Origin of the sequence: Kitasatospora sp. NPDC057015, from assembly GCF_042673745.1 — a bacterium.
Lineage (GTDB): Bacteria > Actinomycetota > Actinomycetes > Streptomycetales > Streptomycetaceae > Kitasatospora.
Genome location: NZ_JBHUSG010000004.1, coordinates 167,693 through 223,775, shown reverse-complemented (window position 1 = coordinate 223,775; position 56,083 = coordinate 167,693). Strand labels below are relative to the sequence as shown.

The 56,083-nt window shown below is 72.7% G+C and carries 50 protein-coding genes, 1 tRNA gene, 1 other RNA gene and 3 pseudogenes (1 of these 55 only partly in view); 34 read left to right on the top strand and 21 right to left on the bottom strand.

Annotated elements, in window-relative coordinates:
• Both ACFTWP_RS05840 and ACFTWP_RS05835 read left to right on the top strand, forming a co-directional pair.
• Positions 1 to 203: the end of a response regulator gene (locus tag ACFTWP_RS05840; RefSeq protein ID WP_380263008.1), read on the top strand. The gene continues 469 nt to the left of window position 1, outside the view; 203 of the gene's 672 nt are visible here — the last part of the coding sequence; its start codon lies beyond the left edge, outside the window; its stop codon occupies positions 201 to 203.
• A gap of 45 nt (positions 204 to 248) precedes the next feature.
• Positions 249 to 833: a hypothetical protein gene (locus ACFTWP_RS05835; protein ID WP_380263007.1), complete on the top strand. Its 585-nt coding sequence runs from the start codon at positions 249 to 251 to the stop codon at positions 831 to 833.
• Between the two features lie 22 nt (positions 834 to 855).
• Here ACFTWP_RS05835 and ACFTWP_RS05830 read toward each other — a convergent pair whose 3' ends face one another.
• Positions 856 to 1,881, bottom strand: a complete 1,026-nt coding sequence (locus tag ACFTWP_RS05830; RefSeq protein ID WP_380263006.1) for a hypothetical protein — start codon at positions 1,879 to 1,881, stop codon at positions 856 to 858.
• Between the two features lie 216 nt (positions 1,882 to 2,097).
• On the opposite strand from ACFTWP_RS05830, the gene ACFTWP_RS05825 reads away from it, so the two are divergent.
• Positions 2,098 to 2,787, top strand: coding sequence for a rhomboid-like protein (locus ACFTWP_RS05825; protein ID WP_380263005.1), 690 nt, complete (start codon positions 2,098 to 2,100; stop codon positions 2,785 to 2,787).
• Between the two features lie 51 nt (positions 2,788 to 2,838).
• Here the strand turns inward: ACFTWP_RS05825 and ACFTWP_RS05820 are convergent, their stop codons facing one another.
• Complete coding sequence (locus tag ACFTWP_RS05820) at positions 2,839 to 7,107, bottom strand: molybdopterin-dependent oxidoreductase (protein WP_380263004.1); 4,269 nt, start codon at positions 7,105 to 7,107, stop codon at positions 2,839 to 2,841.
• Between the two features lie 134 nt (positions 7,108 to 7,241).
• Positions 7,242 to 8,009 carry an ArsR/SmtB family transcription factor gene (locus tag ACFTWP_RS05815; protein WP_380263003.1) on the bottom strand — a complete coding sequence of 256 codons (768 nt, stop codon included), beginning with the start codon at positions 8,007 to 8,009 and terminating at the stop codon, positions 7,242 to 7,244.
• 272 nt (positions 8,010 to 8,281) lie between these two features.
• On the opposite strand from ACFTWP_RS05815, the gene ACFTWP_RS05810 reads away from it, so the two are divergent.
• The 3 genes from ACFTWP_RS05810 (at position 8,282) to ACFTWP_RS05800 (ending at position 11,012) form a co-directional block, all read left to right on the top strand.
• On the top strand, positions 8,282 to 8,791 hold the full coding sequence (locus tag ACFTWP_RS05810) for a DinB family protein (protein WP_380263002.1): 510 nt from the start codon (positions 8,282 to 8,284) through the stop codon (positions 8,789 to 8,791).
• A 162-nt stretch (positions 8,792 to 8,953) separates the two neighbouring features.
• A complete protein-coding gene (locus tag ACFTWP_RS05805; protein ID WP_380263001.1) occupies positions 8,954 to 9,442 on the top strand; it encodes a MarR family winged helix-turn-helix transcriptional regulator in 489 nt (162 codons plus the stop codon).
• A gap of 73 nt (positions 9,443 to 9,515) precedes the next feature.
• Entirely contained in the window at positions 9,516 to 11,012 is a 1,497-nt protein-coding gene (locus ACFTWP_RS05800) for an MFS transporter (RefSeq protein WP_380263000.1), read from the top strand.
• Positions 11,013 to 11,129: 117 nt separating this feature from the next.
• On the opposite strand, the gene ACFTWP_RS05795 is transcribed toward ACFTWP_RS05800, so the two are convergent.
• Together ACFTWP_RS05795 and ACFTWP_RS05790 are read right to left on the bottom strand one after the other, a co-directional pair.
• Positions 11,130 to 12,191, bottom strand: a complete 1,062-nt coding sequence (locus ACFTWP_RS05795) for a glycoside hydrolase family 3 N-terminal domain-containing protein (protein ID WP_380262999.1) — start codon at positions 12,189 to 12,191, stop codon at positions 11,130 to 11,132.
• Between the two features lie 565 nt (positions 12,192 to 12,756).
• Positions 12,757 to 13,323, bottom strand: coding sequence for an isochorismatase family protein (locus ACFTWP_RS05790; RefSeq protein ID WP_380262998.1), 567 nt, complete (start codon positions 13,321 to 13,323; stop codon positions 12,757 to 12,759).
• Between the two features lie 183 nt (positions 13,324 to 13,506).
• Here ACFTWP_RS05790 and ACFTWP_RS05785 point away from each other — a divergent pair, with 183 nt between their 5' ends.
• Positions 13,507 to 13,935, top strand: coding sequence for a MarR family winged helix-turn-helix transcriptional regulator (locus ACFTWP_RS05785; protein ID WP_380262997.1), 429 nt, complete (start codon positions 13,507 to 13,509; stop codon positions 13,933 to 13,935).
• 63 nt (positions 13,936 to 13,998) lie between these two features.
• On the opposite strand, the gene ACFTWP_RS05780 is transcribed toward ACFTWP_RS05785, so the two are convergent.
• Positions 13,999 to 14,616: a class I SAM-dependent methyltransferase gene (locus ACFTWP_RS05780; RefSeq protein ID WP_380262996.1), complete on the bottom strand. Its 618-nt coding sequence runs from the start codon at positions 14,614 to 14,616 to the stop codon at positions 13,999 to 14,001.
• A 180-nt stretch (positions 14,617 to 14,796) separates the two neighbouring features.
• The gene (locus ACFTWP_RS05775; protein WP_380262995.1) at positions 14,797 to 15,525 is read right to left on the bottom strand and encodes a DUF998 domain-containing protein; all 729 of its coding nucleotides are present in this window, start codon (positions 15,523 to 15,525) and stop codon (positions 14,797 to 14,799) included.
• 156 nt (positions 15,526 to 15,681) lie between these two features.
• Between ACFTWP_RS05775 and ACFTWP_RS05770 the strand changes: the two genes are divergently transcribed.
• From ACFTWP_RS05770 to ACFTWP_RS05755, 4 genes and pseudogenes are all read left to right on the top strand, one after another.
• Positions 15,682 to 16,005, top strand: a complete 324-nt coding sequence (locus ACFTWP_RS05770) for a YciI family protein (RefSeq protein WP_380262994.1) — start codon at positions 15,682 to 15,684, stop codon at positions 16,003 to 16,005.
• Positions 16,006 to 16,161: 156 nt separating this feature from the next.
• A pseudogene (locus ACFTWP_RS05765) lies at positions 16,162 to 17,331 on the top strand (RNA polymerase sigma factor); the annotation flags it as partial.
• Positions 17,332 to 18,075 (top strand): site-specific integrase, encoded by a 744-nt coding sequence (locus tag ACFTWP_RS05760; protein WP_380263093.1) that lies wholly within the window; start codon positions 17,332 to 17,334, stop codon positions 18,073 to 18,075.
• Positions 18,076 to 18,223: 148 nt separating this feature from the next.
• Positions 18,224 to 19,654: a PLP-dependent aminotransferase family protein gene (locus ACFTWP_RS05755; RefSeq protein ID WP_380262993.1), complete on the top strand. Its 1,431-nt coding sequence runs from the start codon at positions 18,224 to 18,226 to the stop codon at positions 19,652 to 19,654.
• Between the two features lie 36 nt (positions 19,655 to 19,690).
• Here the strand turns inward: ACFTWP_RS05755 and ACFTWP_RS05750 are convergent, their stop codons facing one another.
• Together ACFTWP_RS05750 and ACFTWP_RS05745 are read right to left on the bottom strand one after the other, a co-directional pair.
• Positions 19,691 to 22,213 (bottom strand): FtsX-like permease family protein, encoded by a 2,523-nt coding sequence (locus ACFTWP_RS05750; RefSeq protein ID WP_380262992.1) that lies wholly within the window; start codon positions 22,211 to 22,213, stop codon positions 19,691 to 19,693.
• Entirely contained in the window at positions 22,213 to 23,010 is a 798-nt protein-coding gene (locus ACFTWP_RS05745) for an ABC transporter ATP-binding protein (protein ID WP_380262991.1), read from the bottom strand. Before ACFTWP_RS05745 ends, ACFTWP_RS05750 begins: the two co-directional genes overlap by 1 nt.
• Before the next feature lie 94 nt (positions 23,011 to 23,104).
• On the opposite strand from ACFTWP_RS05745, the gene ACFTWP_RS05740 reads away from it, so the two are divergent.
• From ACFTWP_RS05740 to ACFTWP_RS05725, 4 genes are all read left to right on the top strand, one after another.
• Positions 23,105 to 24,094, top strand: a complete 990-nt coding sequence (locus ACFTWP_RS05740) for a helix-turn-helix transcriptional regulator (protein WP_380262990.1) — start codon at positions 23,105 to 23,107, stop codon at positions 24,092 to 24,094.
• Positions 24,095 to 24,406: 312 nt separating this feature from the next.
• Entirely contained in the window at positions 24,407 to 25,915 is a 1,509-nt protein-coding gene (locus tag ACFTWP_RS05735) for an alpha/beta fold hydrolase (RefSeq protein WP_380262989.1), read from the top strand.
• A 196-nt stretch (positions 25,916 to 26,111) separates the two neighbouring features.
• Positions 26,112 to 26,609 (top strand): cupin domain-containing protein, encoded by a 498-nt coding sequence (locus ACFTWP_RS05730; protein ID WP_380262988.1) that lies wholly within the window; start codon positions 26,112 to 26,114, stop codon positions 26,607 to 26,609.
• A 157-nt stretch (positions 26,610 to 26,766) separates the two neighbouring features.
• On the top strand, positions 26,767 to 27,636 hold the full coding sequence (locus tag ACFTWP_RS05725) for an LLM class flavin-dependent oxidoreductase (RefSeq protein ID WP_380262987.1): 870 nt from the start codon (positions 26,767 to 26,769) through the stop codon (positions 27,634 to 27,636).
• A 46-nt stretch (positions 27,637 to 27,682) separates the two neighbouring features.
• Here the strand turns inward: ACFTWP_RS05725 and ACFTWP_RS05720 are convergent, their stop codons facing one another.
• Positions 27,683 to 28,444, bottom strand: coding sequence for a dienelactone hydrolase family protein (locus ACFTWP_RS05720; RefSeq protein ID WP_380262986.1), 762 nt, complete (start codon positions 28,442 to 28,444; stop codon positions 27,683 to 27,685).
• Positions 28,445 to 28,637: 193 nt separating this feature from the next.
• On the opposite strand from ACFTWP_RS05720, the pseudogene ACFTWP_RS05715 reads away from it, so the two are divergent.
• A pseudogene (locus ACFTWP_RS05715) lies at positions 28,638 to 28,874 on the top strand (DNA-binding protein); the annotation flags it as partial.
• A 132-nt stretch (positions 28,875 to 29,006) separates the two neighbouring features.
• Here ACFTWP_RS05715 and ACFTWP_RS05710 read toward each other — a convergent pair.
• The 3 genes from ACFTWP_RS05710 to ACFTWP_RS05700 form a co-directional block, all read right to left on the bottom strand.
• Positions 29,007 to 29,627, bottom strand: coding sequence for a hypothetical protein (locus ACFTWP_RS05710; protein WP_380262985.1), 621 nt, complete (start codon positions 29,625 to 29,627; stop codon positions 29,007 to 29,009).
• 510 nt (positions 29,628 to 30,137) lie between these two features.
• Complete coding sequence (locus ACFTWP_RS05705; RefSeq protein WP_380262984.1) at positions 30,138 to 31,733, bottom strand: hypothetical protein; 1,596 nt, start codon at positions 31,731 to 31,733, stop codon at positions 30,138 to 30,140.
• A gap of 752 nt (positions 31,734 to 32,485) precedes the next feature.
• Entirely contained in the window at positions 32,486 to 32,776 is a 291-nt protein-coding gene (locus ACFTWP_RS05700) for a winged helix-turn-helix transcriptional regulator (protein ID WP_380263092.1), read from the bottom strand.
• A 141-nt stretch (positions 32,777 to 32,917) separates the two neighbouring features.
• Here ACFTWP_RS05700 and ACFTWP_RS05695 point away from each other — a divergent pair, with 141 nt between their 5' ends.
• Positions 32,918 to 33,499, top strand: a complete 582-nt coding sequence (locus ACFTWP_RS05695; RefSeq protein WP_380262983.1) for a carboxymuconolactone decarboxylase family protein — start codon at positions 32,918 to 32,920, stop codon at positions 33,497 to 33,499.
• Positions 33,499 to 34,428: a PhzF family phenazine biosynthesis protein gene (locus ACFTWP_RS05690; RefSeq protein WP_380262982.1), complete on the top strand. Its 930-nt coding sequence runs from the start codon at positions 33,499 to 33,501 to the stop codon at positions 34,426 to 34,428. The genes ACFTWP_RS05695 and ACFTWP_RS05690 overlap by 1 nt, the downstream gene beginning before the upstream one ends.
• A 390-nt stretch (positions 34,429 to 34,818) precedes the next feature.
• Here ACFTWP_RS05690 and ACFTWP_RS05685 read toward each other — a convergent pair whose 3' ends face one another.
• The gene (locus ACFTWP_RS05685; RefSeq protein ID WP_380262981.1) at positions 34,819 to 35,169 is read right to left on the bottom strand and encodes a DoxX family protein; all 351 of its coding nucleotides are present in this window, start codon (positions 35,167 to 35,169) and stop codon (positions 34,819 to 34,821) included.
• Between the two features lie 94 nt (positions 35,170 to 35,263).
• On the opposite strand from ACFTWP_RS05685, the gene ACFTWP_RS05680 reads away from it, so the two are divergent.
• From ACFTWP_RS05680 to ACFTWP_RS05670, 3 genes and pseudogenes are all read left to right on the top strand, one after another.
• Positions 35,264 to 35,695 carry a winged helix-turn-helix transcriptional regulator gene (locus ACFTWP_RS05680; protein WP_380262980.1) on the top strand — a complete coding sequence of 144 codons (432 nt, stop codon included), beginning with the start codon at positions 35,264 to 35,266 and terminating at the stop codon, positions 35,693 to 35,695.
• A 607-nt stretch (positions 35,696 to 36,302) separates the two neighbouring features.
• Entirely contained in the window at positions 36,303 to 37,928 is a 1,626-nt protein-coding gene (locus tag ACFTWP_RS05675; RefSeq protein WP_380262979.1) for an integrase, read from the top strand.
• A gap of 38 nt (positions 37,929 to 37,966) precedes the next feature.
• Positions 37,967 to 38,181, top strand: a pseudogene (locus tag ACFTWP_RS05670) (site-specific integrase); the annotation flags it as partial.
• Positions 38,182 to 38,189: 8 nt separating this feature from the next.
• Here ACFTWP_RS05670 and ACFTWP_RS05665 read toward each other — a convergent pair.
• The 3 genes from ACFTWP_RS05665 to ACFTWP_RS05655 form a co-directional block, all read right to left on the bottom strand.
• Positions 38,190 to 39,131 (bottom strand): DUF4365 domain-containing protein, encoded by a 942-nt coding sequence (locus ACFTWP_RS05665; protein ID WP_380262978.1) that lies wholly within the window; start codon positions 39,129 to 39,131, stop codon positions 38,190 to 38,192.
• A gap of 553 nt (positions 39,132 to 39,684) precedes the next feature.
• Entirely contained in the window at positions 39,685 to 40,236 is a 552-nt protein-coding gene (locus ACFTWP_RS05660; RefSeq protein WP_380262977.1) for an ImmA/IrrE family metallo-endopeptidase, read from the bottom strand.
• Complete coding sequence (locus ACFTWP_RS05655; protein WP_320437639.1) at positions 40,233 to 40,766, bottom strand: helix-turn-helix transcriptional regulator; 534 nt, start codon at positions 40,764 to 40,766, stop codon at positions 40,233 to 40,235. Before ACFTWP_RS05655 ends, ACFTWP_RS05660 begins: the two co-directional genes overlap by 4 nt.
• Before the next feature lie 151 nt (positions 40,767 to 40,917).
• Between ACFTWP_RS05655 and ACFTWP_RS05650 the strand changes: the two genes are divergently transcribed.
• The 4 genes from ACFTWP_RS05650 to ACFTWP_RS05635 are packed head-to-tail and all read left to right on the top strand — an operon-like array spanning position 40,918 to position 43,609.
• Positions 40,918 to 41,181, top strand: a complete 264-nt coding sequence (locus ACFTWP_RS05650) for a hypothetical protein (RefSeq protein ID WP_320437638.1) — start codon at positions 40,918 to 40,920, stop codon at positions 41,179 to 41,181.
• Positions 41,182 to 41,197: 16 nt separating this feature from the next.
• On the top strand, positions 41,198 to 41,641 hold the full coding sequence (locus ACFTWP_RS05645) for a hypothetical protein (protein ID WP_380262976.1): 444 nt from the start codon (positions 41,198 to 41,200) through the stop codon (positions 41,639 to 41,641).
• Positions 41,638 to 42,138, top strand: coding sequence for a hypothetical protein (locus tag ACFTWP_RS05640; protein ID WP_380262975.1), 501 nt, complete (start codon positions 41,638 to 41,640; stop codon positions 42,136 to 42,138). Before ACFTWP_RS05645 ends, ACFTWP_RS05640 begins: the two co-directional genes overlap by 4 nt.
• Complete coding sequence (locus tag ACFTWP_RS05635) at positions 42,128 to 43,609, top strand: ThiF family adenylyltransferase (protein WP_380262974.1); 1,482 nt, start codon at positions 42,128 to 42,130, stop codon at positions 43,607 to 43,609. Before ACFTWP_RS05640 ends, ACFTWP_RS05635 begins: the two co-directional genes overlap by 11 nt.
• A gap of 219 nt (positions 43,610 to 43,828) precedes the next feature.
• Here ACFTWP_RS05635 and ACFTWP_RS05630 read toward each other — a convergent pair whose 3' ends face one another.
• Together ACFTWP_RS05630 and ACFTWP_RS05625 are read right to left on the bottom strand one after the other, a co-directional pair.
• On the bottom strand, positions 43,829 to 44,815 hold the full coding sequence (locus ACFTWP_RS05630; RefSeq protein WP_380262973.1) for a hypothetical protein: 987 nt from the start codon (positions 44,813 to 44,815) through the stop codon (positions 43,829 to 43,831).
• On the bottom strand, positions 44,812 to 45,249 hold the full coding sequence (locus ACFTWP_RS05625; RefSeq protein ID WP_380262972.1) for a DUF559 domain-containing protein: 438 nt from the start codon (positions 45,247 to 45,249) through the stop codon (positions 44,812 to 44,814). Before ACFTWP_RS05625 ends, ACFTWP_RS05630 begins: the two co-directional genes overlap by 4 nt.
• Positions 45,250 to 45,464: 215 nt before the next feature.
• On the opposite strand from ACFTWP_RS05625, the gene ACFTWP_RS05620 reads away from it, so the two are divergent.
• Positions 45,465 to 46,676, top strand: a complete 1,212-nt coding sequence (locus ACFTWP_RS05620) for an IS701 family transposase (RefSeq protein ID WP_380263091.1) — start codon at positions 45,465 to 45,467, stop codon at positions 46,674 to 46,676.
• Between the two features lie 336 nt (positions 46,677 to 47,012).
• A complete protein-coding gene (locus tag ACFTWP_RS05615) occupies positions 47,013 to 47,138 on the top strand; it encodes a hypothetical protein (protein WP_380262971.1) in 126 nt (41 codons plus the stop codon).
• An 84-nt stretch (positions 47,139 to 47,222) separates the two neighbouring features.
• Here ACFTWP_RS05615 and ACFTWP_RS05610 read toward each other — a convergent pair whose 3' ends face one another.
• A complete protein-coding gene (locus ACFTWP_RS05610; RefSeq protein WP_380262970.1) occupies positions 47,223 to 48,326 on the bottom strand; it encodes a hypothetical protein in 1,104 nt (367 codons plus the stop codon).
• Positions 48,327 to 48,572: 246 nt separating this feature from the next.
• A tRNA-Ser gene (locus tag ACFTWP_RS05605) sits at positions 48,573 to 48,657 on the bottom strand.
• Between the two features lie 131 nt (positions 48,658 to 48,788).
• On the opposite strand from ACFTWP_RS05605, the gene ffs reads away from it, so the two are divergent.
• The 7 genes from ffs (at position 48,789) to ACFTWP_RS05570 (ending at position 55,948) form a co-directional block, all read left to right on the top strand.
• Positions 48,789 to 48,879, top strand: an RNA gene (ffs, locus tag ACFTWP_RS05600) — signal recognition particle sRNA small type.
• A gap of 93 nt (positions 48,880 to 48,972) precedes the next feature.
• On the top strand, positions 48,973 to 51,210 hold the full coding sequence (locus tag ACFTWP_RS05595) for a DNA polymerase III subunit gamma and tau (protein WP_380262969.1): 2,238 nt from the start codon (positions 48,973 to 48,975) through the stop codon (positions 51,208 to 51,210).
• Between the two features lie 289 nt (positions 51,211 to 51,499).
• On the top strand, positions 51,500 to 51,841 hold the full coding sequence (locus ACFTWP_RS05590; RefSeq protein ID WP_380262968.1) for a YbaB/EbfC family nucleoid-associated protein: 342 nt from the start codon (positions 51,500 to 51,502) through the stop codon (positions 51,839 to 51,841).
• A 379-nt stretch (positions 51,842 to 52,220) separates the two neighbouring features.
• On the top strand, positions 52,221 to 52,820 hold the full coding sequence (gene recR, locus ACFTWP_RS05585; RefSeq protein WP_380262967.1) for a recombination mediator RecR: 600 nt from the start codon (positions 52,221 to 52,223) through the stop codon (positions 52,818 to 52,820).
• Positions 52,813 to 53,466 carry a DUF5063 domain-containing protein gene (locus tag ACFTWP_RS05580; RefSeq protein WP_380262966.1) on the top strand — a complete coding sequence of 218 codons (654 nt, stop codon included), beginning with the start codon at positions 52,813 to 52,815 and terminating at the stop codon, positions 53,464 to 53,466. Before recR ends, ACFTWP_RS05580 begins: the two co-directional genes overlap by 8 nt.
• A gap of 386 nt (positions 53,467 to 53,852) precedes the next feature.
• Entirely contained in the window at positions 53,853 to 55,133 is a 1,281-nt protein-coding gene (locus ACFTWP_RS05575; RefSeq protein ID WP_380262965.1) for an aspartate kinase, read from the top strand.
• 233 nt (positions 55,134 to 55,366) lie between these two features.
• Positions 55,367 to 55,948 (top strand): SigE family RNA polymerase sigma factor, encoded by a 582-nt coding sequence (locus ACFTWP_RS05570; RefSeq protein ID WP_380262964.1) that lies wholly within the window; start codon positions 55,367 to 55,369, stop codon positions 55,946 to 55,948.
• The last annotated feature ends 135 nt before the right edge of the window (positions 55,949 to 56,083 follow it).

Sequence of the window (56,083 nt, the reverse complement as noted above, 5' to 3'; positions counted from 1 at the left end):
TGCTCACCGCCCGTGAGCAGGAGGTGGTCGCGCTGGTCGCGGCCGGGCTCTCCAACGACGACATCGCGGAGCGGCTGTTCGTCACCCCGCTCACCGCCAAGACCCACGTGAACCGGGCGATGGCCAAGCTCGGCGCCCGCGACCGGGCCCAGGTGGTGGTCATCGCCTACGAGACCGGGCTGGTGCGGCCGGGCGGCGGCTGACGCCGGGCCCTGGTCCGCGGGCCGCGCCGCTGGTAGGCATGACGGGTGCGATTCGACAGCGTCCCGATGCCCGCGGCGGTGGAGGCCAGGCCCCGCGACGGCCGCGGCTACCCGGTGCCCGCCATCACCCCGTGGGAGGGCGGCGAGCCGAGGTTCGCGCTGACCGACCACGCCCGCAGCGCCGAGTGCGCGCGCGGCCGGTGCTGCTCGGTGTGCGGCCGGGCGATGCCGCCCGGCGCGGTCTGGCGGGTGGTCGGTCCGGCGGAGTGCGCCGCGATCGCCGACGCGCTGGCCGCCGGCCTCCCGTACCGCAATCTGGCGCCGACCACGGAGGGCCCCGGGCACCGCGCCTGCATGCTGTACGCCTCGATGGTCTGCCCCTACCTGGCGCTGCCGGGCGCCCGGCGCGGGCAGTCGGCCGCCGCCCCGGACGCGCTGACCGCCCACGTCGTCCGGGGCGCCGCCCGGGGCGCGGTGGGCGCGGTGGCGGGCTTCGGCGAGTTCGAGTACGCGGTCACCGGGGAGCGGGTGCTGTTCCGCTTCCTGGACCTGGTCGAGTTCCTGCCGTACGAGCGCGCCGAGGCGCAGCTGGCCGAGCTGCGGGCGGAGCTCGACCGGGCCGGCGGTTAGGGCCTGTCCGGGAGGCGCCCGGTCAGTGCCGGTAGGCGGGCAGGCCGGGGTAGGTCGAGATCTTCACCGGGGCGGCGGACCCGTCGACCGGCAGGGTGTAGATGCCGTCGGGAGCCCGGACGGCGAGGGTCTTCCCGTCCGGGGACCAGGCGGGTTCGGTGTAGTCGGTGGTGGCGTTCGGCGTGAGGTCCCTGACCGGGCGGCCGGCCACGCCGCCCTCGAAGACGTGGTCGTGGCCGGCCACGGACCGGACGAAGACCAGGTCCTCGCCGTCGGGCGCCAGCGCCGGCTGGGAGCCGGGGACGAGCACGCTGCCCTGCTGACGCAGGAAGTCGTCCCGGATGTACACCTGGCCGGTGGTGCCGTTGGCGTACACCGCGGTGCCCTGCTTGCCGGCCGCGCTCGGCCAGGTGTTGCCGGTCTGCGGGAGCGGCTTGTTCTCCGGGCCCTCCTCGACGCCCAGCCGGAGCACCTCCGGGGTCCCGTCCACGGTGGTGGCGACGATCCCCTTGAGCCGGGAGACGCCGCCCTTGGCGGCGGCGAAGAAGATGTTGTTCTTCGGGGGCAGCGCCGTCATGTCGGGGAGGACGGAGCTGACCTGCCAGGTGGGGTGGGACCAGGTCTCGCCGCTCGGGGCCCTGGCCACCAGGACCCGGCCGCTGCCGTCCGGGTTGGCCACCATCAGGTTGCCGGCGCCGTCGACGAACGCGGCCCGGGTGCCGTCGGGGGACCACGCGAGGTCCCGCACCACCGTGCCGAAGTCGACCGAGGTGCCGTTCATCAGCACGTGGTCGGTGCCGTTGCTGATGGTCAGGTGGTTGCCCTCGGTGCCGTTCAGGGCGGGGGCGGTGGGCGTCCCGCCGGTGCCCGGGCCGCCGGCGGTCGGGGTGGGCGGGGCACCGGTCGCAGCGGCGGTGGCGGGCGGTGCGGCCGAGGGCCCGCCGGCGTTCTCCGGGCCGCAGCCGGTCAGCAGTGCGGCGGCGCTCGCGGTGAGCGCGGTGGTCAGGGCGACGGCGGCGACGGTGCGCAGGCGGGTGCGGACGGACATCGGTGCTTCCCCCCGGGAACGGTGACGATGATCGAAGAGTGGCAGCCCGGGATCCGCGATCGGTGTGGCGCGTGTCACAGTTCTGCTACAGCCTGCCGGCCGGCCGCCGGAGCGCCGCCTCACCCGGACGGAGCAGTGCGGTGCGTCCCCCGGCCGGCCGTCCAGCAGGCTTGGCCTGACGCCGGCCGACCGGGCCGGCCGGAGAGGGGCCAGCCCGTGCGGACGCACCTCGCCCACGCGGCCCGGAGCTACTGGGCGTACGTCCGCCGGGCCCCGGGCACCCACCTCTGGCTCGCGATCCTGTTCGCGACCACGGTGGTGATCCGGCACGTGTCGCCCGAGACGGCCGACCACATCCTGGAGCGACGCTCGACCAACCTGCACCAGCTGGCCGAGTCTCCGGTGCGGGTGCTGCTGACCAGCGCGATGTGGATCGCCGGCGGCGGCTGGTACTTCTACTTCGTCCTCTACAACGTCTTCCACGTGCCCGCCGAGCGCTGGCTGGGCACCGGGCGCTGGCTGGCGGTGCTGCTGATCGCCCACGTCGGCGCCACCTACCTCAGCGAGGGGGTGCTGTACTGGGCGATCGAGCACGGGCACGCGCCGCAGAGCGCGGTGTACACGCTGGACTACGGCGTCAGCTACGCGCTGGCGGGTGTCGAGGCGGTGCTGACGTACCTGATCACCGCGCCGTGGCGCTACCTCTACATCGGCTGCGTCCTGCTGTTCTACGGCCTGGCGCTGGTCCGCGGCCGGGACTTCACCAGCGTCGGCCACTTCTCCGCCGTCCTGCTGGGCCTGGCCTGCTACCCGATCGTCCGCGACCGCCCGGGCAGCTGGGACCCGGTGGAGGCCGCCCGGGCCGCCTGGCGCAGGCTGCGGCGGCGGCCGGCGCCGGCGCGCTGACCGCCCCGGCGCCGGCGCGCCCCGGCCGACCTCGCGTCGGCAGCCGTCACGTCAGTAGACGTCGCGGACGTAGCGCTTCTCGGCGGCGAGCTGCTTCACGTACGCGGCGGCCTCCTCCTCGGTCAGGCCGCCGTAGCCGGAGACGATCTCGCGCAGGGCCAGGTCCACGTCCTTGGCCATCCGGCCCGCGTCGCCGCAGACGTAGAAGTGGGCGCCGCGCTGCAGCCAGTCCCACAGCCGCGGGCCGTGCTCGCGCATCCGGTCCTGGACGTACACCTTGGCCCGCTGGTCGCGGGAGAACGCCAGGTCCAGGCGGTCCAGGTGGCCGGAGCGGTGGAAGCCGTCGAGCTCCTCGCGGTAGTAGAAGTCGGTGGCCTGCCGCTGCTCGCCGAAGAACAGCCAGTTCGGGCCGGTGTGCCCGCGGGCCCGGCGCTCCTCCAGGAAGCCGATGAACGGCGCCACGCCCGTCCCCGGCCCGACCATCACCATCGGCGCGGCCGGGTCGGCGGGAGGCCTGAAGTGGGGGGAGCGCTGGACGAACACCGGCACCGGGCCGTCGTCCGCGGCGTCCGCCAGATAGGTGGAGCAGACGCCCTTGCGGCCGCGGCCGGCCTCGTTGCCGTACCGGACGACGGAGACCGTCAGGCGTACCTCGCCGGGGTGGGCCAGCGGGCTGGAGGATATCGAGTACAGGCGCGGCTGCAGCCGCTTCAGCACGCCGGCCCACTCCTCGGCGGTGGCCCGCACCGGGTACGACCCGACGATGTCGACGGCCTGGCGCCCCCAGCTCCACTTCGCCAGCTCGCCCTTGTTGTCCGGGCGCAGCAGCCGCCTGAGGTCGCGGTCGCCGGTGCGCTCGGCGACGAAGCGCAGTAGGTCGGGGGTGATCCTGGCGATCTCCAGGCGGGTCCGCAGTGCCTCGCCCAGCGGGATCGGGGTGGGCGCGGCCCCGCCGCCCTCGGCGAGCGGGACGGCCTCGGCCGGGTCGAGGCCGGTGACAGCAAGCCACTCCGTGACCAGGTCGGGGCAGTTGGCGGGCCAGACGCCGAGCGCGTCGCCGGCCTCGTAGACGAGGTCGCCGCGCTCGCCGCCGCGGGTGTCGAAGGCGAACTGGCGGACCTCCTTGGCGGAGCCCGGCAGGCTGAGCACCCGGTTGCCGACCAGCAGGGTGGCGAACGGCGAGGCCTTGGAGTAGCCGGCGCCGCCCGGCGCGGTGGGCCGCGCCGCGGGTACGGGCGCCGGTGCGCCCGGGGCCGGTGCGGCGGCCGCGGCCGCGTCGGCGCGCTGGGCGGCGAGGGCGGCGAGGACCTCGTCCAGCCAGCGGGCGGCGGTCTGGTCGTCGTCGGGTTCGCAGTCGGCGCGGGGCGCGATCCGGGTCGCGCCGAGCTCGTCGAGGCGCTGGTCGATCCGGCGGCCGTGACCGCAGAAGTCGTCGTAGCTGGAGTCGCCGAGGGCGAGCACCGAGTACCGCAGGCCGCCGATGCCGGGGTGGCCGTCCGCGGTGAGGGCGGCCCAGAAGTCCGCGCCGTTGTCGGGGGCCTCGCCGTCGCCGAAGGTGCTGGTGATGAGGAGGACGGGCACGCCCGCCGGCAGCGCGCCGGGGGCGCTGTCGGCCATGCTGAGCAGCCGCGGGGCCCAGCCCGCCTCGGCCAGGCGGCCGGCGGCGGCGGTCGCGACGTCCTGGGCGTTGCCGGTCTGGGAGGCCCAGAGGATCACCACCTCGGGTGCCGGGTCCGCGCCGTCCGGGCCCCCCGCGCCGTCCGGGCCGGGTGCGGGGCGGCCGTCCGGGCCCGGCGCCGTCTGCGGGCCGGCGGGGGCCCAGGAGAAGAGGCCGGCCAGCAGTCCGTTGACCCAGAGGGCGCGCTCCGGGGCGATCGGCGCCTCGGCGGGCAGCACCGGTACGGCGGCTGCCGCGCCGCCGGGCTGCGCTGCGCCGCCCAGGCCGGCCAGGTAGCCGGCCAGGTACTGGCGCTCCTCGCCGCCGAAGGCGGGCGGGGCGAGGTCCTGGATCCCCAGGATCCGGGCCAGCAGGGCGGTGGTGCCGCCCTCCACGGTGCCGCCGGCCACCGCGCCGCCGGCTCCCGCGGCGGAGGTGGCGTTCGCGGGGGCCGGCTCGTCCGCGGCCGCGGTGGTGACCCGGGCCAGCGAGACCGCGCAGGCCTTGAACTCCGGCTGGTAGGAGATCGGGTCGACGGCGTCGTTGGTGACGGCGTTGATGCTGAGGTACTCGCCGAACAGGTCGTTCCAGTGGAACGGCGCGAAGCAGTTCCCGGGCCGGACCCGGTCGGTGACCACGGCCGGCAGCACCGCCCGTCCGCGCCGGGAGGCGACCTCCACCCGGTCGCCCTCGGCGATGTCCAGCGCCCGCGCGTCGTCCGGGTGCAGCTCGACGAACGGGCCCGGGTTGAGCTTGTTGAGCTTGGCGACCCTGCCGGTCTTGGTGAGGGTGTGCCACTGGTGCTGGAGGCGGCCGGTGTCCAGGACGAACGGGTAGTCGTCGTCGGGGAGTTCGGCGGCGGGCAGGTGCGGACGGGCGAAGAACTGCGCGCGGCCGCTCGCGGTGGGGAAGACCAGCCGGGGCCGGGCGCCGTCGGGGCCCTCCACCAGGGTCTGGCTGACGCCGTCGTTGCGGTAGCGCACGGGGTTGCGGTCGGGCCCGTCGACGGTGGCGCTGGGCCACTGCACCGGCGTGTCGCGCAGCCGCTCGTACGTCACGCCACGCAGGTCGTAGCCGGTCCTCGGGTTCCAGGCCTGCTTGATCTCCTCGAAGACCTCCTCGGCGTCGCGGTAGTCGAAGGCGTCCTGGAAGCCCATCTCGCAGGCGATCCGGGCGATGATCCGCCAGTCCGGCAGGGCCTGCCCGACCGGGTCGGCGGCCTGGCTGACGAGGGTGAGGTTCCGCTCGGAGTTGATCATCACGCCCTCGGCCTCGGCCCACATCGCGGCCGGCAGCACCACGTCCGCGTACGCGTTGGTCTCGGTGTCGGCGAAGACGTCCTGGGTGATGACGAGTTCGGCGGCCTCCAGGCCGGCGATGACGGTCCGTCGGTTGGCCACCGAGGCGACCGGGTTGGTGCAGATGATCCAGCACGCCCTGATGTCGCCCTCGGCCATCTTCTCGAACATCTCGACCGTGCCCCGGCCGACGTCGGTGCGCAGGGTGCCGGGCGGCAGGCCCCAGAGCCGTTCGGTGAAGTCGCGGTCCTCGGCGACGAGCACCGAGCGCTGACCGGGCAGGCCGGGCCCCATGTAGCCCATCTCGCGGCCGCCCATCGCGTTCGGCTGGCCGGTCAGTGAGAACGGGCCGCTGCCCGGGCGGCAGATCGCGCCGGTGGCCAGGTGGAGGTTGACCAGCGCGTTGGTGTTCCAGGTGCCGTGGGTGGACTGGTTGAGGCCCATCGTCCAGCAGCTCGTCCACTCGGCGGCCTCGCCGATCAGCCGGGCGGCTCGCCGGATGTCGGCCTCGGGGATGCCGGTGATCTCCGCGACCTTCGCCGGCGGATAGTCGGCGAGGAAGGCGGGCATCTCCTCCCAGCCCTCGGTGAACTCGGCGACGAACTCCGGGTCGGTGTGCCCGTTCTCCACCAGCAGGTGCAGCAGGCCGTTCAGCAGCGCCAGGTCGGTGCCCGGCCTGATCTGCAGGAACAGGTCCGCCTTGGCGGCGGTGGCGTTGCGGCGCGGGTCGACCACGATCAGCTTGGCGCCGGCCTTCACCCGCTCCATCATCCGCAGGAAGAGGATCGGGTGGCAGTCGGCCATGTTCGCGCCGATCAGCAGGAAGACGTCCGCGTGCTCGAAGTCCCGGTACGAGCCGGGCGGGCCGTCGGCGCCCAGCGAGAGCTTGTAGCCCGTGCCGGCGCTGGCCATGCACAGGCGGGAGTTGGACTCGATCTGGTTGGTCCGTACGAAGCCCTTGGCCAGCTTGTTGGCCAGGTACTGCGCCTCCAGCGTCATCTGGCCCGACACGTAGAAGGCCAGCGCGTCCGGTCCGTGCTCGTCCAGGATCGCCCGCAGTCGCCGCGCCGTCCCGCTGATGGCCGCGTCCACGTCGGTCGGTGCGGGTTCGGCCCCGCGCTCGGGCCGCACCAGGGCCGTGCCCAGGCGCCCGGTGGCGGCGAGCAGGTCGGCGCTGGTCGCGCCCTTGGTGCAGAGCCGGCCGCCGTTCGCCGGATGGGCCTTGTCGCCGTACGCCTTGACCACCGTGCGCCGGCCCGTCCCGGTGTCCACCGTGACGTCGAGCAGCATCCCGCAGCCCACGCCGCAGTACGAGCAGACGGTCTTCACGGTGCTGGTGCCGGCCTGCGGACCCGGTGCCGTCACGGACGAACCCCTCTCGGAAACCCGGCGTACCGCCCGCGCGGCAGCGGTACGGCCGGCCGGTGGTGGGCGGCTCCCACAGGGGGACCGTAGGCGGCGCCGGTTGCGCGGACGTCACGTCGCCCGGCGGCCGGGAGTTACGTCGACCGCACACCCGGACCTGCGGAGCTGTGAGCCGCGGACCCCTCCGGAGCGGTGGTGGCCGCCCCCGGGGCCGGCCACGCCGCCACGTCGACGCCCAGTCGCTCCCGCAGGGCCCGGCCGCCGGCGGGGGTGATCCGCAGGGCCCGGCCGGTGCCGATCCGCTCCACCCAGTCCAGCTCGAAGGCCCGCCGGCACAGGGCCGCGCCGACCGCCCCGGCCAGGTGGGTGCGGCGTTCCGTCCAGTCCAGGCAGCCGCGGATGACCGGTCGCGGCCCGGCCAGCCCGGCGGGCGGGACGCCCAGCGCGGTGAGCCAGTCCCGGCCGGCCGCGGTGAGGACGAGCCCCGCGTCGTCGGCGACCAGGCCCCGGGCCAGCGCGGCGTCGGCGACGGCCACGCCGAGCCGTCCGGCGAGGTGGTCGTAGCAGGTCCGGGCGCGGGCCTCGGCGCCGAGCCGCCCGGACTCCCGCAGGCTCCGCGGCGCGGGGGCGTCCGCCGGCCCGGCGGCGAAGGAGGAGAGGTCCTCGATCAGGGTCGCCGTCGCCGCGTCGGCGATCCGGACGTACCGGTGCCGGCCCTGGCGCTCCTCCGCCAGCAGGCCGCCCGCGACCAGCCGGGACAGCTGCTCGCTGGCGGTGGACGGCGAGACCCCGGCGTGCCGGGCCAGCTCGCCCGCGGTCCAGGCCCGGCCGTCGAGCAGGGCCAGGCAGAACGCGGCCCGGGTGCGGTCGGCGAGCAGTCCGGCGATCCCTGCGAGTGACATGGGCCCATGATGCGCGCCGGACACTTCGGCGGGAGCCGAAACGGCGGTACTGCGTGCCGGCGGTCCGCGGTCCGCCCGGCCGTTCGGGGCCCGCCGGGCGGGTCTGGGCCGAACCGGCGACCGCCCGGCCCGGGCTCCGGGACGGGGCCCCGGCCGTGTGCTTGGGTGGCAGCCGGGCCGGCCGGCCCACCGTCGTCCGGCGCCGTTCGGCCGGCCCCCGTGGCCGGACGTCGGACCGGACGCCGGACCGGATGTCAGAGGAGGCAGGTGCCATGTCGGCTCTACGGGAGGCTCCCGCCGGGGAGCGTGCCGATCTGCTGCAGTCGCTGGCGCGACACCGCGGCTTCCTGCGCCAGACCGTGCAGGGCCTCACCGACGAGCAGGCGGCGCTCCGGACCACCGTCAGCGAGCTCTGCCTGGGCGGCCTGATCAAGCACGTGGCCGGGGTCGAGGCCGGCTGGATGCGCTTCGCGGTCGACGGCGCCGAGGCGATGGCGAGCGAGCCGGTGGACTGGGAGGGCCAGTTCCGGATGGTCGGGGACGAGACGCTGGCCGGCCTGCTCGACCGGTACGACCAGGTGGCGCGGCGCACCGACGAGCTGGTGGCGACGCTCCCCGACCTGGACGCGGCGCATCCGCTGCCGCAGGCGCCGTGGTTCGAGCCCGGTGCCCGGTGGTCCGTTCGGCGGGTGGTGCTGCACGTCATCGCCGAGACCGCGCAGCACGCGGGCCACGCCGACATCATCCGGGAGTCACTGGACGGAGCGAAGACCATGGGCTGAGGCCCCGGGCCGCCCGTGCGCCCGGGCCGGGCGCCCCGCCGCGCCCCGCCGCGGCCCGCCGCGGCCCGGCGGGTGGTCGCGCGGGTGGTCAGCGCGGCGCGGGCGGGACTCGCTCCTGTTCCGGATGATCCGCTACAGACCGAATTGCCTATCCTGGCAGGTATGACCGCGATGGCGCCCACGCGCAACGAACCGGACCTGTCCTTCCTCCTCGACCACACCAGCCACGTCCTGCGGACCCGGATGGCCGCCGCACTCGGTGAGATCGGGCTGACCGCCCGGATGCACTGCGTGCTGGTGCACGCCCTGGAGGAGGAGCGCACCCAGATCCAGCTGGCCGAGATCGGCGGCATGGACAAGACCACGATGGTGGTCACGGTGGACGCCCTGGAGGAGGCCGGTCTCGCGGAGCGGCGTCCTTCGCTCACGGACCGGCGGGCCCGGATCATCGCCGTCACCGGGGAGGGCGAGCGGGTGGCCGGTCAGAGCCAGGAGATCGTCGACCGGGTGCACCGGGAGGTGCTCGAAGGCCTGCCCGACGGGGAGCGGGAGGTCTTCCTGCGACTGCTGCGGCGGCTGGTGGAGGGGACGCTGTCGACCCCGGTGGAGAACCCCCAGCCGGTGCGCCGGGCGCGTCAGCGGAGCAAGTAGAACCGAAGAGGATCGTCTATTACAGAACTATCTGCTACGGTCTTTCTTGTTGCCCCTTCGACGGGAGAGACCCATGCCTGCCACGCCCGTAGCCTCCGATCCCTCCGCCCGGGTCGCCGGATCCGCCCCCACCGCACCCCCGGCACCCCGGTCCCGCCTGCTCGCCCTCGCGGTGCTCGCCAGCGCGATGCTGATGATCGTCCTCGACGGCAGCGTGGTGACCGTGGCGATGCCGGCCATCCAGCAGGACCTGGGCTTCTCCCCGGCCGGCCTGAGCTGGGTGGTCAACGCCTACCTGATCGCGTTCGGCAGCCTGCTGCTGCTCGCCGGGCGGCTGGGCGACCTGATCGGCCGCAGGCGGATGTTCCTGGCCGGCATCACCGTCTTCACCGCCGCCTCGCTGCTGGCGGGAGTGGCCGGCTCGCCCGCCGTCCTGGTGCTCGCCCGGTTCCTGCAGGGGGCCGGCAGCGCGGCCGCCGCCGCCGTCAGCCTGGGCATCCTGGTCACCCTGTTCGTCGAACCCGCCGAGCGGGCCAGGGCCATCGCCGTCTTCAGCTTCACCGGCGCCGCCGGCGCCTCGATCGGGCAGGTGCTCGGCGGCGTCCTCACCGATGCCCTCGACTGGCACTGGATCTTCATCATCAACCTGCCGATCGGGCTCGCGGCGCTGGCCGGCGCCAAGGCCGTGCTCCCCGCGGACCGGGGCCTCGGCCTCGCGGCCGGAGCCGACCTGATCGGCGCGCTGCTGGTCACCGCGGGGCTGATGCTGGGCATCTACACCGTCGTCATGGTCGGCGAGCGGGGGTGGACCTCGGCCCCGACACTCGCCTCCGGCGCCGTCGCCGTCCTGCTGCTGCTCGGCTTCGTGGCCCGCCAGGCCACCGCGCGGACCCCGCTGATGCCGCTGCGGATCCTGCGCCCCCGCAGCGTGCGGGGAGCCAACCTGGTCCAGATCCTGATGGTCGCCGCCCTGTTCTCGTTCCAGGTGCTGGTCGCCCTCTACCTGCAGCAGGTGCGCGGCTACAGTGCCGCGCGGACCGGCCTCGCCATGCTCCCGGCCGCGGTGGTGATCGGCGCGGTGTCGCTCGGCGTCTCGGCCCGCCTCAACGCCCGGTTCGGCGAGCGCAACGTGCTGCTGGCGGGGCTCCTGCTGCTGATCGGCGTCCTCGGACTGCTCGTCCGCGTCCCCGTGCACGCCGACTACGCCACCGACCTGCTGCCGGTGATGCTGCTCGCGGCGGGCTTCGGGCTGGCCCTGCCCGCGCTGACCACGCTCGGGATGTCCGGGGCGGGGGAGGCGGACGCCGGGCTCGCCTCCGGACTGTTCAACACCACCCAGCAGATCGGCATGGCCCTGGGGGTGGCGGTGCTCTCCACGCTGGCCGCCTCCCGCACCGAGAGCCTGCTCGCGGCCGGCCGCGACCGCGCCGAGGCGTTGACCGCCGGCTACCACCTGGCCTTCGGGGTCGGCGCCGGACTGCTCGTGACCGCCTTCGTCCTGGCGCTCGTGATGCTGCGCGGGCCGGGCCGGGCCGCCGCCGCCCGCGAGTCGGCCGCCGCCCGCGGCTGACGGGCGCTCGGCGGCGCGGCTCCCACCGGACGCCGTCGCCTCGAACCGGGCCGCCGAACCCGCCGAAGCCGGCCCGGGCCGTCCTCCGACCGTGGAGGCGGCCCGGGCCGGCGGGCGTCAGGCCAGGCCGGCCCGCAGGGCCGTCACGCGGTCGGCGGCGGCCGTGAAGGCCTCGCGGTCGAGCACGCCCGTGCTCAGCGCGTCGGCCAGGGCGGCCGTGGCCTGCTCGCCCTGGGCGGTGTCCCGGGCCGAGCAGAGCAGCAGGTCCATCCCGGCCAGGGCGGCGGCGACCGCACGCTGACCGGTACCGCCCACGGCCTGCAGGGCGCCGGCCTCCAGGGCGTCGGTGATCGTGACGCCCTCGAAGCCGAGCCGGTCCCGGAGCTCCTGTTCGACCACCGTGGTCGAGAGCCCGGCCGGGTGGTCCGGATCCAGTGCCGGGTAGACGGCCCAGGAGAGCATGACGAGCCCGACGCCCGCCGCGATGGCGTCCGGGTAGGGCGCCTCGTCGACGTCGCGGAGCCGGCCCGGGCCCGCCGGCAGGACCACCGGCCCGGTGTCGGTGTTCGCGGCGGTCGGCGCGGTGCCCAGGCCCGGGAAGTGCTTGGCGGTGGCGGCCACGCCGGTCCGCTGCTGGGCGGTGATGAACGCGGTGCCCAGCCTGGCCACGACCGCCGGGTCGGAGCTGAACGAGCGCTCGAAGTGGTCGGCGAAGTTCCCGGGCACCTCGTACACGTCCAGCACCGGGGCGAGGTTGACGTTCAGTCCGACGCCGGCGAGGTTCTCGCCCGCGCCGGTGCCCGCCGCGGTCGCGGCGGCCAGCGGGTCCGCGGCCTGGCCGATCTTGCGGGCCGACAGCTCCGGCGCCCCGGGCAGCCGCCGCACCAGTCCGCCCTCCTGATCGGTCATCAGCAGCAGCGGGACGTGTACCGGGCTCTGCTGCTGCGCCTCGTTGAGCTGCCGGACGACCGAGCGCAGCTGCTCCGGGCCGGAGACGTTCTCGCCGAAGAAGATCACCCCGGCGGCCCGACCGGCCCGGATGTCGGCCAGCAGGGTCGGCGGCGGTGTCAGCCCCTGGTAGGAGTAGATGACCCGCCGCCCCGCCAGCTGCGCCGGGGTCGGCTCGGCGTCCTGGTCCGGATCGGTCGGCTGCGGTGCGGTCGGATTCAAGGTCGGCACTCCCCGGCTCGGTGTCGGCGACGGTGTGGGTGCGGCGGTGGGCGCGGGCGTGGCCGGCGGGCTCCCGGTCGTGGCTGCCGGGGCCCCGGGGCCGGTCGGGACGGGCGCCGAACCGGGCGGGCCGGACGGACCGGAGCCCGCCGCTCCCGTGACCCCTCCCGCAGCCGTGCCCGGGGCGGCGCCGGGTGGCGCCCCGCAGGCCGTCAGCACGCCGCAAGCCAGCAGGAGCGACAAGGTGCTGACGAGCCGTCCGGTCCGCAAAGGCATGGTCTTCTCCTCCTGCGCCGTCCGGTCCGCCGGCGCGCCGGCGGCAGCGCGGGGGCGGGTCTCCGGGAGGTTCGAGGGGCGAAGGGCCCGGTCCTGGCGGTGGCCGCCGGCGGCCCGCCCTTTGCCATGTCCCTTCAAGCTACGCTCCGCGCGGCGGTCGGCGGCAGAGCGGCGCGCTGCGGGAGTGCCGGTGTCGCGGTGGCGGGTGCCGGCGCGCGGTGACGGCCGGCGAGGGCCCGGGTCGGGCGGTGGGCGCCGGTGCGCCCGCCCCGTCGCCGACGGGCCGTCGTCGGGGCCGTCAGTTCGCCGTCGTCATCAGGTCGTGCAGGCCGGCGACGACCTCGCGTCCGACGGGGGTGGTGAAGTCGCGGACCAGGTCGGCGGCGAAGCCCGCCACGCTGGTCACCCGGCCGCCGGCCGCCTCGATCTGTCGCAGGGCGGCCTGTTCGGTGCGGTCGGAGATGCCGCCGCAGGCGTCGACCAGCACCTGTACGGCGTAGCCGGCTTCGAGCGCGGCCAGCGCGGTGTGCAGCACCACGATCTCGGTGAGCACTCCGCAGAGGGCCAGGGTGCCGCGGCGCTGCGCGTCGATCGCCCGCCGGACGGCTTCGTCGTCCCAGGCGCACGGCCCGCCGCGGACGAACACGGGCGCCTCGGGCAGCACGTCGGTGAGTTCCCCGATCACCGCCGGGCCGCCGGGCCGGGGTGCGGCCGAGACGGTGACCGGGATGTCCAGCAGGCGGGCCGTCCGCGCGAGGACACGGGCCGAGCGCCGGAGGGTGGCCGCCGGGTTGGTTGCGCCCAGGCCGATGATGCCGTCCTGGAGGTCGGCGACGTGCAGTTGAACGCCGGCGAGGTCGAGCATGGCGACTCCTTGCGTCTCGCTCTGAATCATTCGAGCTTTGAATGATTTTGAGAATGTAGCATGGCGGGCATGTCCGATGTCAGTCCCGATGTCAGTCCCGCTGCCAGTCCCTCGGCCGGTTCCGAAGCCCGTTCCCAGGCCCGTTCCCAGGCCGGTTCCGAAGCCGGGGCCGGGGGCGCGCCGGTGCAGGAGTCGGTCGTCTTCCGCCTGGGCGTCCTGGGGGCGACGGCCACCGAGCTCTTCGCCGCCGCCGTCGAGCCGTACGGCCTCAAGCCCAAGCAGGTCGGCCTGATGATCGTGCTGTCCGCGGGGCTCGCCGCCTCGCAACTGGACGTCGCCCGGGTGATGGGTGTCGCGCCCAGCCTGGTGGTCGGGTTCGCCGACCACCTGGAGGGCCTGGGCGCGATTCGGCGGACCCGCGACCCCGCCGATCGCCGCCGTCAGCTGCTCACCCTCACCGACCGCGGCCGCGAACTGCTCGACACCTGCTCCGCCCTGGCCCGCTCGCTGGACGCCGAGTTCACGGACGGGCTGACCCCGCAGGAGCACGCCGTGCTCGCGGGGCTGATGGGCCGGCTCGCGGTGGGCCGGGGACTGCCCGCCGGCCGCTGACGCGTTCCGGGCGCCGAGCGGGTGCTGACCGGGCATCGGGCGGCTCGGCCACGCCGGGGCGGCTCAGGGGGAGGTGGCGACACCCAGGGAGTCGGCGCCCATGATCTTCGGGGCGCCCTTCTCGTAGAAGACGTCGAGTTCGGTGACGGTGAAGCCCGCCCCGGTCAGCAGGTCGACGATCGGACGGGTGAGGTGGCAGCCGCCGAAGAGCCGCTGCTGGAGCGGGTCCAGGCGGTGCTGCCAGCGCCGTACCGGCTCGTCCGGAGCCAGTCCGTGCTCGACGAAGTGCAGGGCGGCGCCGGGTTTGAGGACGCGCCGGAGCTCCCGCAGGGCGGCGCCGGCGTCCGGGATGGTGCAGAGCGTCCAGGTCGAGAGGGCGGCGTCGAAGCTGTTGTCCGGGAACACCAGGGACTGGCCGTCGAGGCCCGCGCGCTGCACCGGGATCCTGGTCGCCCCGAGCCGCCGGCCGGCCAGCTGCCAACCGAGGTCGGAGGGCTCGACGGCGCTGAGCCGGGTGACCGTCGGCGGGTAGAAGGGGACGTTGAGGCCCGAGCCGAACCCGATCTCCACGACCTCGCCCGCCAGGCCGTCGCAGACGCGCCGGCGCAGGGGGTCGGCCTCCTTCATGCCGCAGGCGGCATTGACGATCCGCGGGAGCACCTGCGTCGCGTAGAAGCCCATGGCATCCTCCGTCGCTCACCACCAGTCTGGCACCGGCGGGGGAGCGCCGCCGCTGTGGCGCGGCCGTGGCGACGGCGGGCACGGGCGCGGTGACCGTGCGGGCGGTGGCACCGAGCGCCGGCCGCGGCGCAGGCCCCCCGGCCGCCGGCTGCCGGGGGGCCTGCGCCACACTGCCGCCGATCAGCCCTCGCGCCGGGCCAGGGCGGCGACCGCGGAGACCCAGAGCATCGCGGTGACCACCCCGACGGCCAGGGTCAGCGAGCCCGCCCGGCCGCCGCTCATCGCCCAGCCGTTGCCGAGCAGCACCGCCGTCCCGGCCAGTCGGGAGAGGACGGCCCGGCCGCGCCGCCCGGCCCGGGTGAAGTGCCGGCCGAGGACGAAGCAGGCGGCGGCCAGGGCGGCGAAGGTGACCGAGCCGGCCGCCAGGTGCCCGTAGCCGTGCCAGCTGAGGGCCGCGGGCATGCCGTCCGGGGTGCCGACCGGGAACCCGTCGGCCGGGTCCATGACGAGGGTGCCCGCCGCGATCATGCCGAGGCCGTACAGCCGGACCAGCCGGGGTGCCCAGACACCGCCCGGGGTGCCGTGCAGGGCCCGGCGCAGGCCGCTCGCGCCGAGCACCGTCAGCAGGCCGGCGACCAGGAAGGCGGCGATCTGCAACCAGCCGAGCGAGCCGTTGGCGAGTGCGCTCAGCGGGTGGCGGGTGAGGTCGAAGCCCTCGCGGGTGGCCGCCTGGGTCAGGGAGACGACGGCCCAGAGCGGCGCCGCGACGACCGCGCAGCCGAGCAGGGTGCGGGTGCCGGCCACCGTGGCGCCGGCCGGGGTGCGGATCGCGTGGGCGGTGGCGCCTGAGGTGGCGGTGACGGAGGTGGCGGTGACGGTGGTGGCGGTGGGGTTCCGGAGGGTGCTCATGGCCGGGGTCTCGCTTTCGGGGCGGGTGCGATTCGGGTTCTCGCTCCCACGTCGAACCCGCTGTGTGACAGGGAACGGATGCATTCCCTGTCACATCGACCCGTTCGACGTCTGGGCAGAGCAAGGCACCGCCACCCCGATCCGAGGAGAGAGACCATGCGCTACCTGATGACCACCAAGGCCACCGACACCGCCCCCGACGAGAAGCTGTTCGCCGAGATGGGCAGGTTCATCGAGGAGCTCAGCGCGGCCGGCGTCCTGCTGGCCACCGGCGGGCTGGAGCCCGGCGGCGTCCGCGTGACGTCCGTCGGGGACGAGATCACGGTGACGGACGGGCCGTTCGCCGAGGCCAAGGAGGCGGTGGCAGGCTTCGCGCTGATCGAGGCCCGGTCCAAGGAGGAGGCGATCGAGCTGGCCCGGCGCTTCCGCCGGATCGTCGGTGACGGCGAGAGCGTGATCCAGCAGGTGTTCGGCCCCTGACGGCCGGGCGCCCCCGACGGCGGAGCACCCCGCCCCCACCCGGTTTGCGGCCGGGCCGGGGCGGGTGCTGTCATCGTCCCTGTGCTGGATGCCCACCGCACGGTCGACGCGGTCTGGAAGCTCGAATCGGCCCGGATCGTCGCCGCGCTCACCCGGATGGTCCGCGACGTCGGCCTGGCCGAGGAGCTGGCGCAGGACGCACTCGTCTCCGCCCTCGAACAGTGGCCCGGGACGGGAGTGCCGGCCAACCCCGGCGCCTGGCTGATGGCCGTCGCCAAGCGCCGCGCCGTGGACCACATCCGGCGCTCCCGACTCGGCACCCGCAAGCAGGAGCAGCTCGCCCACGAGCTGGAGCACCGGCGGGACGCCGAGCCGGGCCCGGAGCAGGGCGCGGAACAGGGCCCGGAGGAGGACGACGTCCTGCGGCTGATGTTCATCTCCTGCCACCCCGTCCTGCCGCCCGAGGGCCGGATCGCCCTCACCCTGCGCCTGCTCGGCGGCCTGACGCCCCGGGAGATCGCCCGGGCGTTCCTCGTCAACGAACCGACCGTCGCCCGGCGCATCGCCGCGGCGAAGCGGACCCTGGCCGAGGAGCGGGTGCCCTTCACCCTGCCGCGGGGCGAGGAACTGGCCGGCCGGCTGTCCTCGGTGCTCGAAGTGATCTACCTGATCTTCAACGAGGGGTACTCGGCCACCTCCGGGGACGACCTGATGCGGCCCGCGCTCTGCCACGAGGCGCTGCGGCTGGGCCGGCTGCTGGCCGAACTGGCGCCCGGCGAAGCCGAGGCGCACGGGCTGCTCGCCCTGATGGAGATCCAGGAGTCCCGGTCCGCCGCCCGCACCGGCCCCGCGGGCGAGCCCGTCCGGCTGGACGAGCAGAACCGGGGCCGGTGGGACCAGCTGCGGATCCGCCGCGGCTTCACCGCGATGCTGAACGCCCGTCAGCTCGGCGGCCCGCCCGGCCCGTACGTGCTGCAGGCGGCGATCGCCGTCTGCCACGCGCAGGCCCGCACCGCCGAGGACACCGACTGGGAGCAGATCGCGGCCCTGTACGAGGCGCTGGCCCGGCTGCTGCCCACCCCGATCGTCCAGCTCAACCGGGCGGTGGCGCTGGGCCGGGCGCGCGGGCCGCAGGCCGGGCTGGCGGTGGCCGACGCGCTGACCGCCGACCCCGCGCTGCGCGACTACCACCTGCTGCCCAGCGTGCGCGGGGACCTGCTGCTGCGACTCGGGCGGTCGGAGGAGGCGCGGCAGGAGTTCCGGCGCGCCGCCGCGCTGACCAGGAACGCGGCCGAACGCGCGTTCCTCCACCGGCGGGCCGACGCGATCGCGGTCGCCGACGCCCCGGGGCCCCTCCTCGCGGACGCGGCCCGGGAATTCCTCGCCCGCGGGGACCTGGACGCCACGACGGTCCGCTCCTACGGGCAGACCCTGCGGCGCCTGGGCCTGGCCGTCGGCGACCGGACGCCGCTGGCCGAACTGACCGCCGCCGACGTCGCCCGGGTGTTCACCGCGACCTGGGGCGGTGCGGCCGCCGCGACCTGGAACCGGCACCGGTCGGCCCTGCGCTCCTTCGCCGCCTGGGCCGGCACCGAGGACCTCGCGGCCGGGCTGGACCGCCGGTCCGGCGGCGGGCACCGGACGGAGCCGCTCGATCCGGCCCAGCTGGCGGCGATCTGGCGCAGCCCCGGCCCGGCGCCGCGCGAACTCACCCTGTGGCGGCTGCTGCACGAGTCCGCCGCCGGGGTGCGGACCGTCCTCGCGCTGAACGTCGAGGACCTCGACCTGGAGGACCGCCGGGCCCGCACCCGCCGCGGCTGGGTGAGCTGGCGCGCCGGGACGGCCCGGCTGCTCCCCGGCCTGCTGGCCGGCCGGACCGCCGGCCCGCTGTTCCTGGCCGACCGGCGCCCCGGCCCGGCCCGGATGCCGGCGGCGGCGGACCTCTGCCCGCACACCGGCCGCGGGCGCCTGTCGTACGAGCGGGCCGAGTACCTCTTCAAGCAGGCCACCAGGGAGCTGGACCCGCGCGGGGAGGGCTACACCCTCGGCCGGCTCGGGCCCCGCGCCTGACGCGTGGCGCCGGTCCGATCCGGAGCGCCTCGACCCTCGCCCCGGCGCGGACCCCGCCGCGGGCGGGCCGCACGGGTGGACGGTGTGGCCGAGGCACCCCGTCGGGCTACCCTGCGACATCCAAGGACCGACCGAAGGGTGCAGTTCGATGCCGGAACCAGGGGTCACACCGTCCGGCGGCAGCGGATCGGACCTGCACCTGGAGCTGCCCGCCACCGGCAGCCGCCGGGCGGCGCTCGCCGGGGCCCTGCGGGAGGCCGTACGCGAGGGCCGGCTCGCGCCGGGCACCCGGCTGCCGCCCTACCGCGCCCTCGCCGTCGACCTCGGGGTGGCCCGCAACACCGTCGCCGACGCGTACGCCGAACTGGTCGCGGAGGGCTGGTTCACCGCCCGGCAGGGATCCGGCACCAGGGTCGCCGAGCGGGCGGCGCCGGCCGGAGCGGTCCGCACCCCGGTCAGGGTCACCGGCCACCGGACGGCGCCCGTGCACGACCTGAGCCAGGGGCAGCCGGACGCCGCCTCCTTCCCCCGGGCCGCCTGGTCGGCCGCCGCCCGCCGGGCCCTCGCCGCCGCCCCCAACGAGGCCTTCGGGCCGGGGGACCCGCAGGGCCGGCCCGAACTGCGCGGCGCCCTCGCCGAGTACCTCGCCCGGGTGCGCGGAGTACGGACCGCACCCGAGCGGATCGTCGTCTGCTCCGGCTTCGCGCACGCGCTCCGGCTGCTCTTCGGCGGGCAGGTGCTGCGCGGTCCGCTCGCCGTGGAGCCCTACGGACTGCCCTTCCACCGGAGCCTGTTGAGCGACGCCGGCGTCCGTACGGTGCCGCTCGGCACGGACGACCGGGGCACCCGCACCCAGGAGCTGGCGGCGCTCACGGCGGCGCCCCGCGCGGTGCTGCTCACGCCCGCGCACCAGTTCCCGACCGGCGGGCCGCTGCACCCGGGCCGGCGGGCCGCCGCCGTCGACTGGGCCCGCGCCAACGGCGCCCTGGTGCTGGAGGACGACTACGACGGCGAGTTCCGCTACGACCGCGAGCCGGTCGGCGCCGTCCAGGGCCTGGACCCGGAGCACGTGGTGTACCTCGGCTCGGTCAGCAAGAGCCTGTCCCCGGCGGTGCGGCTCGGCTGGATGGTGCTGCCCGAGCACCTGGTCGCCCCGGTGCTCGCGGTGAAGGGGGAGCGGGAGGCCTGGGTGAGCGTCCTCGACCAGCTGACCCTCGCCGAGTTGATCGACTCGGGCCGGTACGACCGGCACGTGCGGCGGATGCGCCAGCGCTACCGCGACCGCCGGGCCCGCCTGGTGGCCACGCTCGCCGAGCAGGCCCCGCACATCGCCGTCACCGGCATCGCCGCCGGGCTGCACGCCGTCCTGCGGCTGCCGCCCGGCACCGAGGCCTCCACGGTCAAGGGCGCGACCTGGCAGGGCATCGCCCTGGACGGCCTGGCGGGGTTCCGGCACCCGGACGCCGTCGTACCGCCCGCCGACGGGCTGGTGGTCGGATACGCGACGCCCCCCGACAGCGCGTACGGCGCCGCGCTCGACGCCCTCTGCCGGATCCTGCCGCCCGCCCCGGAAAGCTGACCGGCGGGGCGGGCGGCGCGCCGACCCTCGCGGTCGTCACTCGCGGGCGCCGATCGCCGCCGCCGCGTCGGCGCGCAGGGCCAGTCGGGCCGGCAGCGCGGTGGCGGTGAAGGCGAGCGCCGCCGCCGCGCAGACCACCCCGAGGTAGGTCAGCGGCGGGGCGTACGGAGCGGACGCCCCGGTCATGCCCGTGCTGTACGCGGTGAGCGTCACGTACGCGACCGCCGTGCCGAGCGCCACGGCGAGCAGGACGACCGTCAGGGTCTCCCAGCGGAGCATCGCCCGGACCTGCCGCCCGGTGGTGCCGACCAGGCGGAGCAGTGCGAACTCGCGGCGCCGGGCGGCGGTGGCCATCACCAGGGTGTTCACGATCGCGATGCCGGTGAAGGCGATGATCAGGCCCATCGCGACGTAGTTGACCTGGGCCTGGGTGCCCGCCTGCGCACTGCGCGCGGCGTCCGCCCGGCTCCGGTCGAGCACCCGTACGGCCGGGAACGCGGCCGCGGCGGCGCGCAGTTCGTCGCCCGTCGCGGTGCCGGAGACCAGCACCGAGGAGGCCAGCGGGTTGTCCGCGTGCGCCGTCACCACACCCTGCGGAAGGATCAGGTCGCCGAACCCCAGGCCGTGCTCGTACACCGCGACGACCCGCAGCGGGACGGCGGCGCCGTCGCCCAGGGTGACCGGCAGCAGCGAGCCCACCGTGACCTTCGCGGTGTCGGCGGCGAGCCGGCTGACCGCGACGGTGTCCTCGGCCATCGCGTCGAGCGACCCGGCGGAGACCTTCGGATCCAGGGTGCGCGCCAGCCCCTGCGGGGTGACGCCCTGCGCGGGGAAGCGGTCCTGGCCGGTGTACACGGTGGTGCGGACGACCTCCGTCACCGCCTCGACCCCGGGCACCCGCCGCACCGCCTCCGCGGCGGCCCGCGGCACCCCCGGGCCGCCGGCCGCGAGCAGGTACGGCGCGGTGGTCCCCGCCCTGACCTGCTCCCGGGCCGCGTGGCTCGCCGTGGTCTGGGTGAACAGGATCGTCGAGGCCATCGCGACGGCGAGGCTGAGCGGGGTCACCACGGCGGCCAGGCGCTGGGCGTTCGCCCGGACGTTCTGTGCGGCGAGGAACCCGGCGGCCGGGGAGAGGAGTTGGACGACCCGGCCGAGCACCGCGGTAACGGCCCGGGTGAGCAGCGGGCCGAGCAGGGCGGTCGCGACGGCGGCCAGGATCACCGTCAGGAAGGTCACCGGCGTGGCGCCGGCGTCCGTGTGCAGCCGGGCCAGGACGAGCACCAGCACCGCGTACCCGACCGCGGCGAGCCCGCCCGCGACCAGCCGGGCCACCCCGAGGCGGCGCCCGGGCGCCGCGGCCTCGGCCAGCCCGGCCGTCGGATGCACCCGGGACGGGCGCCGCGCCGACACCCGGGCGGCCCCCCAGCCGGCGAGCACCGTCGCGAGGACCGCCGCACACGGCGGGAAGGGGCTCAGCAGCAGGTGCAGGGTGTCCGGCAGCGCGCCGATGGCCAGGAAGCGTCCGTGCATCCAGCCGGCCAGGGCCAGTCCGGCGAACGCGCCCGGCAGACCGGCGAGCAGGCCGACCACCACCGCCTCGCGGCCGACCGTCCGGCGCAGCTGACGGGGCGTCGCCCCGATCGCGCGCAGCAGCGCCAGCTCGCGGGCCCGCTGCTGGACGGAGAGCGAGAAGGTGCCGGTCACCACCAGGAGGGCGACCAGCAGCGAGGTGCCGCCCATCGCGGCGCCCATGCTGATCAGCTTCACCCGGGCCTTGCCCGCGTCCAGGAACTCGGCGGAGCCGAGCTCGTCACCCGTCCGCACCTTCGCGGTGCCGCCGGACAGGGCCGCGGCCACCCCGGCCCGGACCGCCTTCGGGTCGGCGCCCGGTGCGGTCAGCACCCCGACCGCGGACACCCGGCCCGGATGCCCGGCCAGCCGCCGGGCCTCGGCGGCGGTGAAGAACAGCGCCGACTGCCGGGCGAGCTCCCCGCCCTGCGGCGAGGCGAGGCCGACCACCCGGTACGCGGCCGGGTCGGCGGTGGACTGCACGGTGACGGCGGCGCCCACCTCCACCCCGGCGGCGCGGGCGGCCGCCGTGTCCAGCACCACCTCGTCGTCGGCGACGGGCGCCCGGCCTGCGCGCAGTCCGAACGGGGTGAGCGGGGCGGACTCCCAGGCGTGGCCCCAGGAGGAGCCGGATGCCGAACCGGGCGCCAGCAGCGCCGCGGGGAAGGTGAGTTCGGGGACGACGGCGCGCACGCCGGGCAGCGCGGCGAGCCGGTCGGCGGTGCCCGCGTCCAGCCAGGCCCGCTCGGTCAGCGGCTTGGACTTCTCCTTGGTCTTGCCGCCGGACCGCTTGGTCCAGTGCAGTTCCTGGTCCGCGGTGACCAGCAGCGGTGTGCCCGCGTACCGCTCGGTGGGGATCCTCCCGCGCAGTCCGGTGTCCAGCAGCGCACCGCAGGCGGTGACCAGCGCCGCGGCGCAGAACAGGGCGACGAAGGCGCCGGCGAATGCCCCCTTGCGGGCCCGCAGGGTGCTCAGGGCGAGGAGGAACATCAGGCCCACGCTCCCAGCCGGCTCATCCGGTCGGCCACCAGCTCGGCGGTCGGCGAGGCCAGGGCGTCGACGAGGTCGCCGTCGGCCAGGAACAGCACGGTGTCCGCGTAGGAGGCGGCGACCGGGTCGTGGGTGACCATGACCACGGTCTGCCCCAGCTCGTCGACGGTCTGCCGGAGCAGGCCGAGCACCTCCTTCGCCGTCACGGTGTCCAGGGCGCCGGTGGGCTCGTCCCCGAAGACCACCTCCGGCCGGGTGACCAGCGCCCGGGCGACGGCGACCCGCTGCTGCTGACCGCCGGACAGCTCGGACGGCCGGTGCCCGGTGCGCCCCGTCAGCCCCACCCGCTCGACGATCCGCTCCAGCCAGTCCCGGTCGGGGCGACGCCCGGCCAGCAGCAGCGGCAGCGTGATGTTCTGCAGGACCGTCAGGGACGGCATCAGGTTGAAGGCCTGGAAAACGAACCCGACCCGGTCCCGGCGCAGCCGGGTCAGGGAGGTCTCGTCCAGCCCGCCCAGTTCGCTGCCGCCGAGCGTCACGGTGCCGCCGCTCGGCCGGTCGAGGCCGGCCGCGCAGTGCAGGAAGGTGCTCTTCCCGGAGCCGGAGGGCCCCATCACCGCCGTGAAGCTCCCGCGCGGGATGTCGACGCTGACGCCGCGCAGGGCGTGGACGGTGCCGGCGCCGCGGCCGTACACCTTGGTCACCGCGGAGAGGCTGACGGCCGCCTCCGGGAGGGCGCCGGCGGCTTGGTCCGGCGTGGCGGCCGCACGGGCCGACGACGAGAAGATCTTGGGCATGACCCCAGCGTGCTCCAGCCCGAGACGCTGCTCTAGTGTCAGAAACGGCAACGGATGACAGCTTGTTGCCACTCGACCGGGGATCGGGGGGACGTTGTCGGGTCTGATCGCGTTGGGGGTGCCGGACGAGCACCTACGGCTCTACCGGTACTTCCTGCGGCATCCCGGGCACGGCGCGGAGACGGCCGGCACCGCCTTCGGCTGGGACCGCGACAGCGTCGAGGAGGCACTGGAGGGCCTGCAGGGCAAGGGCCTGATCCGACTGTCCGACCGGCACACCGTCCTGGTCTCGGACCCGTCGGTCGCCGTCGAGTGGCTGGTCGAACAGCAGCTCGGCGAGCTGCGGAACGCCACCGACCACGTGGTCGCGGCGCGCAAGCTGATCCCCACCCTGTCCGAGGAGCACAAGCACGGCCTGGAGGAGACCCCGGTCGGCGAGATCGAGCGGGTGGACGGCGTCGACGCCATCCGCGAGCGCCTCGCCGACCTCGCGTTCTTCACCTTCCGCGAGTTGATGGCACTGCTGCCCAACCGGTGGCAGCCGGAGAGCATCGAGCAGGCCCGCGAGTCCGACCTGCGGATGCTGCGACGCGGCATCCGCTGGCGCACGGTCGTCGGCCCGGAGGCGGCCGGCGACCCGGCCACCCTCGCCTACCTGCGCGAACTCGTCTCGCTCGGCGGCGACGTACGGTTCACCGAGCAGGCGATCCGGCGGATGGTGATCTGGGACCGCGGCGTCTCCATGGTGCCGGTCGACCCGGACGACCACCTGCAGGCGGTGCTGGTCGTACGCCAGCCCGGCCTGGTCGCCAACACGGTCGCCTGGTTCGAGCAGGTCTGGGACAGCGGACGCGAACTGCCCGTCCAGGAGGCCGGCGACGCACCCGCCGGCCCGCCGCTCTCCGAGGTCGAGCGCCGCGTCCTCGACGTGCTCACCCGCACCGACAAGGACGAGGCGGCGGCCCGCGAGATGGGCGTCTCGCTGCGCACCTTCCGCCGCTACATCGCCGACATCATGCTCCGGCTGGGCGCGGCCAACCGGTTCCAGGCCGGCCTGCTGGCGAAGGAACGCGGCTGGCTGTAGCAGGCCGCGGGCCGGGCCGCCGCCGCCCGGTCCTGAGCCCGCGCTCTCGATACCGCCGTCTTGATCCCGCGCTCTCGATACCGCCGTCTCGATCCCGCGCTCTCGATACCGCCGTCTCGATCCCGCGCTCTCGATACCGCCCTCTTGATCCCGCGCTCTCGATCCCGCGCTCTCGATCCCGCCGTCCTTATCCCGCCGTCTCGAACCTCCCGTCTTGAACCTCCCGCAGGGGGAGTTCCTACCGTGCGGAGGAGCGCGGCGGGCCGGCCCGGCCCGGCGCGCGGACCGGGACAGGCCCGCGAGGAGGAAGCAATGACGGCGTTCGTACTGGTGTCGGGCGGTTACACCGGAGGCTGGATCTGGCGGGACGTGGCCGCCCGGCTGCGCGAGGCGGGGGACGAGGTGCACCCGGCGACCCTCACCGGGCTGGGGGACCGCCGTCACCTGGCGGACCCGGCCACCGACCTGGAGACGCACATCGAGGACCTGGTGCAGCTGATCGACCACATCGACGAGCCCCGGGTGGTCCTGGTCGGCCACGACTACGGCATCCACCCGGTGCTGGGGGCCGCCGACCGGCGGCCCGAGCGGATCGCCCGGATCGTCCACCTCGACGCGGGAATGCCGCAGGACGGCGACCGGCCGCTCCAGTTGCTGTCCGACCCGGTGGTCCGCGAACGGCTGCTCGACCCGGAGCAGCAGTCCGGGAGCGACTGGCGGATCCCCGCCCCGGCGGCGGACGAGTGGCAGCGCGGCGGCAGCCTCGCGGGCGTCCCCGCCGAGGCGCTGGCCCGGCTGACCAGGCTGGCCGCACCGCAGCCGCGGGCCACCCTCACCCAGCCGCTCCGGCTCACGGGCGCGGCCTCCGCCGTGCCGACCACCGGCGTCCTCTGCACCGCCAACGGGACGAGCACCGCCCTGGTCGAGGCACTGGTGGGCCTCGGCGACCCCCGCCTGCAGGGGCTCCTCGACCCGCAGGTGAGCTTCTTCGACCTCGACACCGGCCACTGGCCGATGCTCTCCGCCCCGGACGAGCTGGCCGCCGTCCTGCGCGGCGCCGCGGCCGGAGAGGGCCGCCGGCTCGCCGCGAAGGCCGCCGAGACGCCCGTCCACCTGCGCCCCTTCCTCCTGGACGTACCGCAGCGCCGGCGCGAGCGGGTCGGACAGCTGGACCTCTACCTGCCCGACACCGACGGGCCGGCGCCGGCGGTGGTGTTCGTCCACGGCGGCCCCGTCCCCGCCGGCGTGCAGCCCACGCCGCGCGACTGGCCGACCTTCGTCGGCTACGCCGGGTACGTGGCGGGGCAGGGCGCGGTCGGCGTGACGGTGGACCACGGCCTGCACGAACTCGCCGACTACGGCCGCGCGGCCGACGACGTCGCCGCGGCGGTCGAGCTCGTCCGGGCCGACCCCAGGGTCGACCCCGAGCGGATCGCGATCTGGTACTTCTCCGGCGGCGGCCCGCTCTCGGCGGAGGTGCTCGCCGCGCCGCCGTCCTGGCTGCGCTGCGTGGCGGCGACCTACCCCGTGCTCGCGCCGCTGCCCAGCTGGGGACTCGCGAGCACCCGGTTCCACCCCGCGACCGCGGTGAAGAGCGCCGGCCGGCTGCCGATCGTGCTGACCCGGGTCGAGCTGGAGCTGCCCGAGATCGCGGTCACCGTCGAGGAGTTCCTGGCCGCCGCAGGGGACGCGGAGGCCGAGGTCGAGGTGATCGACGTGCCGCTCGGCCACCACGGATTCGAGACGATCGACCACACGGAGGAGGCCCGCGAGGCGGTCCGGCGGGCCGTGCGATCCGTCCTGGCGCGACTGCGGGGCTGACGCTCCGCGGCTGGCAGGGCAGGGCGGGAGGGCCTGCCCGCCCCGTGCCGCCGAGGTGGGCCGGAGGTCCCGACCACAGGGGAGTCGGGAGCTCCGGCCCACCTCGGGCGCCCGAGCCCGGGACGGGAATTGACCGGTAAAACCGCCCACTGATTGCACCGGTCCGACCGGTCACCTGCTGCCTAGAGTGGAGTCCATGACCGAGCAGACGAACTTCGCCCCGATCCTGACCCGCGCCGCCCTCGCCGAGACCACCAGCGACCCGAGCAGCGTGATGACCCTGCTGGCCGACTCGGACGCCACCGGCGGCCGGCTCACCTCCTACCGCTCCTCCTTCGCGAAGGGCGCGGTGGGCGCCCCGGCGCACTTCCACACCAAGGCCTCCGAGCTGTTCTTCGTCCTCGGCGGCTCCCTCCAGGTGCTGCTCGGCGAGGAGTTGACGGTGCTGGGCGAGGGCGACTTCCTGCTCGTGCCGCCCCACACCCCGCACGCCTTCGCGGCGGCGCCCGGCGCCGAGGCGGACGTGCTCTTCGTCTTCACCCCCGGCCTGGCCCGCTTCGACTACCTCCGGCTGCTCGGCCGGGTCATGCGCGGTGAGGCGAGCCCGCAGGAGATCAGCGACTCCTCCGAGCGGTTCGACAACCACTACGTCGACAGCCCGGTCTGGCGGCGCGCCCTCGCCGAGCGGGGGTGAACGACCCGTCCGGGGGCGGGAGTCGCCTCCGGACGACGGCAGGTCCGTCAGGAGGCGGGCAGGCGGGCAGGTGGGCAGGCGGGCAGGCGGGGTCGGATCGCCGAGCGGTGCGGCCGGGTGGTGCGGTCGGCGGCGCACGGGGGTAACTTGGCCGCTCATGACGGCCTTTCGTATCGGTGTGATGTACGACCGCTCCTGGGACCCGGCCGGCCTGCCCGCCTTCGCGCGCGAGGTCGAGGCGCTGGGCACGGACGACCTGTGGGTCGTCGAGGACCTGGGGTGGAACGGCGGGATCTCGGCGGCGGCGGTGGCCCTGGGGGCGACCGAGCGGCTGCGGGTCGGCATCGGGATCGCGCCCGCCCCCCTGCGCAGCCCCGCGCTGCTGGCGATGGAAGTGGCGACCCTGGCCCGGGTCTTCCCCGGCCGGCTGGTCGCCGGGATCGGCCACGGCGTACGGGAGTGGATGCGGCAGGTCGGTGTGGCCCCGCGGTCGCCGCTGGCACTGCTGGAGGAGACCCTGACCGCGGTGCGCGGCCTGCTGCGCGGCGAGCGCGTCACCGTGGACGGGCGTGAACTGCGGCTCGACGGAGTCGAGTTGGTTCACCCGCCGGCGAAGGACGCGGTGCCGCCGGTGATCGCGGGCGTCGTCTCGCCCAAATCCCTGGAGCTGGCCGGCCGCGCCGCGCAGGGCACGCTCGTGGCCGAGGGCCACGGCCCGGAGGACCTGCGCGCCGTCCGCTCCGCGGCCGAGCGCGGCGGCGCGGGCGCGGACCACACGATCACCGCGTTCACCTTCCTGGGCGTGGGGGAGGCGGCGGCCCCGGCCCTGCGCGAGGCCGTCGCCGGACACGCGCAGTGGCTGGGGCGCGAGGAGTCGGCGACGTTCGCGGCCGGGGGCACGGTGGCCGAGGCCGCGGCGGCGCTCCGCACGCTCGGGGACGCGGGCGCGCAGACGGTGGTGGTGCGGATCTGCGGCCCGCAGCCGCTCGCGCAGCTGCGCGAGGTGCTGGCGGCCCTCGGCCGCTGAGAGGTCGTGGGGCGGGTCGTGGGGCAGGCTGGGTGGCCGTCCGCCGTCAGCGGCGCAGGGTGCGGCCGAAGAGGTCCAGCAGTGCGGCCCAGTGACGTTCCGTCGCCGCGGCGTCGAAGTCGGAGGTGTCGGACTGCGTGTAGCCGTGGCCGGCTCCCCGGTAGACCTCGCAGCGGTGGGTGACGCGGGCCTCGGTGAGCGCCGCTTCCAGGCGTTCCTGTTGCTCGGGCGGCATCGACTGGTCCTGGTCGGCGTGGCCGAAGTACGCCTCCGCGGTCATCGTGGCGGCCGCCAGGTGCGGGCTGTCGGGCTGGTCGGTGGCGAGCCGGCCGCCGTGGAAGCCGCCGACGGCGGCCACGCGGTCCGGGTGGGCGCCCGCGGTGTGCAGGGCGAGCCGGGCGCCCATGCAGTAGCCGGTGACGCCGACCGGCCCGTCGGCGACCTGCGGCCGGTCGGCGAGCCAGCCGAGGTACGCGTGCGCGTCGGCCACCACCAGGTCGGGCGTCAGGCCCTGCATCAGCGGCATCAGCCGGGCGAACAGCGCACCGCGGTTGTCGTGGTCGATGTGCGGGGGGAGCTCGACCACCGGCGCGCGGCCCTGGCGGTAGAAGACGTTGGGCAGCAGGACGGCGTACCCCTCGGCGGCCAGCCGGTCGGCCATCGCGTTCAGCGCCGGCCGCGGCCCGAACGCGTCCTGGTAGAGCAGCACGCCGGGGTGCGGCCCGCCCCCCGCGGGGTGGACGAAGTACGCGTCCGCCGTACCGTCCAGGGTCGGAATCTCGACAGTGCTGCCGTGTACCGCCGTCATGCCCGGAACCGCCTTCGTGGGAGATGCCCTTGCGGACCCCACCCTCTCACCAGCCGGAGCACGGCGTTCGCCCGCCCTGCCGGCGCGACCTGCTGCCGCTGCCGCGCGGCCCGGCAGCGAGGGCTTAGGAGGGCGCCGGAACCGGGACTGCTACCGCGCCACCCGGAGGTCCGGGCGGGCCTCGGTTTCCTACCGGGCCCGTCTCCGGTGGATCCTGTCCGGCCTGCGGATCGTGCAGGTGGGCGACGAGGAGGCCCGAGCGGCGTCCGCGATGCTGGTCGCGGCCGGCCTTCACGGTCACATGTACGCGATCGACGCGGCAGTGGCCGAGATCGCACTGCGGCAGCAGCGGCCTGTCGTTCTGCTGACGTCGGAGATCGACGACATGACCAAACTCTGCGGTGATCGCGTACGGCTCGTGGCCGGCTGACTCGTGCCACGGTCCCTGGACGGGCCGGCGTCGAATGCGAACGAGAGCCCCGGAGCAGATGGTTCGGAATTCGCACCGAGCCGAGTCTGCCGCGATCGGGCGCTGTGCAGGCTCGGATCCTTAGTCGGTCGGCTACTTGCGTCCCGGCGTCCACTTCAAGCCGAGCCGATACGCCCGGGAGATCACGTCCTGGATGCCGGGGCCGTCCTGTGCGGTGAACCACCTCACCTCGCGCCCGATGACGAGTTCACCCTTCTGTCGCTTGATCAGAGCGATCGCACACGCCTGGGCCTGCGGCGGGCACTCGTCGAGACGTACGTCGAACCGGTCCCCCCGGTCGGAGGTGAGGGTCACCACCGCGTCGAGGCCGCGGAAATCCCCCGAGCCCTCATAGATGTAGACGAAGAGCAGCAGTTTTGAGAACTCGGCCTGGTGATCCAGATTGATGACGAGGTTCTCGCCCGCGGCCCGTGCACCGGTCCGGTCGTCCGCGTCCAGCGCGACGTACGGGAACTGCTCCACCGCGCCGAACGAGTTGCCCAGCGCCTGGACAACGGTCTTGCTGCCGTCACTGAACCTGATCATGCACCCGAGGTCGAGGTCCACGTCATTGACCACCGGGGCCCGCAGCGAGGCCCGCATCCTCTGGAACAAGCCTCGTGCCTCCCCAGCCTCCCGCGGTGCGGCGGCCGGTGCTGAGGTCCAGTTCAGGTTGACCCGGATGAGACCGGACGTCACGCCGTGCTTGCCCAAGGAGACGGTCGGGGACGATTTCGTCAGGACTACTGCGCTGGAGGCCATATGGGCGGCACGCTTCCGAGAGAACGGATCGGGACGGGGTGGGCGTATGGGACATCGAAGCCCCGGTCCGTGCCAGCGGGATGGACCTTCGCTGATTCGTGACCGCTCCGACATCGGATCGCTCTCCACGGAAGCGGGCGATGTGCGGAACTGCATGCATGAGGAGCCGGCGCAGCGATCTCGCCGCAGAGGGTCTTGGCCGAGGCGAATCGTGGCAGACAACGACGAAGGCCCGGACCGCAGGTGCGGTCCGGGCCTTCTGCCGGCGGAGGATACGAGATTCGAACTCGTGAGGGGTTGCCCCCAACACGCTTTCCAATTCTCCTCAGCTCTGTCCGTCCGGGTTTACAGCCGTCCTGACCTGCGGCGTAGTGCACGGCTGGGTGGTGGGTGAACGTGGTTGGACGGAGGTGAATGAGACCAAGACCGAGACCAGGTCCTCCCTGCGGCGATCGTCCTTGCCTACCCTCGCGGGCTGGTGTCGGGTGGAACCGCGTCGCTGCGGCTCGGGGAGTGGTGGGTGGCCAGGTCGATCAGGTGGTGTGCGACGGTGGCCGGGATCGCGGGGTTGGCGGCGGCGTCCTGGGCCGAGCCCCGGTCGCGGAGCAGGGTGGTCAGTGTCGGGACCGGCAGTTGCGGGTTGCGGATCACGGCTGCGCGGAGCTGGTAGGTGGTGGGTACGGGTAGGTCGCGGGTTTCCTGGGTGGCCCGAAAGTCCGCCTCGGTGGTGGCGAGCAGGCGCATCGCGGTGGCGGGGGACAGGCGCGGGTCGGCCGCGGCGGGGGCGTGCACCATCGGGTCCGGGTCGGTGGCGAGGTGTTCGACGGTCTCGGGGGTGCAGTCGGCGGCGTACAGGGCGAGTCGGCGCTGTTTCGGGTCGGGGTGGTCGGCGAGGCCGTTCAGCGCCTCGCGGGGGAAGTCGGGGCGGTGCAGCACGGGCCAGGGCTCGGTCCAATTCAGGGCGGCCTCCAGCAGCAGGTCGGCGGGCGGTGCCTCGTTGTGGTGGACGACGGCGTACCGCACCGAGGGCGCGGGGTCGCGGGCGAGCAGCTCCAGGACGTCGGGCGGCAATGTCCGGGCCGCGGCGACGGCCTCCCGGACGTCCGTGCTCGCGGAGGCGGCGAGCCGGCGTATTGCCACCGGATCGCCGTGTTGGTCCTCGACCCAGTGCATCTGCCAGCGTGGCAGGCGGGCGGGTAGGCCGGGCTGGATCTCGGCGCGCAACTCCGCAGGGGTGTCGGGGCGGACCGAGACCCGGGACCGGACGATCGCCTCGGGGTCGCGGGCCAGTACGGCGAGTGTGTCCGGGGTCAGCCGCTCGTTCTCGGCGAGGTAGCGGCGGACCGCCTTGTCGGGGTGGTCGAGCAGGTGTCGCAGGCAGTCCTCGTCGAAGTGCTGGAGGCTCGCCACGTCCCGCTGCGCCTCCTCGTCCAGGGCATCGAACTCCGCGCGGGACATCGGGAGTTCGTGCCCGGCGCGGAGCCCGGCGGCAGCCCGTACCCCCGGGTCGGGATCGGCCACCAGGACGGCACGCGAGTGCGCGTCCAGCCGCTCCCAGCCGCGTTCGCACAGCAGCGCGCGCACCTCGGGGTCGGGGTCGGCGGCCAGGGCCGCGGCCACCGGCTCGGGCAGGCCGCGGAAGTACAGGGCCCGCAGTCGCACCTTCGGGTCCGGGTCGGTGGCCCAGCCCGCGAAATCCTCCGCGGTGGGGCGCGGTGCGTGCCAGGAGGCCCGGTACAGCAGGATGTTCCGGCGCCGGCCGGCGGGCTCGTCGCCGATCAGCCGCACCCACTGCGCGACGCTCATCCCTCGCTGGTGCTCCGCCCATGCCCGGCGGATGCTCCAGTCGGACCGGGCGACGGCGGCGTCGACGACCTCCGGCGGGTGCGTCCGGTCGGAGTACCCCACCAGGGTCGGTTCGACGGCGGCCAGCCGCACCCGGACGTCCAGCGCGGGATGCCAGCAGAGCCCGGAGATCCACGCCCACGCCATCCCGGGTCGGGCGGCCACCTCCTCGATGCCCTCGAACAGCCCGTCCCACTCCCCGGCCCCCGACACCCCGGACCCCTTCCTCTCCGACTGCGAAAAGTGACACCCTACTCGCTCGCTGCGCAGCCAGGGACAGCCAACTAGCCCCATTCGAGCAGCCGTTGTGCACAGGCTCCCGCCCCGAACCACGGCCGCGCGGACTCTGGAGAGTGATGAGAGGTTCTGGCCCAGCCTCTTCCGGTGGGCGCGCAAGGAGTAGGTGGTGCTGTGCCATTCCGCTGTGCCATTCTCGGGTGCTGCTGCCCAGCCGCCAGAAGTGGCGATGTCCAAGCCTCACCGCTTAACGCTTCCCTGTTGGCCCTTGGTGGAGGCGTGTTGGCGCACGTGGGCCCATGCCCCCGCTGGGTCACTGCCGCCGCTGCTTGTGAGTCGATCCCGGCCGGTACGAGCGTGGGGCCGGTGAGCTGTGGCTCGGTCCTGCCGTGCCTGGCTTCGCTCAAGGTCGTGGGGCACGGCAACTGCGACCACGAGACGACGTTGGCCCGGACCGCTGAGCGGTCCGGGCCAACGTCTGCCCTGGCGGGCGGGTGCGGAGGATACGAGATTCGAACTCGTGAGGGGTTGCCCCCACCACGCTTTCCAACTGTTCGCCCGGCTGTCCGGGAGCGCCCGCGTGTGTCCTGACCTGCGTCGCGGCGAATCGATCGTCGCGCCTCGGACGCTGACGGACGAGGGTGAATGCAACCAGAACTGCAACCAGGGCAGGAGGGGGTGAGATCGGCGAGCTCCCCCCGGGGGGCGTAGCGGGCAGTGGGCCAGGGTCAGTCCGTCTGTTCGGGCCGGGCGTCCTGCGCCTGCGCCCACGCGATCGCCCACTCGTCTAGCGGACGAAGGGCGTGGCCGAGGGAAGCTCCCAGTGGGGTGAGCTCGTAACCGTCGGCCGCGGGGGCGATGATCCCGTTCGACGTGAGTTCGCGGAGTCGCTGGTAGAGGACGCTGGACGACAGGCCTTCGCATCGGGCGAGGAGCGTGCGGGCGCCGAGCGGGCCCGCACGCAGCTCCCAGAGGATTCGCAGCGCCCAGCGGCGGCCGAACAGGTCCATGGCGGCCATGACCGGGCGGCCGGTTGTCGAGCCGCGAACCGGCGTTCCGGGATGCGGTGTCGGCATGACCCTCCTTGTGTTTCGTTATCCGAAACACTAGCATCCGTCTCATGTGTTTCTGAATCAGAAACACATGAGACGGGAGGGACGATGTCGCGGATAGCGCCGCTGGAGCCGCCGTACACCGACCAGGTCGGCGCACAGCTCGCGAGCATGATGCCTGCGGGAGTTCCGCCGATCGGGCTGTTCCGGATGTTTGCCAGGAACCTGCCGATGAGCACCGCCATGCACGGGTGGGGCCGGTACGAGCTGGGTAGGCAGCTGGCCCTGACCATGCGGGAGCGCGAGATCGTCATCGACCGAACGTGCGCGCGGTGCGGCTGCGAGTACGAGTGGGGCGTGCACGTCATGGTCTACGCCGAGCGAGTCGGCCTCACCCGCGAGCAGACGGCGTCGCTGGTCCACGGCGGGCCCGCCGACGAGTGCTGGATGTTCGAGCGGGAGCGGCTGCTCATCCTCGCCGTCGACGCGCTGCACGAGGACTCCGACATCGACGACGCGCTGTGGGCACGGCTTGCGTCGGCCTTCGACGACGTCCAGTTGCTCGACCTGCTCCTGCTGTGCGGTTGGTACCACGCGGTCAGTTTCGCCGCGCGAGCCGCGCGTGTGCCGTACGAGCCCGACGCACCTCGCTTCGCCGACGTGCTCCCCGACATCCTCCCCGGCGTCTGATGAGTCGCCCCTCCGGGCATCCGACAGGCCGCCGCGATCTGCCCGTTACGCTGGTGCAAGCGTGCCTGCGCGGGGGCGGTGGCGGCAGCCCGACCGCGGTCCTGGACGAGGCATCCGTAACCGGCAGCCCCCTGACCGACGACGAGCGCCGCGGCGTGCCCGTTCGGGTAGGCACGTCCCACGCGGTCTTCCTCTCGGATGACCGCGATCGGGCGGACAGCGGCGGGCGCGACCGGCCCGAGATCTCGGCACGCTTCTTCACTGCGAAGGGGGAGCTGCCCGCGTGCGGCCATGGCACCGTAGCCGCCCTGGCCTTCCTTGCCGAGCGCGCAGACGGCAGGGAGTACCGAGCCACCCTTCGCGTGTCAGGGCGCCGCACTGCCGGCCGCGCAGTCCGCGAGGCGTCGTCCGTCGAAGTGGCCTTCGAGGTGGGGCCGGTCGCTCTACGTGAGCCCACCGCAGGCGAACTCGCTCTGATACTCCCCGCTTTGAGGATCCCCACGGCCGCGCTTGCCCCAGGAGTCTGCATCGCCACACTGGGACGCCCACGGCTGATCATCCCCGTGACCACCCGGTCCGCTCTCGCCGTGCTGGACCCGGCCCCGGAGCGGCTCAGCGCCGCCTGTGACCGCCTGGGTCTCCTTGGCTGTTTCGTCCACTCCCCGATGGCGGCCACAGGCCGTGTCGCGGCCCGCATGTTCGCCCCGTCGATCGGCGTACCGGAAGACATCGCAAACGCGAACAGTTCCGCCTGCCTGGCTGCCCATCTTGTCGCCCGTCAGGGCGTGACCGGGATCGCCGTCGACATGGGCGATGCCATCAGCAGTCCCTCCACCGTCACCGCCAGGCCACGCCATACCTCGTCGGGCCCGCTGATCGAGGTCATCAGCGCCGCAAAGACCAGGCATGTGCTCCGCCTGCCAGGGTAGTTGCCGTCACCGGCACAGGAAGCCAGCGAACGACGACGGCCCCGACCGCTGAGCGGTCGGGGTCATCGGTACAGCTGGCGGAGGATACGAGATTCGAACTCGCGAGGGGCTGTCCCCAACATGCCTTACAAATCTCCCGAACCCCGTCCGCCGGGGTTCGTACCCGTTCTGACCTGCAGCGGGGCGGGTGGCCCGTCGGCGACCGAACTTGGTTGGATGGGGTGAACGAGACCTGAACCGAGACCACGGTGCCAGCGCTCGGGCGGCCGATTCCGGGCCTGTCACCACTGGCCTACCGTCACGCCACGACGCACCGGAGCTGATGGCGGCCGGTGACCACGGGCCGAGCACCGGACAGCCGTGTCGGACCGGCCCGGTGCTCTCGGCGGATCAGAGGGTGGCGGCGCGCAGTGCGATCAGGGCGACGGAGGCCATGGTCAGGAGCACCGCCGGAGGCGCGCCCTTGCGGTCGCCGACTCGCAGGTGGGAGGCGACCGCCCCGGCGAAGTAGAGCGTCAGGCCAATCGCGGCGGCGATTCCGACGGGTCCCCACCAGAGTCCGGCGAGCACACCGGCCGCGCCCGCGACCTGAGCGCCGATCAGGAAGGCCATCATGCTTTGCGGCACTTCGAGGGTGGACATCTGCTCGGTGATGTGCCGCGTCCGCAGGGACTTGGCCCCGGCCGATACCAGGAGAACGGCCGACATGAACGCAGTGACGACGGCAAGGGAGACGAACACGGCTGAAACCTCAATCGTGCGAGAGGCGAGCAAGGGACGTGCGCACCTCGACGACGATAGGCGGCCGATAGGTACCTACAGGTAACCTTCGGGCATGAGCCAGCGACCCGGAATCGCCTTCCTCGCCGACTGCCCCGCTCTCCTGGCCATGGAGATCATCGCCAGCAAGTGGTCCATGGTCACGCTCTTCGCGCTGACCGACGGCCCGTTGCGCCACGGCGAGCTGGTCGAGCTGAGCGGCGGCATCTCACGCAAGGTACTGACTCAGACGCTGCGCCGGCTCCAGGCCAACGGGCTCGTCGAGCGGCACGCGTATGCCGAGGCGCCGCCGCGGGTGGAATACAGCCTGACCGATCTAGGACGAACCCTGGAGGAGCCCATCAGGTTGCTCACCGCCTGGGCGCGGGAGAACGGCGAGGCGGTCGTCACCTTCCGGGAAGCAGCCAACGCGGCCAGAACCCCCGAGGCGGGCCAGGCGACCCTGGCGAAGAGCACTCCTGCTGATGAGAACCTGAACCGTTTCTGATCGACATGTGCCGAAGGGGCTTGCGGCGAGCTCCTTCGGTCCGGCCGGGTCGGTTCCTGTCACGACAACGCCGCGGCGGAAGCCATTTCGTCCGGGCCGGGCCTACCGGTCCGTCCCAGCAGACGGCGATGGCCCGGACCGCTGAGCGGTCCGGGCCATCTGCCGGCGGAGGATACGAGATTCGAACTCGTGAGGGGTTGCCCCCAACACGCTTTCCAATTCTCCTCAGCGCTGTTTGGGCGGGTGTGTCACTGTCCTGACCTGCGGCGAAGCGAGTCCGGGGCCATCGGCTGAACCCCAGCGGATGGCCGTGAATGAGACCAGAACTGAGACTACGATCCGTGCCCTGGGCCCTGATCATCGCACCTGACGTGGGTGGCGATTCGCGTTCTTGGGCCCCACAGGCCGCTGGCCACATGCATCGAGGGGACTGCGCGGTCGCGAGAGCGGCATGGCACAGTCTGATCTAGGCAACAGACAGGCGTCGGTAAAGAAAAAAGGAGCAGTGGCCAGGATGTGGCGAGTGCTCCTTTAAGTCTGCTTAGACGGTAGCACACCAGCATGGACCGCGCAGGAAGGCGATGCGTGGCCTCGTTAGAGTGCTGCGGTGAGCTCTCCAGCGGTGGACATGGTTGCCCAGCACGTCCTGGCACGTATGGTCGACTACTTTCAGGACGCGGGAACGCCGTGGCCGCGGCGCCTGTGGGATGTTGGCTCCGTCCTTGCGCTTGAGGAGCTGTGGGAAGCCTGCCGCTGGCAGGCCCGCAACGTGCTGTCGTCCACGGCCTGTGACTGGCAGCGCAATGAGCTGAGCGCGTTGATCGGCCCGGACCGCGGGCTCGGCGAGAAGGACCTGCGCAAGGAGATCACCGAACTGCTAAAGCGCTCGCTGGTGGATCCAAGCCCCGAGCACCGCCGTCTGAGGGTGATCATCGAATACGCCCGGGAGGGCTACCTGGAGCGGTTGGCCGACGCCGTCAAGGCCGGCTCGGTCAAGCCGGAGCGGCTATCCCGCACCGTGGCTGCGCACCTGCTGGACCTCGGATATAGCAGCAGCTATCTACTGGCCTGGGCTCGTCAGACCGCCCGGTCCGCTCCGACGACGGTGGACGTCGTTCTCGCGGCCGCCGAGCTGGCGGCTCAGGGCAGGCGAGACTTCGAGGTGCTGATCGCTTTGGACAAGGTGCCCCGCCGCGACCTGGCTGAGCCGCTGCCGAACTGGCGCAACAAGGGCGCGGTAGTTGCGTGGCTTAGGGAGAACGGACACGACACGACTGGTTTCCGGGCCGGCGGCGGGTTCGTCTACACGGTTCGCGCCTGGGACGCCTATGGCGCGGCTGGCCAGGCTCGCCAGTTGCTGGAGCGGATGACCGCACGGGCTGAGTTCCTGCGCAAGGACCGCGGAGGGGTCGCGTCCCTGCAGTCCATCTGGGTCGCAGGCCACCGCACCCCGGTGCCGCTCAGTCCTCCTGCCCGCGGGGCGGACGTTCTGTCTCTTGTCCACGAAGGCCACCTCTACAAGGTGGAAGGCCACCGGACCCGCATCGACGACGCCCTGGAGCTGGCGGCTGCGGTCAATCGTGGTGCGCTAACCCCGGCCGTCGCCGGCGGCTGGGCCGCCGTCGAGTCGTTGTTGTCACATCCGGATGACCCGAAAGGCGAGGAACGCTCCGGAAAGGCGGTCGCAGCCGACCGGCTGGCCGCTATCCTCGCCTGCTCCTGGCCCCGCGCCGAGCTCACCACCCTTGCCCACCGGCACGCCCCCGTCCAACCCGACGCCCTCTCCACAGCGGTTGCTGCGGCCGACACCAACCTGCGCTGCTGCCAGCTCATCGTGGAGGCGCTCGAGACCGGTGGCGCCGGTGCTCTCGCGCTGACTAAGAACACCAAACTCTCCGACAGTGCTGCCGCCGACCGCATGGCCGCCTTGATCGTCGACCCCACTCAGCAACTGCAGCAAGTCAACAAGGCTTTCCGGATTGCGTTGCGGAGGCTGTACCGGACGCGAAACATCATTCTGCATGGCGGCTCCATCGATGGAGTCGCACTGGAGGCGTCGCTGCGTACCGCCGCGCCCTTGATCGGTGCGGGACTGGACCGTGTCGTTCACGCCTACTACACCGAGGGGCTTGAACCCCTTGACCTGGCTGCCCGCGCTGAGGTTGCCCTCCGGCTCGTCAACGGCGAGACCGGCCTGAGTCTGGTTGAGCTACTGGAGCCTCGCCGCCATTGACGGGCAGGTCCGTTTGCTGCCCGCTTGGTGTTCCCAGTCAAAAGGAGATCCAGGACCGTCAGCGGGCCCTCGCGCGGGGCCTCTGGACGGAGAAGGACTACGTCTCCACCTCGGCGACCGGCGCGCCGGTCAACCCGGCACCGACTATCACCACTGGAAGCGGCTCCTATGGGAGGCCGGTATCCGTGATGGCCGCCTCCATGGCGCTCGCCACACCGCCTCGACCGTTCTTCTCTTGCTCGGCGTGGCGGAGCGGAAGTACTAGCTGTTCTTGATAGATCCTGCGATTGCCTTGTTCTTCACGATCTTCTGCATTCCCGGCTTTCTCGCGACCCGCTGCATCCGTCCCCAGGCCTCGAGGTCCTGGAAGTGGTCGGGCACTTCGACGCCTCGGCTGCGGGCGTGCTCGATGAGTGTAGTGACGATCGCGACCATTCGGCCGCGCCCGGGAAGCGCGCTCCCTTCCAGGTAGGCGGCGATCTTGTTCTCCTCGTACCCGGTTCTGGCCGATAGGAACTCCACACTCGGCGAACTGGCAAGGCGACGCAGGGAGCGGAGCCGGTTCGCGAATGCCGCCCGGAAGTCGCGCGGCTTTGCCCCGGCGACGCCTTCCCCGGTGCTTGCCGAGAGCAGATCGATGGAGCCCGCCAGTTCGTAATCTGCGAGCCGGATGGACTTCCTTCGGGCCTCCTCCGGCCGATCCGGATTCGTCGGGGAGTTGCTCGCTTCGGTGTGGCGTCGTGCGGGTTCGCTGAGTGTCTCGGCGCAGGATGCGTTCAAGTGCTGGGTCTCAGGGACGAAGATCTTGTAGTTCTGGCCGGCCAGTTCGAGTGTCTCGCCATTGACGTGCTGCCAAAAAATCTGCTCAGTGACGGGATCGAACAGCATGATGACGACTGGGAGCGAGTGTTTGTGCCAGTACATGACGTGCCGCGTGTCACAGTAGTGCCACCAGCCGCCCTCCCCGGGAGAAGTGAACTGGCTGGCCCCCGACTTGAGCTGAACGGCAAGGAGTCGACCGGTCCCGAGGCCGACGTTGCCGGGGCTCAAGGTTGCGTTGTCCACCACCTCAAGGTGCGCGTCGACCCCGATGTCGCTCGTCTCCTGTTCCCGGAAGAGCCAGCCCAACTGCGTGGACACCAGGTAGGCGGCTCGGGATACACCGGCCCGGTCGACCAGGTGGGTGGAATGAACATTGGGCACAGAGCATCCCCATCCGACGTGCTCCGGAACGCGGCGATGTACAAGGGCACTAAGCGTAGGCGGTCGGACCGACAGGGCCGTAAAGCTCGCTCCTTCCGGCGCTCCAGCAGTGGTCCGCTATTTGGGCCAGTTTGGTTGGGGCGTGCTCGCTGGCCATGGTCGACTGGTCAGTGTGAAGCCCTGGCCCTTCCCTGCCTAGTGTCCTGAGACCGCTGAGTGGTGGCAGCGCCCAGACTCCAACTGAGACCACGAGACGACGATGGCCCGGACCGCTGAGCGGTCCGGGCCATGGTCGGCGGAGGATACGAGATTCGAACTCGTGAGGGGTTGCCCCCAACACGCTTTCCAACTGTCCGCCCGGCCGTCCGGGGGCGGCCGTAGGGGTCCTGACCTGCGGCGGAGCAGCAGGCTAACTGGGTTCCGAACGGCGTCGGACGGGGGTGAATGCAACCAAAAATGCAACCAGGGCGGGGTGCCACTGTGGCCGCTCGCCCGCTCCCGAGCCACGTCCCGGTGGTACGGGGCAGACCAACAGCGCGCGCCTCCAGCACGGTCAGTGGGTGCGGACCTGTTTGGCCACTCCGGTGGTGTTGTACCGGTAGCGGGCCATCTCCTCGGTCACGCCGTAGTGCTCGGCGATTTGCGCCGGCCCCCACTGACGGCGGACCGCGCTGAGCAGCAGCGGCCGGGGCAGCATCAGGGTTCCACCGAAGGCGGTCGCCTGCTCCTCCTCGTCTGGGCGGCAGGTCCTGAAGGGCATGCCGCTGACTTCGCGGATCTCGGTGAGATCGTGTTTGAGGACGAGGTGGGCGAGCTCGTGGGCCACGTCACTGGCCCTGCGGCCCGGGGTCCGGAGCGGGTTGGTGACGATGATGTTCCTGTCGGCGATCTGGAAGGTCGCGGCGGAGAAGGCGTAGGCCTGGACGCGTTCCAGGTCTTCGAGGCGGTCGCGGGGGACGAGCTTCTCGGCACTGATGATCTTGACCTGGAGGTGTCCGGCGAGGGCGTCGACGTCCAGGGCGTCGGTGTCGCCGAGGTTGAGTTCGCGGCGCAGCCGGAGGGCTTCTCGTTCGGCGTTGGCCTTGAAGCCTCGGGGGAGAGTCACAGTTCTCCCGCTTCGACGAGTCGTTCGAGTTCGGTGTTCATATCGGTGAGCAGGTCGGCGAGCCGCTGGGGGACGCCGGGGCGCAATACCGAGGCGGCGCGGAGGTGGCAGGCGAGGGCGGGGACGGCGGGGACCGCTTCCTTGGCGAGGGCGTCGTAGAGGTCTCGCAGAACGGAGCTGATCTTGTTCGCCGCGTTGCCGGTGAGCCGGGGGTCGGCATGGAGGTGGGTGATGGCCTGGTCGAGAGGTGAGATCTGGCGGGTCGCGGTCGGGGTGAAGAAGCGGCTCGGGGGGACACCGAGCCAGGCGCAGAGGCGGGTAAAGGTGGCGAGGTCGGGCTGGGCGCCGGCTTCGACTCGGGTGAGGGTGCTGAAGCTGACGCCTGCCTCGGCGGCGGCCTGCCGAAGGGACAGGGGGCCGCGGCGCTCCTTGAGGAGACGCCCAAGCTCGGCGATGTCGAACTGTTCGACAGCATCCGGCCCGGTCGTTTCGAGGTCTGGGAGGGAGAGCTGGCTCCGGTCGGGGCTCATACGGGCAGCGTAGCGCTCACCAATATGGCGATGAAGCTTGACTGCATCGCTCCGAGGTGATCACACTGAGTCCAGCCACTGGCGACCCAGTGATGCTTTGCTGAATCAGTGGAGCTTTCCTTCAACACTCCGAACGACCAAGGAGATCAACATGCCTCAGCCCAACACCGTCAAGACCACGGTGACCTCGTCCCTCGCCGGGCACCCGTACCAGCACGACTACGCCCCGCAGGTGACCGGCGCGGCCGTTCTGTCCGACGCCATGGCCGACTTCGGCTTCACCAGCGACGGCACCACCAGCTACTACCTGTTCCACGACGGGCACGAGGTCCCGCCCGAGGCGACGGTGGGCGAGCTAGCCGGGCACGCCAAGGCCCTGCACCTGGGCCTGCGCACCAAGACCACCAACGGCTGAGGCCCGGGAGTCAGTCGTGGATCTCGAGAGCCGTCTGCGGCTGGCGGGCGACGTCCCGGCGGTCGAGGAGTTCCTCGCCTTGACCGCTGGCCGTCTCCACCGCCGCGACCAGGACCCCGACGGCCTGTTCTGGGCCGAGGTTCAGCCGACCAACGGCGAGCGCGCGGCGTTCGTCGCCCGGATCGAGTGGACGGTCTACCCGCACCGGCCGCCCTCCCTCGTCTTCGTCGAGTCGGTCGGCACCCCCACGACCGGGGAGCCCCGCGTCTGGCCGGTAGCGGAGGGCTACCGCTGCGGCCCCAACGACGTCTGCAAGCCGTTCACCGCCGAGGGCCAGCAGCTCCACCCCGAGTGGGGCACCGGGCCGCACGCCTGGCGCAGCACCGGCAACCCCTTCCTGTACGTGGTGGAGAACATTCAGGGCGACATCGACCGCGTTGACGGGAGGCGTGCCGGGTGAGCGCCGACACGAGGAGCCTGGTCCTGCCGGCTGGTGCGGTCGACCCGGTGCTCCGAGAGATCCGACGCCACGGGCTGACCGACCAGGAGACCGGCGCGCTGCTGCTGACCGGGCCGTCGGAGTTGGGCGTCCTGGTCGTGGCGATGGCCGGGACGGCGGGGATCGTGCGGGGCCCGGGGCTGTTCACGGTCAGCGCCGTCGCGTATGACCGGCTGTTCACCTTCGCCGAGGAGCGGTCCTACCGGACGCGGGCGATGATCCACTCGCACCCGGAGGAGGCTTTCCTGTCGCGGACCGACCGCCTGTACTCGCTGCGGGTGCCGGGGTTCGTCAGCGCCGTCGTCCCGAACTACGCGGCGCCGCCCGCCGACCCGGCGTCGTGGGGGTGGTGGCGCTTCGACCGGGACTGGCTGCCCTGCGCCGCCGCGGTTGTCGATGAGGCACTGCCCCCGGTGCTGACGGTGCTGTTCGACGAGGAGGGTATCCGTGCGTACTGACTACAGCCGCAGCGTGCGCCTGGGCTGCCTGGCCGCTGGCGTGGACGAAACCACCCTGCGAGAGCGGATGGAGGGCAGCCCCATCCACTTGACCGCGGACGGGCGTCTGCCCGCGGTCGCCGAGACCCTTGGAGTGCTGGTGGCCGATCTGCGCCGGTGGCCGGTCCCGCTGAGCCTGGAACCCGGCCGCGAGCCGGGGCGGCTCGACGACGCCCTCGTCCGCCACCTGGTGGTGACGGCAGCCGGGATCGACCCGGACCGGCCGCTTCGCATCGGCGAGCCCCTGGGCGAAGCGCCGCTGCGTCTGCACGTGGGTACCGAACCGCCGCCGGACGTCGCGGTGGCTGGTGTACCGGACGGGCACGGGGCCCGACTTCGGCACGCCGGCCATCCTTTCCCCCGGCTCAACGCGCCCGGCAGCGGTCTGGGCGCGGTCCTCACTGCGGCGATGCTGGCCGGCGAGGCGTTCAAGGTCGTCGCCGGGCTGCCGGAGGGGAAGTTCCAGGTCACTCCGGTGATGGACTTCTGCCCCGTTCTACCCGGCGAGCAGCCCGGGACCGCCGTCGCCCCGCCGCCCGCCCTGGAGCGGGTGCTGCTGGGCGGTGGCGGTGCGATCGGCACCGGCATCGCCCTGGTCCTGGACCTGCTGCGGGTCTCCGGCGAGCTGGCGGTGGTGGACAGGGAGGTCTTCGAGAAGCCGAACGTCACCTCCTACAGCATCGGCACCCTGGCCGACGCGGCCGCGCTCCTGCCGAAGGTGCGGCTGATCGCCGCGCGCCTGCGGCGGATCGAGGTGAACCCATTCCACGGGACGATCCAGGACTCCATCGAGGCCGTCGACACCGGCACCCTGCCCTGGCCCCGAACCGTCCTCGGCGGACTGGACAGCATCGACGCTCGGCACGACCTGCAACGCCTGCACGCCGACCTCACCCTGGACGGCAGCACCGGCGGCCCGGTCGGCACCACCGTCGCCCTGCACGAAGCGCTGCCCACCGGCCCCTGCCTGCGCTGCTACTACAAGGCCGACCACTCCGGGATGAGCGCTGAACAGCGCCTTCACGAACTGACCGGGCTCCCGCTCGCACGGATCGCCCGCGGACAGGAACTGCTAACCGAGCAGGACTTGCAAGGACTGGACGACCAACAGCAGGAACTCGTGCGACAGTTTCTCGGCCGGCCGGTATGCGGGCTGATCAACTCGGCAGAACTGAGCGGCGGAACCGACGACGCTTTCCGCCCTTCGGCCGCGTTCGTGGCCCAGCAGGCCGCATGCCTGGTCGTCGGCGCCTGGATCGCACGCAGCACGGGCCTGATCACCGGACCCGCGCGGCGCATCGAGTACGACACCCGATTCGGCCCCCGACCCGACCAGATGACCGACCACTGGACCCCCGCCCCCGAATGTGCGTGCCAGAAGGACGCCGACCTCATCAGCCACGTCCGAGAAACCTGGCGCACGCGCGGTTGACGCCGAGCTCAAGGGCTGTCGGCTGTTCTCCAATTAGTAGTAATCACTGCGTGTCAAAATGCCGCCCTGTTCCTATTTCGGGCGGCATTTGATGGACCATCCACGAGTGCTGACAGCCTGCAGGGGGACTGGGAGCGCCGTAGCCCTTACCGAGCTTGTGGCAATGCCTACCGAAGTGGCATGCGGAGATCGCCGACGCATCTGATTCGAACCTGCGGGTTATCCAGGATTCGTCGTCGGCCGTGCGGGCCCCGCCCCGGCACGCGGACGGCTCGGCCGTCCGTCGGTCGGCCCGGAAGGACGTCGAGGTCGGGCAACGGATGCCGGGGTCGGGTGATTCGTCCCGGAGACGGGCGGGGCTGAGGGCGCCGGCCGGGCGGGTGCAGCCGACGTGGTGGCAACCAGGTCGTTGAGAGCTGCGTTGACAACCGGCCAGCACATGTCGACCGTGTCGCGGTTGGGCCCGTGTCCGTTTCGTCGTTCCGCCGTTGGATGCACCAGGTTGCGGTAATGCCGCACGAGTTCCGAAGCGAGCTTCGCGTCGTGCTCGATCCAGCCGTTGTCGTGTGCGAGATCGACGAGTTCCTTCAGGCCCATGTCCTTCGGTTGCTTTCTCAACGTCCGAGTAACTGCCCGCACCTGGGCGACGTGCACGAGAACCCCTTCCAGGAGACTGCCCAGCATGATCACGGCTGCCGTGTACGCACCGTGCTCGTAACACGTGTGCGCCTCGTCGAGCCTGGTCTGGACTGCTGCTGCCAACGCTGGGTCACTGATGACCTGCGAGACGGATACCTGCAGTTCGACCCTGGGCATCCGCACCGGCTCGTTGGCACCGGCCTCGACCGGTACGAGGATCGGCTGTCCCTCCGCGTAGCCGATTCGACATCCTTCCAGGGCCAGAACCTCGTCGAGCCGGGCGACAGTGGCCTTGTACTCGCGTGGCTGTCCGACGTACTCACGTTGGTCGGCGAGTCGCAGCACCGCCTTCAGGGCATCGCCCTCGCCCGCCTCCTGGCGTTCGCGAAGCAGCCCGAGCGTCCACTGGTGCCGCGGCGTGCCGTCGGGGTCGGGGACGTCCTCCCACTTCGCGCGGCGCAGGAACTCGGCGATCTCGTAGCCCTTGCGGTACAGCAGCGGCGAATCGTCGCCGCAGATCAAGTAGGCGATCTTGATGAGGACGCTCTCGTCGAACGACTGGCTCATGTCAGGTCTCCTCGGGCGTCATCGGCGGACAGATCCTCGTCATCGGTCGCTTCGTCATCAACAACCGCGTCCTGTGCCTCGTCGTACAAGGCGACTGGGTTCCAGGTGCTCGCCCCGTCGGAGGCGAGCTGTTCGAATCCGGCCGTGCCCGGCTGGATATCGAGCGCTGCGAGCTTGCGCCACAAGGGGGCGAGAGCCTGGTCGGGTGCCAGCGCGAACTCGCTGCTACGCACTCGCCAGAACGTCCATCCCGCACGCCGCAGGTCCCGCTCACGCTCGTAGTCCTCCTGGCGCTTCTTGCTGCTGGCGTGGTGAGGGCTGCCGTCACACTCCACGGCCAGCCGCGCGTTCTCCCCGACCACGACCAGGTCGATGAACTTGCCGGCGACCTCCCACTGGGGAAGGACGTGGTATCCGCGCCGCCTGATCTCCAAGAAGACCCTCTTTTATGGCGATTCCTCACTCGGCGGCTCCGGGGGCAACCCGGTCCGCCCTAGTACTCCAGCAGCGGTTCGCTATTTCTGCTGGTCAGGGGCCATGTTCTGAGTGTAGTCGGCTGACGTGGCGCCAGGGGCGGGTTCGGTGCGGAGGTCATCCAGCAGGGTGGTTTACGGGTGGGTGTGATGCCTCTGGGCAGTCTCCTCGGGTGATCGAGGATCTTGGTTCTGGGCAGTGGCGGGCGGAGCTCGAGGAGTTGTTCCTGCGGGTTGGTGGCAGGTTCGCGCGGGCCGAGCCTCGCCGGAGGATGCGGGACTACATCCGCGGGCTGCTGGGGCCGGTCGGCAGGAAGAACGGTTGGCAGCTGGCCGAGTACGCGGGTCACGCCACTCCGGACGGCCTACAGCGACTGCTCGCCTCGTGCCGGTGGGACCCGGAGGACATCCGTGACGATCTGCAGGACTACGTTGCCGAGCGTCTCGGCTGCGAGGGCGGCGTGCTGATCATCGACGACACCGGGTTCATCAAGAAGGGCACCACGTCGGCGGGTGTTCAGCGCCAGTATTCCGGGACCGCGGGCCGCACAGAAAATTGCCAGATCGGAGTGTTCGCCGCCTACGCCTCGGCAAAAGGAAGAGCCCTGGTCGACCGCGAGTTGTATCTCCCTAAGTCCTGGACGGATGACGCGGAGCGGTGCCGGGCCGCCCGGATTCCCGAGGACCGGGTGTTCGCGACGAAGGGCGAGCTGGCCAGGGCCATGATCCTGCGTGCGCTGGGATCTTCGCTGCCCATCGCCTGGGTGACTGCGGACTCTGCCTATGGCCTGGAGTGGAAGTTCCGCCGGATGATCGAGGAGGCCGGCGTCGGCTACGTGCTGGCGGTGCCGAAATCCCAGCAGGTCATGTCGTCGCCTGGATTCTGGCGCATCGACCGGCTGATCGCCGAGGCACCCGACGACGCCTGGCAGCGGCTGTCCTGCGGCGACGGCGCCAAAGGCCCCCGCATCTACGACTGGGCCGCCGCCCAGCTGCCCGAGAACCCCTACCTGGACGGCGACGAGCCCACTCACCGTCGCTGGGTCCTGGCCCGCCGCAGCATCAGCCGCCCCGACGAGCTCGCCTACTACCTTGCCCACGCGCCCATCAGCGCCGGCGTCGCCGACCTGGTCCGTGTCGCCGGTTCCCGTTGGGCGATCGAGGAGTGCTTCCAGGCCGCGAAGAACGAGTGCGGCCTGGATCAGTACGAGGTCCGGCGCTATCCGGGCTGGTACCGGCACATCAGCCTGGCCATGCTTGCCCACGCCTTCCTCGCCGCGATGACCGCCGACGCGGCGGCAAAGGGGGCTGCAGAAACGGTTCCCGCGACCTGGCGCCGCTCACCGTGGCAGAAGTCCGCCGACTCCTGGCAACTAGCAACTCAGTAAGGCAAGTTCAGCGAGACATGTTGGAATTCGCACTGGCCTGGTCCCTCTGGAGGCGCAGACGCCAGGCCGTGGCCCGACACTGCCACTACCGGCGCCGCACAACCCTACTGGATGACCTCCGCACCGAACCCGCCCCTGGCGCCACGTCAGCCGACTACACTCAGAACATGGCCCCTGACCAGCAGAAATAGCGAACCGCTGCTGGAGTACTAGCTCGACTGTCCTGGGATGGGCGGTGGCGAGGTTTCCGATCAGCCCCCGGTGTTCGTAGCGCCGGGGGCTTCGTGTTTTCTCTCGACTATTCTGCTCCTGCTCGGCGTGCCGGAGCGGATCGTCATGGCGATCATGGGCTGGTCCTCGACCGCCATGGCCCAGCGCTACCAGCACGTCACCGAGCCCATGCTCAACGACGTCGGCAAGAAGATCGGCGAGGCGCTGTGGGGCGGCAGCGCTGCGGGCTAGAAGCGCCTGGCGATGGCGAAGTCCCTTGATCCTTGCCGATGGTGGCCCCGACCGGCGTGTCGGGGCCACCATCGCTCCCACGGGTCATCGGCAAGAATCGACTGCCGTGGTGAAGTCGTTCAGCAGGTTGGCGATGCTTCGGTCAACAAGTGCGACTGTTTCGGTCCATCCGCCTTGCGGCATGTCGTCCTTCGTTGCGCCGAGTGGCAGATCAAGGCCCGTCCACAGATCCAGGATCAGCACCTCGGCCTTGGCAGCCAGATGACCTGGGAGCAGTTCCTGCGCAATCAGGGTCCACCCGTTGAGCTGGTGGGCGCGAAGCCGACCGCTGTTCTCGTTGTAGATCCCGATCTTCCCTGCAGCGAGACCGGCGTGGATGATCAAGTATATGTAGCTGGGCCTATCTGGCTGGAAACCGTGCTGGGCGCAGCTGCTGCAAGGCGCCCGGCGTCGCTGGGTCACCTTGTCCAGTGTTGGGCTCACGATCCTTCCGCAGGCGAGGTGTTTGGCTCGCCAGGGTGTGGTGACGTTCCCAGGGAACGGTTCGAGCGGCTCCAGTCCGACAGCCTTCATGATCTCCGTGGCGGTGTTCGGGTCGGTGGCCCGCCTGGCACAGAACCGGCACTTGTACTTCGTCTTTCGAGCGTTGGTGAGGCTCGGGTCGACGATCTTCGTACATGTCGGGCAGCGGCTGCGCCAGGGCTCGTTCACGCCTGGATAGGGCACCAGGGGTTCGAGGCCCAGGGTGAGCATCTCGTCCCAGGCTTCGTCGGGAGGGATTGGAGCGGAGGACGAGCAGTGGGAGCATGCCCCGTTGCCGGCGTAGACGACACTGCTGTACCAGACGTCGATCTCACGGCCGCAATCGTTGCACCGGCATCGCCAGGTGCTCTGTGTGCCAGAGAAGGGTTCGAGCGGTTCTACGTTGGCCCTCAGGATGTTCGCCACGGCCACTTCTGGCTCCACGCGACGCTTCTCGGCGGCTTTCCGAGAGTTGTTGATCTGGGCACAGGTTTTGCAGGGACCTTGGCCCTTGGTGACGACGCTCGAGTAGGAAGACAGGGTGACGTGCCCGCGCGCGTGGCAGACACCGGGCCACGGCTTGTCGGCACCCGGATACGGGATCTGGGGCTCTGTGCCGCGATCCCGCATCTGCTGGGCCCGAGCTATCGGGTCGATCTTGCTCAATTGCTGATCCCGTCGAACTGGTCAGGCCGGCCGCGGCGGCGTGGCCAGGCAGGCGCGGGAGGGGGCTAGTGACGCTGCCCGGCATCGCAAGGACCGCCACCGTCCTCGGATGAGACCACGGGAAGGCCAGGGCTGTCCGGCGAGAGAGCAAAAATTTGCAACTGAGACCAAAACTGAGACCACGAGACGACGAAGGCCCCGACCGCAGTGCGGTCGGGGCCTTACGTTTGCCCTGGCGGGCGGGTGCGGAGGATACGAGATTCGAACTCGTGAGGGGTTGCCCCCAACACGCTTTCCAAGCGTGCGCCCTAGGCCACTAGGCGAATCCTCCGTGGGAGAGCTTAGTACATGTTCGGGGGTGCTCGCGACCAGCTATCCGCAGGTGGTCGCGGGCGGGGGCCTGCGGATCGGAAGGCGGGGTGGGCGGTAGGAGGTGGGCCCGGGATCCGCTACTCTGGGGGCAGCCCCTCGTGTGGCGTTATCTCTCTGAACCCCCCCAGGGCCGGAAGGCAGCAAGGGTAGGAGGGCTCTGGCGGGTGCACGGGGGGTCTTTGCGTTCCCCGGCGGGGTGGCCGGGCACGGGGCCGGGTCGGTCCGGGGTTGCGGGACGCCGCGTTTGTCCGTGCGTCCCGATATCGTCGGTGGTGTGTCCCTAGCCCTGTACCGCCGCTATCGCCCCGAGACTTTCGCCGAGGTCATCGGGCAGGAGCACGTGACCGCTCCGCTCCAGCAGGCCCTGCGCAACAACAGGGTCAATCACGCCTACCTCTTCAGCGGCCCGCGCGGCTGCGGCAAGACGACGAGCGCGCGCATCCTGGCACGCTGCCTGAACTGCGCGCAGGGGCCGACGCCGACGCCGTGCGGGGTCTGCCAGTCCTGTACGGACCTGGCGACGGGCGGGCCCGGGTCGATCGACGTGATCGAGATCGACGCCGCCTCGCACGGTGGTGTGGACGACGCGCGTGACCTGCGTGAGCGGGCCTTCTTCGCGCCGGTGCACAGCCGGTACAAGATCTTCATCCTGGACGAGGCGCACATGGTGACCTCGGCCGGCTTCAACGCGCTGCTGAAGGTGGTGGAGGAGCCGCCGGAGCACCTGAAGTTCATCTTCGCGACCACGGAGCCGGAGAAGGTGATCGGGACGATCCGCTCCCGGACCCACCACTACCCGTTCCGGCTGGTGCCGCCCGGCACGCTGCGGGACTACCTCGCGGAGGTCTGCGGGCGCGAGGGCATCCAGGTCGAGGACTCGGTGTTCCCGCTGGTCGTGCGCTCGGGCGCCGGGTCGGTGCGTGACTCGATGTCGGTGATGGACCAGCTGCTGGCGGGCGCGGACGAGGGCGGCGTCACCTACACGATGGCCACGGCGCTGCTCGGGTACACGGACTCGGCGCTGCTCGACGAGGTGGTGGACGCCTTCGCCGCCCAGGACGGCGCGACGGTGTTCCAGGTCATCGACCGGGTGGTCGAGGGCGGTCACGACCCCCGCAGGTTCGTGACGGACCTGCTGGAGCGGCTGCGGGACCTGGTGATCCTGGCCACCGTGCCGGACGCGGGGGAGAAGGGCCTGATCGACGCCCCGGCGGACCGGGTCGCGGTCATGCAGGCGCAGGCGGACTCCTTCGGGGCGGCCGAGCTGAGCCGCGCGGCCGACATCGTCAACACCGGCCTGACCGAGATGCGCGGCAACGCGGCCCCCCGGCTCCAGCTGGAGCTGATCTGCGCCCGGGTGATGCTGCCGGGCGCGTACAGCGACGAGCTCTCGCTGCAGGCGCGCCTCGACAAGCTGGAGCGGCGGGCGGCTGCCGGCGGCTTCGCGAGCCAGCTGCCGCCGGGCGCCGCGGCGCTGCCGCCGGCCGTCGCCGCCCCGGTGGCGGCGCCGTTGCAGCAGCCGGCGCCCGGGCCCGCGGCGTACCAGCCGGCCGCACCGGCCGCCCCGATCGCTCCGGTGGTTCCCGAGCCCGCCCCCGCGGCCGGGCCGGCGCCGGGGGCCTGGCCGATCCCGCGCAGTTTCCCGCCGGGTGGCGGCGCGCCCGCCCCGGTCACGCAGCCGGCCGCCCCGGTTCCGGTCGCCGCTCCGACTCCGGCGCCCGCCCCGGTTCCGGCGGCGGCGCAGCCGGGCGGCGGGCAGCCGTCCGCCGCGGCTGCGCAGGGCGCCGCGCAGATCAGGCAGATGTGGCCGCAGATCCTGGAGGCGGTGAAGAACCGCCGCCGGTTCACCTGGATCCTGCTCAGCCAGAACGGGCAGGTCGCCGGCTTCGACGGCAGCGTGCTGCAGGTCTCCTTCATCAACGCGGGCGCGCGGGACAGCTTCGTCAGCAGCAACAGCGACGACGTGCTCAAGCAGGCACTGGCGGACGCGCTCGGTGTGGACTGGCGGATCGAGTGCATCGTCGACCCGTCGGGTGGCGGCGGCGCACCGCCGCCGCCCGCGTCCGCCGCCGGTGGTGGCGGTGGGTGGGGCGGCGGTGCCCATGCGGCCTCGGCCGCGCCCGGGCCGCTGCCGCAGGCGCAGGCGCCGCAGGCCTCCGCCGGGTTCTCGCCGATGGCGGCTCCGGCGCCGGCCCCGCCGGTGCCCGCGCAGCCGGTTCAGGCGGCCCGGCCTGCGCCGGCCCAGGACGCCGGCGGTCGGACGCAGGGCTACGAGCAGGCGCAGGGCTACGGCCAGGCGTCCGCCCAGGGGCAGCAGGGTCAGGGCCGGCCGCCGGCCCAGGGCGCGTCGCAGCCGGTCGCGCCCGCCTCCGGTCCGGGGGCCGGGCCCGAGGACGACATGTCCGAGAACGACGCGCCGGCCCCGCAGGAGCAGGCGTTCTCCGGGCAGGAGCTGATCATCCGGGAGCTGGGCGCGACCATCCTGGAGGAGATCCACCACACGGGAGGCTGAGCCGACGGGCCCGACGGACCTGGCGGGCCTGCCTCCCGACGGGCCGCCCTTCCGGCGTTCGCCGCCTACCGGTCGGGGAAGCCGCCCCGGCCCGGAGGCGGCCCGGCGCGGGCGGGGGGCGGGCCGGAGCGGATCCCGCGCCGGGTGGGAGCCACGCCGTCCGGGCGCAGCACGTAGGCTCGCCAGTGACGTACGCCGCCGTGCGGAGCCCCGCCGTAGGGGTGCTCCCGGACGGGCGGCGTGTTTCGAGTCCGGCAACCGGACGTCCGTACCCAGGCAGGAGTGAGCCGTGTTCCCCGGTGGTGGCCAGCCCAATATGCAGCAGCTGCTGAAGCAGGCGCAGAAGATGCAGGAGGAGCTCGCCCGGGCCCAGCAGGAGCTGGCCGAGGCGAAGGTGAGCGGTTCGGCGGGCGGTGGCCTGGTCGAGGCGACGGTGACCGGCGCGGGTGAGCTGGTGGCGCTGACGATCGCGCCCGACGCCGTGGACCCGGAGGACACCGAGACCCTGGCCGACCTGATCCTGGCGGCCGTTCGGGACGCCAACCAGGCGGCCCAGAAGATCCAGGCCGAGCGGATGGGTCCGCTCACCCAGGGGCTGGGCGGCGGCGGGATCCCCGGCCTGCCGTTCTGACCGGCCGACGATCCGGTCGAGCGGTCGAGCGGTCGAGCGGTCGAGCGGTCGAGCGGTCGAGCGGTCGGGTGGCCGTCGGGCCGTCGGGCCGCCGTCGGGTCGCCGTCGGGTCGCCGTCGGGTCGAACAGCGGGTGACCATCGCGGCGGCAATGTGTGATTTGTGCGGGAGTCGGGCGTCGGACGGTGTGTCCGGCGCCCGATTCGTTGGATGATGGCACCGGACCACCGGCGGCGGTACCGGGAAGCCGGGACGAGCCGGGAGACCGGGACGGTCCGGATGCCCGCCCGACCGGCGGGCGGCTCGGCGGACCACCGGGTCAGCCGACCACCGGGACCGTCGGACGGGACCGCAGGGCAAGGACGAGGGAAGGCGCGACGTTGTACGAGGGCGTGGTTCAGGACCTGATCGACGAACTGGGCAGGCTGCCCGGCGTCGGGCCCAAGAGCGCGCAGCGGATCGCCTTCCACATCCTGCAGGCCGACCCCACCGACGTCCGCCGGCTGGCGCACGCGCTGCTGGAGGTCAAGGACAAGGTCCGGTTCTGCGCGGTCTGCGGCAACGTCGCGGAGTCCGAGCGCTGCCGGGTCTGCCTGGATCCCCGCCGCGATCTCACGGTCATCTGCGTGGTCGAGGAGTCCAAGGACGTGGTGGCCATCGAGCGCACCCGGGAGTTCCGCGGCCGCTACCACGTGCTGGGCGGCGCGATCAGCCCGATCGAGGGCGTCGGCCCGGACGACCTGCGGATCCGCGAGCTGCTGGCGCGACTGGCGGACGGCACGGTCACCGAGCTGATCCTGGCCACCGACCCCAACCTGGAGGGGGAGGCGACCGCCACCTACCTGGCCCGGCTGTGCAAGCCGATGGGCCTGAGGGTGACCCGGCTGGCGAGCGGACTGCCCGTCGGCGGGGACCTGGAGTACGCGGACGAGGTCACCCTCGGCCGGGCCTTCGAAGGGAGACGACTGCTCGATGTCTGACCAGACGCACGGTACCCACACGCACGCCCACGGTTCGGAGCCGGACGACTTCGCGGTGCAGATCGCGGACTCGGTGGAGAGCTTCGTCCTCGCGGTCACCGAGGTGGCCAAGGGCGACGAGCCCGGCAGCGCGGTCTCGCTGCTGCTGCTGGAGGTGTCGCAGCTGCTCCTGGCGGGCGGCCGGCTCGGCGCGATCGAGGACGTCGTGCCGGACGACCGCTTCGAGCCCGACGCGGGCCCGGAACCGGACGGCGTGGAGCTGCGCGAGCGGCTCGCGGAGCTGCTGGCGCCGATCGACGTCTACCACGAGGTCTTCGACCCGTACGGGCCGCCGGAGAAGCCGAACGCCTTCCGGATCTCGGACGACCTGGCCGGCGTGGTCAGCGAGCTGCAGCACGGGCTGACGCACTACCGCGAGGGCCGGGTCAGCGAGGCGCTCTGGTGGTGGCAGTTCTCCTACCTGTCCAACTGGGGCTCGACCTGTACGGCGGTGCTGCGCGCGCTGCAGTCGCTGATCGCGCACGTCCGGCTGGACAGCCCCATCGGTGCGGCTGCGGACGGCGCGGACACGGACGACGACGGTTTGACGGACGAGCAGCTGGAACAGCAGGCCGGCGATCTGATGGCGGCGGAGCTCGGGCTCTAGGGGCCGGACGGGGCTCCGCCGGGGCCCGGCGGGCCCCGGAGGCGCTCGGGAGGCGCTCGGAAGGCGTCTTCGGGCGGACTGTGACGCAGACCTCGGAAAAACTTTTCGGCGTGGGCCGGTCAAAGAATTCCGGGACGGGCCCCTCGCCGCCCGCCGATTCTCCGGGCCCGCACGGACCGGTCCGCAGACCTGCCCGTCGGGGCGTCGGACGGCTGACCACCAGGTGAAACGGGCGTCTCATCATATGGAAAGCGGCTGGCGGGCCCGCCCTGCTCGGTAGACTGGCGCGGACCGCAGAACCCCGCACACCGGGGGTCCGGCGGCCGACAGGCGCCACCCGCGGCTGACCCGGCCACCGGAGAACCGACACAAGTCGAGGAGCGCACGTGGGCCTTGTCGTGCAGAAGTACGGCGGCTCATCCGTTGCGGATGCCGAGGGCATCAAGCGCGTGGCCCGTCGAATCGTCGACACCAAGAAGGCCGGCCATGAGGTCGTCGTCGTGGTGTCCGCGATGGGCGACACGACGGACGAGCTCATCGAACTCGCGGAGCAGGTGTCACCCATCCCTGCCGGCCGTGAGTTCGACATGCTGCTGACCGCTGGAGAGCGGATCTCCATGGCGCTGCTGGCCATGGCGATCAAATCCCTGGGTCACGAGGCCCAGTCGTTCACGGGCAGTCAGGCCGGGGTCATCACCGACTCGGTCCACAACAAGGCGCGCATCATCGACGTGACGCCCGGCCGGATCCGCACCGCCCTCGACGAGGGCAACATCGCGATCGTGGCGGGGTTCCAGGGTGTCTCGCTGTCCAGCAAGGACATCACCACCCTGGGTCGCGGCGGCTCGGACACCACCGCCGTCGCCCTGGCGGCGGCGCTGAAGGCCGAGGTCTGCGAGATCTACACCGACGTGGACGGCGTCTTCACGGCCGACCCGCGCGTGGTCAAGAAGGCCCGCAAGATCGACTGGATCGCGTACGAGGACATGCTGGAGCTGGCGTCGTCCGGCTCCAAGGTGCTGCTGGACCGGTGTGTCGAGTACGCGCGCCGCTACAACATCCCGATTCACGTACGCTCGTCCTTCTCCGGTCTTCCGGGGACCATCGTCAGCAGCACCAACCCGACCAAGCCCGAAGGGGGCGAGATGGAGCAGGCCATCATCTCCGGGGTCGCCCACGACACGTCCGAGGCCAAGGTCACGGTCGTCGGAGTGCCGGACAAGCCGGGCGAGGCGGCCCGCATCTTCCGCGCCATCGCGGACGCCGAGGTCAACATCGACATGGTGGTGCAGAACGTCTCCGCGGCGGCCACCGGTCTGACCGACATCTCCTTCACCCTGCCGAAGGCCGAGGGCCAGAAGGCCATCGACGCGCTCGGCCGGGTCAAGGAGGGCATCGGCTACGAGTCGCTGCGCTACGACGACGCGATCGGCAAGATCTCCCTGGTCGGCGCCGGCATGCGCTCCAACCCGGGGGTCACCGCGACCTTCTTCGAGGCGCTCTCCGAGGCCGGCGTCAACATCGAGCTGATCTCCACCTCGGAGATCCGGATCTCGGTCGTCACCCGCGCCGAGGACGTCCCCGAGGCGGTCCGCGCCGTCCACTCCGCCTTCGGGTTGGACAGCGACACCGACGAGGCCGTGGTCTACGGCGGTACCGGGCGCTGAACCCGGGGCGGTCCGCGGGCCGCCGCCCGCCCGGTTCGCCGTGCGCGGCCGGACCGGGCGGCCCGGCTCTTTCGGCCCTCTTTTGAGACTGACTGTCAGAATCCCCCTCCCACCCCTGGAGGGGGATTCGACGTATGCGGGAGAATAGGCCGCGAGCTGGGCAACCATGACAGGGGATCGAGTGTCCAACGGGCGTGGCGAACGTAGTCGGGGTAGGGATCGGTGTCGGGGCGATGGCTGCCGCGACACTGTCGCCGCATGCTCCGCGACCGGTGGATAGGCCCGCAGACAGCAGGATGGCGGCGGTCGCAGCCGGCACGGCGGGTACCAGCGAAGACCTGCTCACCGAGACCTACCAGGCCCACTACCGCTCCCTGCTGCGGCTGGCGGCCCTGCTGCTCGACGACCTCTCCACCTGCGAGGACGTGGTCCAGGAGGCCTTCATCCGGGTGCACGCGGCCCGGCGGCGGGTCCGCGAGCCGGAGAAGACCCTCGCCTACCTGCGACAGACGGTGGTGAACCTCTCCCGCTCCACGCTTCGCCGGCGCATCCTCGGCCTGCGACTGCTGCCCAAGCCGATGCCTGACATGGCCAGTGCAGAAGAAGGCGCCTACGATGCGCTGGAGCGCGACCAACTCAAGGCCGCGCTGCGGGGATTGCAACGCCGTCAGCGGGAGGTGCTGGTGCTGCGCTACTACGTGGATATGACGGAGGCGCAGGTCGCCGACACCCTGGGCATCTCGCTCGGCTCGGTGAAGGCGTACGGGTCGCGGGGGCTGGCCACGCTACGGGTGCGGATGGAGGCCGGGCAGTGACCGACGACCGCCGTGCTGCCGGGCGCCCGGCCACCCCTCCGGGCCGGGCGCGCCCCCGCCGGCGGCCGCCCCGGGGGGCCCGGGGGCGGGGGGGGGGCGGGCCCCCCGGCACCCCCGAGCAGGGGGTCCGGGGGC

Coding starts and splice junctions, on each gene's coding strand:
- ACFTWP_RS05650 (WP_320437638.1), top strand. CDS start 40,918: ATGCCTCAGCCCAACACCGTCAAGACCACGGTGACCTCGTCCCTCGCC.
- ACFTWP_RS05655 (WP_320437639.1), bottom strand. CDS start 40,766: ATGAGCCCCGACCGGAGCCAGCTCTCCCTCCCAGACCTCGAAACGACC.
- ACFTWP_RS05790 (WP_380262998.1), bottom strand. CDS start 13,323: ATGCTCGACCTCGCCGGCGTTCAACTGCACGTCGCCGACCTCCAGGAC.
- ACFTWP_RS05780 (WP_380262996.1), bottom strand. CDS start 14,616: ATGGGCTTCTACGCGACGCAGGTGCTCCCGCGGATCGTCAATGCCGCC.
- ACFTWP_RS05745 (WP_380262991.1), bottom strand. CDS start 23,010: ATGCCCAAGATCTTCTCGTCGTCGGCCCGTGCGGCCGCCACGCCGGAC.
- ACFTWP_RS05720 (WP_380262986.1), bottom strand. CDS start 28,444: ATGACGGCGGTACACGGCAGCACTGTCGAGATTCCGACCCTGGACGGT.
- ACFTWP_RS05755 (WP_380262993.1), top strand. CDS start 18,224: ATGCCGGAACCAGGGGTCACACCGTCCGGCGGCAGCGGATCGGACCTG.
- ACFTWP_RS05735 (WP_380262989.1), top strand. CDS start 24,407: ATGACGGCGTTCGTACTGGTGTCGGGCGGTTACACCGGAGGCTGGATC.
- ACFTWP_RS05810 (WP_380263002.1), top strand. CDS start 8,282: ATGTCGGCTCTACGGGAGGCTCCCGCCGGGGAGCGTGCCGATCTGCTG.
- ACFTWP_RS05630 (WP_380262973.1), bottom strand. CDS start 44,815: ATGAGCCAGTCGTTCGACGAGAGCGTCCTCATCAAGATCGCCTACTTG.
- ACFTWP_RS05570 (WP_380262964.1), top strand. CDS start 55,367: ATGGCTGCCGCGACACTGTCGCCGCATGCTCCGCGACCGGTGGATAGG.
- ACFTWP_RS05695 (WP_380262983.1), top strand. CDS start 32,918: ATGTCGCGGATAGCGCCGCTGGAGCCGCCGTACACCGACCAGGTCGGC.
- ACFTWP_RS05800 (WP_380263000.1), top strand. CDS start 9,516: ATGCCTGCCACGCCCGTAGCCTCCGATCCCTCCGCCCGGGTCGCCGGA.
- ACFTWP_RS05730 (WP_380262988.1), top strand. CDS start 26,112: ATGACCGAGCAGACGAACTTCGCCCCGATCCTGACCCGCGCCGCCCTC.
- ACFTWP_RS05700 (WP_380263092.1), bottom strand. CDS start 32,776: ATGGCCGCCATGGACCTGTTCGGCCGCCGCTGGGCGCTGCGAATCCTC.
- ACFTWP_RS05615 (WP_380262971.1), top strand. CDS start 47,013: ATGGCGATCATGGGCTGGTCCTCGACCGCCATGGCCCAGCGCTACCAG.
- ACFTWP_RS05770 (WP_380262994.1), top strand. CDS start 15,682: ATGCGCTACCTGATGACCACCAAGGCCACCGACACCGCCCCCGACGAG.
- ACFTWP_RS05750 (WP_380262992.1), bottom strand. CDS start 22,213: ATGTTCCTCCTCGCCCTGAGCACCCTGCGGGCCCGCAAGGGGGCATTC.
- ACFTWP_RS05775 (WP_380262995.1), bottom strand. CDS start 15,525: ATGAGCACCCTCCGGAACCCCACCGCCACCACCGTCACCGCCACCTCC.
- ACFTWP_RS05830 (WP_380263006.1), bottom strand. CDS start 1,881: ATGTCCGTCCGCACCCGCCTGCGCACCGTCGCCGCCGTCGCCCTGACC.
- ACFTWP_RS05680 (WP_380262980.1), top strand. CDS start 35,264: ATGAGCCAGCGACCCGGAATCGCCTTCCTCGCCGACTGCCCCGCTCTC.
- ACFTWP_RS05805 (WP_380263001.1), top strand. CDS start 8,954: ATGACCGCGATGGCGCCCACGCGCAACGAACCGGACCTGTCCTTCCTC.
- ACFTWP_RS05815 (WP_380263003.1), bottom strand. CDS start 8,009: ATGTCACTCGCAGGGATCGCCGGACTGCTCGCCGACCGCACCCGGGCC.
- ACFTWP_RS05725 (WP_380262987.1), top strand. CDS start 26,767: ATGACGGCCTTTCGTATCGGTGTGATGTACGACCGCTCCTGGGACCCG.
- ACFTWP_RS05690 (WP_380262982.1), top strand. CDS start 33,499: ATGAGTCGCCCCTCCGGGCATCCGACAGGCCGCCGCGATCTGCCCGTT.
- ACFTWP_RS05580 (WP_380262966.1), top strand. CDS start 52,813: ATGTCTGACCAGACGCACGGTACCCACACGCACGCCCACGGTTCGGAG.